This window comes from Burkholderia sp. MS455, from assembly GCF_016899445.1.
Lineage (GTDB): Bacteria > Pseudomonadota > Gammaproteobacteria > Burkholderiales > Burkholderiaceae > Burkholderia > Burkholderia pyrrocinia_C.
Window position 1 is genome coordinate 3,113,282 of sequence record NZ_CP041779.1, and the last position, 56,051, is coordinate 3,169,332.

Consider the following 56,051-nt stretch of genomic DNA (forward strand, 5'->3'; position numbering starts at 1 on the left):
CTCGCGGCCGCCTGCGGAGCCTGACGGATGAATACGCATTTCCGCTGGACCCAGCTGCTGCCGCTCGCCGCGGTCGCCGCGCTCGCGGGCATCACGTGGTGGCTGCTGCAGGCGACGCTGCCGCCGCCGGGCGAAGGCATCGCGCAGCCGAAGCGCCATACGCCCGACTATTTCGCGGACAACTTCTCGGTTACCGAACTCGACCAGTCCGGCACGACGCAGTACCGGCTGACGGCCGCGAAGCTGGTCCATTACGAAGACACCGAAAACAGCGACCTGGCCGATCCGGCCATGCGCGCATTCCAGCCCGGCAAGCCGGTCGTGACGACCACCGCGAAGCGCGGCACCGTCAACGGCGACGTGTCGATCGTCGATTTGTACGACGACGCGCGCATCCTGCGCGCGGCCGGCGGCGGCGATCCGCAAATGCAGGCCGATTCCCAGCATTTCCGGATCTTCGTCAATGACGATGTGATCCAGACCGAAAAGCCGGTTAAACTTCAGCGCGGCCTGTCGCTCGTCAACGCGACCGACGGCATGAAGTACAACAACGTCACCCGGGTCATCGAGCTTTACGGCAACGTGCGCGGCACGATCGCCGCGGCGGACACGTCCGGCGGCTCGAAAGGTCAACCCAAGTGACGCTTCCCTCACGTGACTGCATGAACGAACCGTTCCCTCGACAGATTTCCGGCGGCGCTGCGCGCGCCGTCCGCGCCGCGCTCGCCGCGACGCTCGTGGCGCTCCCGTTGATCGGGCTGGCGCCGCTCGCCCATGCCGAGAAGGCCGACCAGAACAAACCGATCAACGTCGAGGCCGACAACCTGACCTATGACGACCTGAAGCAGGTCACGGTCGCGACCGGCAACGTCGTGATCACGAAGGGCACGATCATCATCAAGGGCGATCGCGTCGAAGTGCGCCAGGATCCGGAAGGCTATCAGTACGCGACGTCGTTCGGCAGCGGCAAGAAGCACGCGACGTTCCGCCAGAAGCGCGAAGGCCTCGACGAATACATCGACGGCGACGCCGAGCGCATCGACTACGACGGCAAGCAGGACCTGACCACGCTGACGACCGCCGCGACCGTACGCCGCCTGCAGGGCACGTCGACCGTCGCGGACACGGTGCACGGCAGCGTGATCACGTACGACGGCCAGCGCGACTTCTACACCGCGAAGGGCGGCAAGGACATCGCCGCGCCCGGCAACCCGAACGGCCGCGTGCGCGCGATGCTGTCGCCGAAGAACGGCGGCCCCGCGCCGCTGACCGGCGCGCCGGCGAAGCTGTCGCCGTCGACCACGATCCAGGGAGCGCCGGGCCAATGAACGCGCTACCGAACCGCCAGCCGGCCGGCACCACGAGTTCGCTCGTCGTCCGCAACCTGAAGAAGCGCTACGGCTCGCGCACGGTCGTCAAGGACGTGTCGCTCGACGTGAAGAGCGGCGAAGTCGTCGGCCTGCTCGGCCCGAACGGCGCCGGCAAGACCACGTCGTTCTACATGATCGTCGGCCTCGTGCCGCTCGACGCTGGCGAGATCTCGCTGAACGGCAGCTCGATCAGCCTGCTGCCGATCCACAAGCGCGCGTCGCTCGGCCTGTCGTACCTGCCGCAGGAAGCGTCCGTGTTCCGCAAGCTGACCGTCGAGGAAAACATCCGCGCGGTGCTCGAGCTGCAATACGGCGAAGACGGCAAGCGGCTGTCGAAGGACGCGATCTCGTCGCGCAGCGAAGCACTGCTCGACGAGCTGCAGATCGGCCACCTGCGCGAGAACCCGGCGCTGTCGCTGTCGGGCGGCGAACGACGCCGGGTCGAAATCGCGCGCGCGCTCGCGACCAACCCGAACTTCATCCTGCTCGACGAACCGTTCGCCGGCGTCGACCCGATCGCGGTGCTCGAGATCCAGAAGATCGTCAAGTTCCTGAAGCAGCGCAACATCGGCGTGTTGATTACCGATCACAACGTCCGTGAAACGCTCGGCATCTGCGACCACGCCTATATCATCAGCGACGGCTCGGTGCTCGCCGCCGGCGCGCCGAGCGAAATCATCGAAAACGAAAGCGTGCGCCGCGTGTATCTCGGCGAGCACTTCCGCATGTAACTTCCTCCTCGTGGCTGGCTGCACCCCGCCCGGCATGGCCGCGCGGGGCCGCGCCCCGCTTCGCGGCCATGCCCGCGGCCGGGCGGCGCGCCGCGCGTAATCGCGGATGGCTCAACGCGCCTGGGTCGTGGCAAACTGCCGGTATGACTCCCTCCTTGCCATGAAAGCCAGCCTCCAACTCCGCCTGTCGCAACATCTGGCGCTGACGCCGCAGCTACAGCAGTCGATCCGGCTCCTGCAGTTGTCGACGCTCGAATTGCAGCAGGAAGTCGCGATGGCAGTCGCGCAGAACCCGCTGCTCGAGAACGACGACGAATGGATCGTGAGCCCGCTGCGCGTCGCGTCGGACGGATCGCTGATCGCGCAGACGCCTTCCGGCCAGAATACCGAGCCGGCCCCGGCAAACAGCAGCAGCACGTCGGGCGATCGCGCGGAGCGCGACGAACCGGCCGGCGCGGACGAATACGACGGTTACGCGTCCGGCGACGGCAACGACGGCCCGCAATGGAATCTCGACGAATTCGGCCGCTCGAGCGGCGCGTCCGACGACGACGACCTCCCGCCGCTGCAGGTGCAGGAAGCCGCGACGTCGCTGCGGGACCACCTGTCCGCACAGTTGCGCGTCACGCAGGCCGGCCCGCGCGATCGCGCGCTCGTGATGTTCCTGATCGAATCGCTCGACGACGACGGCTACCTGACCGCCACGCTCGACGAAGTGCTCGCCGACCTGCCGCCCGAGCTGGAGATCGACTGCGACGAACTGAACGCGGCACTCGCGCTGCTGCACAGCTTCGACCCGGCCGGGGTCGGCGCCCGCTCGGCATCCGAATGCCTGAAGCTGCAGCTGCTGCGCCTCGATCCGTCCCCGACGCGCACGCTCGCGCTCGAGATCGTGTCGCAGCATCTGGAACTGCTCGCCGCACGCGACTTCACGCGATTGCGCAAGCACCTGAAGGCGAGCGACGACGCGCTGCGCGACGCGCACGCGCTGATCCGCTCGCTCGAGCCGTTCCCCGGCGCCGCGTACGGCAAGGCCGAGGCCGACTACGTCGTGCCCGACATCATCGTGAAGAAGGCCGGCCAGGGATGGCTCGCGGAGCTCAATCCGGAGGTCGTGCCGCGCCTGCGGATCAACAACCTCTACGCGAACATCCTGCGCAACAGCCGCGGCGATCCGTCGACCGGTTCGCTGAAACAGCAGCTTCAGGAAGCACGCTGGCTGATCAAAAACATCCAGCAGCGTTTCGACACGATCCTGCGTGTCGCACAGGCTATTGTCGAGCGTCAGAAGAATTTCTTTGCGCACGGTGAAATTGCCATGCGCCCCTTGGTTTTGCGGGAAATAGCTGATACGCTGGGCCTACACGAGTCGACTGTCAGCCGTGTGACAACCGGGAAGTACATGCTGACCCCGTTCGGGACGCTTGAATTTAAGTACTTCTTCGGATCTCACGTTTCGACCGACACCGGTGGCGCCGCCTCGTCGACAGCCATCCGAGCCCTCATCAAGCAACTGATAGGAGCTGAAGACCCAAAATCGCCACTTTCGGACAGCCGCATTGCCGAGCTGCTGGCAGAACAGGGTTTCGTGGTCGCGCGCCGCACGGTTGCCAAATATCGCGAAGCCCTCAAGATCCCGGCAGTGAATCTGCGCAAGTCTCTTTAGGCCTGCTGCCTGCCCGGCGGCAGGCGTGTTCCGGCCACCGCGCACACGGGGAACAGGCCGGGCGACCTGTCCGCGATACACCGCCTCTGTGCGGCACGGGCAAGTCGGCCGGAGCGCCGCCTCGATGCGGCCGGGTGGTCACTCGCTTGGAGAAGCACTATGAACCTGAAGATCAGTGGACATCATCTCGAAGTCACGCCTGCAATTCGCGAATACGTGATCACCAAGCTGGACAGGGTGCTACGGCATAGCGATCAGGTGATCGATGGCACTGTGATCCTCTCGGTCGACAATCACAAGGAAAAGGACAAGCAGCAGCGCGCGGAAATCAATCTGCACCTGAAGGGCAAGGACATCTTCGTCGAGAGCGCGAACGGCAACCTGTACGCCGCGATCGATCTGCTGATCGACAAGCTGGATCGCCAGGTCGTCAAGCACATGGAGCGCCTGCAAACGCACGCGCACGACCCGATCAAACTTCAACCGTCGATCGACCAGATCGAACTGCCGCCGCAATAACCGTCACCGCAACACGCACGCCGCCCGGTTCGCCGGGCGTTTTTTTTGCGACTCCGCGCCCGGGGTGCGACCGGTCCGTCCATGCTGCGCCACGCACGCGGCTGTGCTCTATAATGTCCCGGTTATCGCCGGGGGGCGTTGGGTGCGGTAGCTGCGTTGCAGGTTGCCGATACCAAATGCCTTGATATCGCCGAACATGGAAAATCAGTCTGCCGCCGCAAGGAGACCCCAGGCCGCCCAATCGCCTGCCAACATGAATCGCCTAGCCAAAATCCTGCCCATAGAGAACGTCGTCATCGACCTCTCGGTCACCAGCAAGAAACGCGTGTTCGAACAAGCCGGGCTGATGTTCGAGAATCAGAACGGCATCGCCCGCAGCACCGTCACGGACAACCTGTTCGCGCGCGAGCGCCTCGGCTCGACCGGGCTCGGCGAAGGCGTCGCGATTCCGCACGGGCGCATCAAGGGTCTCAAGCACCCGCTCGCCGCGTTCGTCCGGCTCGCCGATGCGATCCCGTTCGAAGCGCCCGACGGCCAGCCGGTCGGCCTCCTGATTTTCCTGCTCGTCCCCGAGCAAGCCACCCAGCAGCATCTCGAAATCCTGTCGGAAATCGCGCAACTGCTGTCCGATCGCGACGCGCGTGAGCGTCTGCACAACGAAACGGATATCGCCGAGTTGCATCGCCTGCTCACTCAGTGGCAACCTTGAGTTGATCCGGGCGGAATATTTTCCCGTACGAGGCGGCACGCGCCGCCGTCCAGGGCCGCCCGGCGCCGGCCCGGCATGGCGACGTCCGTCGCCGCGCGCATGCACCGGCCCATTGGAGTGACGAAAGTCATGGATACGTCCAGCATCAACGCCCAGAGCATCTTCGACGACAACGCGGCCACGCTGAAACTGAGCTGGCTGACGGGGCATGAAGGCTGGGAACGCGGCTTTTCGGCCGACACGGTCGGCAACGCGACGTCGAGCGCCGACCTCGTCGGCCACCTGAACCTGATCCACCCGAACCGGATCCAGGTGCTGGGCGAAGCCGAAATCGACTACTACCAGCGCCAGACCGACGAAGACCGCTCGCGCCACATGGCCGAGCTGATCGCGCTCGAACCGCCGTTCCTCGTCGTCGCCGGCGGCGCCGCGGCGCCGCCCGAACTCGTGCTGCGCTGCACGCGCTCGTCGACCCCGCTGTTCACGACGCCGATGTCGGCCGCCGCGGTGATCGACAGCCTGCGGCTCTACATGTCCCGCATCCTCGCGCCGCGCGCGACGCTGCACGGCGTATTCCTCGACATCCTCGGGATGGGCGTGCTGCTGACCGGCGATTCGGGCCTCGGCAAAAGCGAGCTCGGCCTCGAACTGATCAGCCGCGGCCACGGCCTCGTCGCCGACGACGCGGTCGACTTCGTCCGTCTTGGCCCCGATTTCGTCGAAGGGCGGTGCCCGCCGCTGCTGCAAAACCTGCTCGAAGTGCGCGGCCTCGGCCTGCTCGACATCAAGACGATCTTCGGCGAAACCGCCGTGCGGCGGAAAATGAAGCTGAAGCTGATCGTCCAGCTCGTGCGGCGCCCCGACGGCGAATTCCAGCGCCTGCCGCTCGAAAGCCAGACCGTCGACGTGCTCGGTCTGCCGATCAGCAAGGTCACGATCCAGGTCGCGGCCGGCCGCAACCTCGCGGTGCTCGTCGAGGCCGCCGTCCGGAACACGATCCTGCAGTTGCGCGGAATCGACACGTTGCGCGATTTCATGGATCGGCAACGACTCGCGATGCAAGATCCCGACAGTCAGTTCCCCGGCAAACTGGTGTAACCCGCACGCGCCGGCTGCGCAACGCCGACGCGTCGAGCCGGTGCTATGATGAAACGTCAGGATTCTCTGCTTCCCATGCGCATCGTCCTTATCACCGGCATCTCCGGCTCAGGCAAATCCGTCGCGCTGAACGCGCTAGAAGACGCAGGCTATTACTGCGTCGACAACCTGCCGCCGCATGTGCTCCCCGAACTCGCCCGCTACCTCGCCCAGGACGGCCAGCGCCGGCTCGCGGTTGCGATCGACGCGCGCTCGAGCGCATCGCTCGACGAAATGCCCGGCCTGATCCGCGAGCTGTCGCGCGATCACGACGTGCGCGTGCTGTTCCTCAACGCAAGCACCCAGGCGCTGATCCAGCGCTTCTCCGAAACGCGCCGCCGCCATCCGCTCTCCGGCTCGCTGTCGCACGATGCGGACGTCGGCCTGTTGTCGTCGCTCGAGGAAGCGATCGAGCGCGAACGCGACCTCGTCGCGCCGCTCGCCGAGTTCGGCCACCAGATCGATACGAGCACGCTGCGCGCGAACGTGCTGCGCACGTGGGTCAAGCGCTTCATCGAGCAGAAGAACAACGACCTGATGGTGATGTTCGAGTCGTTCGGCTTCAAGCGCGGCGTACCGCTCGACGCCGACCTGATGTTCGACGTGCGCGCGCTGCCGAATCCGTACTACGACCACGAGTTGCGCCCGCTCACCGGGCTCGACCAGCCGGTCATCGCCTTTCTCGACGCACTGCCGATCGTCCACCAGATGATCGACGACATCCATGCGTTCCTGTTGAAATGGCTGCCGCACTTCCGCGATGACAACCGCAGCTACCTGACCGTCGCCATCGGATGCACCGGCGGCCAGCATCGCTCGGTGTTCATCGCGGAAACGCTCGCCGCGCGCCTCGCGCACGAGGCGAACGTGATCGTGCGGCATCGTGACGCGCCCGTGGATGTCGACGCGTCGTCGCGGCTCGTCTCCGAGGTCGACCGACCCTAGCGACACCCGCCCCAACGCCCGCGCGCCATGTCCTCCCTATCGACCACCCTGATCGACCTGCCGCTGTTTCCGCTGCACACGGTGCTGTTTCCGGGAGGCCTGCTCCCGCTCAAGGTGTTCGAGGCACGCTACCTCGACATGTCCCGCGCGTGCCTGCGCGACGACGCGCCGTTCGGCGTGTGCCTGCTGAAGAGCGGGCCCGAAGTCGCACAGGACGGCGCCGTGTCGGTGCCCGAAACCATCGGCTGCATGGCGCGCATCACCGAGTGCGATACCGGCGAATTCGGGATGCTGTATCTGCAGGCGGTCGGCACGCAGCGTTTCGAACTGCTGTCGTATCGCGTCGAAGGCAACGGGCTGCTGGTCGGCATCGCGGAGCCGCTGCCCGACGACATCCCGCTCGAAGGCGAGCAGGCGCTCGCACAGTTCGGCTCGTGCGCCGAGGTGCTCGAGCGCATCATCGACGCGCTGAAGAAATCCGAGCCGGGCAAGCTGCCGTTCGGCGAACCGTTTCGTCTCGACGATCCCAGCTGGGTGTCGAACCGCCTCTCGGAACTGCTGCCGCTCGACCTGCGCGCGCGGCAAAAGCTGATGGAGTTTCCGGACGTCGGCGCACGCATCGACGCCGTGCACCACGTGCTCGACCGGCACGGCTGGCTGTGAGTGTCCCCAGGACCCGTGGCTTCGGCCCAGCCCCCGAGGGAGCATGAAAACCTGGGGCGGCCCGGCGTTTTCTTGGGCGCGCGGCCCGCGCCCTTCCCTGTTCGTTACAGCAGCGGCCCGCTCAGTGCATCGAGCAGCTTGCGCACGGGCGCCGGCACGCCGTACGCATCGAGCCGGCTCAGCGGCACCCACGCGGTCTCCGCGTCCCGTGCCTGCGACGGCAGGCCGCCGCCGTCCGCCATGTCGCTCAGCCGCGGTTCGATCTCGAGCCGGAAATGCGTGAACGTGTGCGTGAACGGCGCAAGCGGCACCGGGCCGCCGCCGCCGAAGCCCTGCGCAAGTTCCGCGAGCGCCGCATCACCGTCGGCTTGCGGCAGGCTCCACAAGCCGCCCCAGATGCCAGCCGGCGGCCGCCGCTCGAGCAGCACGGCGTCGCCGTCGCGCAGCACGAGCATCCAGGTCTTGCGCGTCGGCACGGCCTTCTTCGGCCGCGCGGCCGGCAGTTCGCGCTGCCGGCCCGTCGATTGCGCGACGCAGTCGCCCGCGAACGGGCAACGCGCGCAATCGGGCTTGCCGCGCACGCACAGCGTCGCGCCGAGATCCATCAGGCCCTGCGTATACGCGCTCACGTCCGCCGCGTTCGCGGCATCGGGCAGCAGCGATTCGGCAAGCGCCCACATGTCGTTCTCGACGCGCTTCTCGCCCGGAAAGCCCTCGACGCCGAACACCCGCGCGAGCACGCGCTTCACGTTGCCGTCGAGGATCGTCGCGCGCGCGCCGTACGCAAACGACGCGATCGCCGCGGCCGTCGAGCGGCCGATGCCCGGCAGTTCGGCCAGCGCGTCGGGCGTCGCCGGAAACGCGCCGCCGTGCTCGGCGACGACGGCCTGCGCGCAGCGGTGCAGGTTGCGCGCGCGCGAGTAGTAGCCGAGCCCCGCCCACAGCGCCATCACGTCGTCGACCGGCGCGGCCGCGAGCGCGGCGACGTCGGGGCAGCGTTCGAGAAAGCGCGCGTAATACGGGATGACGGTCGACACCTGGGTCTGTTGCAGCATGATTTCCGACAGCCAGATTCGGTACGGATCGCGGGTGTTCTGCCACGGCAGGTCGTGGCGGCCGTGCTCGCGCTGCCACGCGATCAGGCGCGTGGCGAACGTGCGGTGCAGCGGCGTGACGGGGAACGGAGCGGGGGCGATGCGGGGCGGCTTCAAGTTATCTAATCGCGGAAAAAGGTTTCAACGCTGGCAGGTCGCACAGAAATAGGTCGACCGCTGGCCCTGCACGATCTGGCGGATCGGCGTGCCGCATACGCGGCAAGGCTGGCCGGCACGGTCGTAGACGAAGCAGTCGAGCTGGAAATAGCCGCTTTCGCCGTTGCTGCCGACAAAATCGCGCAGCGTACTGCCGCCGCGCTCGATCGCATCGGCGAGCGTCGCGCGCACCGCGTCGGCCAGCCGCTCGTAGCGCGGCAGCGACACCTTGCCGGCGGCCGTCGTCGGCCGGATGCCGGCGCGAAACAGGCTCTCCGACGCATAGATGTTGCCGACGCCGACGACCATGTCGCCCGCGAGCAGCGCCTGCTTCACCGACACCGTGCGACCGCGCGTGCGCGCATGCAGCAGCGCGCCGGTGAACGCCGGCGAGAACGGCTCGACGCCGAGGCTCGCGAGAAGCGGATGCGCATGCACGTCGCCCGCTTCGCGTGGGTGCCACAGCACGGCGCCGAAGCGGCGCGGATCGCGGAACCGCAGTACGAATTCGTCGAAGATCCAGTCGATGTGATCGTGCTTCGCGGCAACGGGCACGCCGGCCGCGGGCAGCACGCGCAGCGTGCCCGTCATGCCGAGATGGACGATGAACCAGCCCGCGTCGACCTCGAACAGCAGGTACTTGCCGCGACGTTCGACCGCGAGCACCTCGCGCGCGCGCAACTGCTCGGCGAGCCCCGCCGGCACGGGCCAGCGCAGCATCGCGGTACGGACGTCGACACGCTCGACGCGGCGGCCCGCGACAAAGGGCTCGATGCCCCGGCGCGTGACTTCGACTTCTGGCAACTCTGGCATGTTATACGGGTCTGAGGCTGGATTCACGATCGTGCGTGTATTGTAGCGAGCGCGTTACAATCGGTTGAAACATCGAACGGATTTCCATGACTCTGCCCTCGAAGCTGCTTCAGAAGCGCCCCGCCGCCGCGCGCGGCGCGCGCGCCTTCCCGGTCCGTCGTGCACTCGGCGCCGCGCTGTTTGCCGCCTGGACCCTCACCGCCTTCCCGGCTCACGCGCAGAATCCGGCATCGGACGACGCGGAGCCGCAGGGCGCGTTCGAGCATGTGATCCCGGATGAGCAGAAGAATCTCCCCGGTGTCGCGCTGACGAGCCAGATCGTCTACCAGGTGCTCGCCGCCGAAGTCGCGCTCCAGCGCAACCAGCCGGCGCCGGCGTACCAGACCTACCTCGCGCTCGCCCGCGACACGCGCGATCCGCGCATGGCGCAGCGTGCGACCGAGATCGCGCTCGGTGCACAGAGCCCGGCCGACGCGCTGTCCGCCGCGAACCTGTGGCGCCAGTACGCACCGGATTCGAACCGGGCGTCGCAGGTCGACGCCGCGCTGCTGGTGCTCGCCGGCAAGCCGGCCGACGCGCAGCCGATGCTCGCGCGCGAGCTGGCCCGCGCAACCGGCGAGACGCGCGGGCCCGCGATCCTCGCGCTGCAGGCGCTGCTCGTGCGCGGCTCCGATCGCGTCGGCGGCCTCGCGGTGCTGAAGGACATGCTGAAGAACGACATGAACCGGCCCGAGGCGCAGCTCGCGATCGCGCGGCAGCAGCTCGCGGTCGACGACAAGGACGGCGCCGCGCAATCGCTGAAGCGGGCGCTGCAGCTCCGCCCCGACTACCTGCCGGCGGCCCTGATGCTGTCGCAGATGGGGCCGGCGGAACGCGCGGCGGGCATCGCGTCGTTCGAGAAATATGTTCAGCAGAATCCGAAGTCGCGCGACGCGCGGCTCGCGCTGTCGCAGCTCTATCTCGCCGACGATCGCCTCGACGACGCGCAGAAGCAGTTCGAGACGATGCGCAAGCTCGACTCGAAGGATCCGACGCCGCTGATGGCGCTCGCGCTGATCAAGATTCAGCAGAAGAAACTCGACGAAGCGACCGCCTACCTGAAGCAGTACGTGCAGCTCGGCGACAAGCAGCAGAACCTCGACGTCGGCCAGGGCTACATCTACCTCGCGCAGATCGCGATCGACCAGAACAACGATGCGCAGGCGTCGCAATGGCTCGACAAGGTCGACCAGACGAGCCAGCACTATCTCCCCGCGCAGATCACGCGCGCGCAGCTGCTGCAGAAACAGGGCAAGACCGACGAGGCGCGCAAGGTGCTCGACGACCTGCCGATCACGGATCCGCGCGACGCGGCCGTGGTCGCGCGCACCGACGCGTCGATCCTGTTCACCGCGAAGCGCTATCCGGAAGCCGAGGCACGGCTCGGGCAGGCGGTCCAGGACTTCCCGGACGATCCCGACCTGCGCTACGACTACGCGATGGCGGCCGAAAAAACCGGCCACTACACGACGATGGAAAAGCAGCTGCGCGAGCTGATCCGCACGCAGCCCGACAACCCGCAGGCGTACAACGCGCTCGGCTATTCGCTTGCCGACCGCAACCAGCGCCTGCCCGAAGCCAGCAAGCTGATCGACAAGGCGATGACGCTCGCGCCGAACGATGCCTACATCATGGATAGCCTCGGCTGGGTGAAGTACCGGATGGGCGACACGGCCGGCGCTACGAAGGTCCTGCGGCATGCGTACGAACTGCAGCCGAACGCCGAAATCGGCGCGCACCTCGGCGAAGTGCTGTGGAAGAGCGGCGCGCAGGACGACGCGCGTTCCGCGTGGCGTGCCGCGCAGAAGCTCGAGCCCGACAACGAAACGCTCGTGCAGACGCTGAAGCGCCTGCAGATCAACGGCCTCTGATGCAGATGTTCCCGATGCTTTCCCTGTCCTCCCGCGCGCAGCGCACGCTGGCCGCAGCCGGCGCGGCGCTCGCGCTCGCCGGCTGCGCGAGCACGCCGCCGTCGGCAAGCGCGCCGACGGGCGCGGCGCTGCAGACCGCCGCGACGCACGCTTACCATGGCCGCTTCGCCGTGCAGTACGACGACCGTCTCGGCAAGCAGCAGAACGTGTACGGCAACTTCGACTGGCAGGAGCACGGCAACGACGTGTCGCTCGAGCTGCGCAGCCCGCTCGGCCAGACGCTCGCGGTCGTGAAATCGACGCCGCAGGCGGCGTCGCTCGAGCTGCCGAACCGTCCGACGCAATATGCGGCAGACGTCGGCGACCTGATGCAGCGAACGCTCGGCTTCGCCCTGCCGCTCGCGGGCCTGCGCTACTGGCTGCTGCCGACGCCCGCGCCCGCGACGCCGGCGGAGACGGTACGCGATCCGGCCGACGACTCGCACGTCAAGCAGATCCGCCAGGACGGCTGGACGATCGACTACCTTGCCTACGCGGACGCCCCGGCCACGGGCGTCAAACGCGTCAACCTCGTGCGCGCGACGCCGCCGCTCGACATCAAGCTCGTGCTCGATCAGTGAGTACGCGCGCCTAGCCCAACATACGCATGACCGATTCGACCCGCTCGCTGCGCAACTGCCTTGCGCCCGCGAAACTCAACCTGTTCCTGCACATCACCGGCCGCCGCCCGAACGGCTATCACGATCTGCAGAGCGTGTTCCAGCTGCTGAACTGGGGCGACACGCTGCACTTCACGCTGCGCGACGACGGCCGCGTCGCGCGTGTCACCGACGTGCCCGGCGTGCCCGAGGAAAGCGATCTCGTCGTGCGCGCAGCCAACCTGCTGAAGGCGCACACCGGCACCGCGTCAGGCGTCGACATCGAGATCGACAAGTGCCTGCCGATGGGTGCCGGCCTCGGCGGCGGCAGCTCCGACGCGGCGACGACGCTGCTCGCGCTGAACCGCCTGTGGCAACTCGACCTGCCGCGCACGGAGCTTCAGTCGCTCGCGGTGAAACTCGGCGCAGACGTCCCGTTTTTTATTTTTGGAAAAAATGCGTTCGCAGAGGGTATCGGAGAAGAATTAGCTGAGGTAGAATTGCCGACTCGCTGGTTCTTGGTTGTGACGCCACGCGTTCATGTCCCGACCGCTGAAATATTTTCAGATGAGTTGTTGACAAGAGATTCGAAGCCCGTCACAATTGCTGACTTTCTTGCACAGCAAAACAGCGATGCGGGATGGCCAGACAGCTTCGGCCGGAACGATATGCAGCAAGTTGTGACAAGTAAGTACGCGGAAGTTGCGCAGGTGGTCAAATGGTTGTATGATGTGACCCCCGCGAGGATGACCGGCTCCGGAGCAAGCGTGTTTGCAGCGTTTCGCAGCAAACACGAGGCAGAAGCGGCGAAAGCCAAGCTGCCCGCCAGTTGGAACGGCGCAGTTGCCGAGAGCCTGAACGAGCATCCGCTCTTCGCTTTCGCGTCATGAAGTTTTACTTTGCCGGATGGCCTACACGAGTCCGGTGAAGTTATCAGTTAAGTGTAGGGGAGTCGCCAAGTTGGTCAAGGCACCGGATTTTGATTCCGGCATGCGAGGGTTCGAGTCCTTCCTCCCCTGCCAAAAATTTTCCCGCATTTCCCGCCTAAGCCTGAAGCAGGTGCACGATGAGCAGCCATGACGGCCTGATGGTTTTTACTGGCAACGCGAATCCCGCGCTCGCCCAGGAAGTCGTCAACATTCTTGGAATTCCCCTCGGCAAAGCAATGGTCAGCCGTTTCTCCGACGGCGAGATCCAGGTCGAGATCCAGGAAAACGTGCGTGGCAAGGACGTCTTCGTCCTGCAATCCACGTGCGCGCCGGCGAACGACAACCTGATGGAACTGATGATCATGGTCGACGCGCTCAAGCGCGCATCGGCCGGCCGGATCACCGCAGCCATCCCCTACTTCGGCTACGCCCGTCAGGATCGCCGCCCGCGTTCGGCGCGCGTCGCGATCTCGGCGAAGGTCGTCGCGAACATGCTGGAAATCGCCGGCGTCGAGCGGATCATCACGATGGATCTGCACGCCGACCAGATTCAGGGCTTCTTCGACATCCCGGTCGACAACATCTACGCAACGCCGATCCTGCTGGGCGACCTGCGCAAGCAGAACTACTCGGATCTGCTCGTCGTGTCGCCGGACGTCGGCGGCGTGGTGCGTGCCCGGGCACTCGCGAAGCAGCTCAACTGCGATCTCGCGATCATCGACAAGCGTCGTCCGAAGGCGAACGTCGCCGAAGTGATGAACATCATCGGTGAAGTCGAAGGCCGCACCTGCGTGATCATGGACGACATGGTCGATACGGCCGGCACGCTCTGCAAGGCCGCGCAAGTACTGAAGGATCGCGGTGCGAAGCAGGTGTTCGCGTACGCGACGCACCCCGTGCTGTCGGGCGGCGCCGCCGACCGCATCGCAGCATCGGCACTCGACGAGCTGGTCGTCACCGATACGATCCCGCTGTCGGCCGAATCGCTGGCGTGCTCGAAGATCCGTTCGCTGACGAGCGCGAGCCTGCTGGCCGAGACGTTCTCTCGGATCCGCCGCGGCGATTCGGTGATGTCGCTGTTCGCGGAATCCTGATCGCGAGTCGACACAACAAAGCATGCGCAGAAAGCGAAGCGGCAACGCTTCGCTTTTTGCACAATCGGACGGGATAGACGAAACCCCGCCGTTTCATCGGGGGCCGCCGTTTGACGGCCCCGTTTTACTGCCTGGTCGCGGGCAGCCATTGGAGAATCACATGAAAGTCGTCGCTTTCGAGCGCCAACAGCAAGGTACGGGTGCGAGCCGCCGCCTGCGCAACGCCGGTAAGACCACGGGTATCGTTTACGGTGGCGAAGCAGCCCCGCAAAAGATCGAACTCGATCACAACGCCCTGTGGCACGCCCTGAAGAAGGAAGCCTTCCACTCGTCGATCCTCGACCTCGAAGTGGCCGGCCAGTCGCAGCAGGTTCTGCTGCGCGACGTGCAATACCACCCGTTCAAGCAACTGGTGCTGCACGTGGACTTCCAGCGCGTTGACGCGAAGAAGAAGCTGCACACGAAGGTGCCGCTGCACTTCCTGAACGCCGAAGTCAGCCCGGCCGTGAAGCTGTCGAGCGCGGTCGTTTCGCACGTCGCGACGGAAATCGAAATCGAGTGCCTGCCGGCTGCCCTGCCGGAGTTCCTCGAAGTCGACCTGTCGAAGATCGAAGCCGGTCAGTCGCTGCACGCGAAGGACATCGCGCTGCCGAAGGGCGTCGCGCTGGTCGCGCACATCGATGCGGAAAACCCGGTTGTCGCATCGGCGACGGTCCCGGCTGGTGCCGTGTCGGACGCAGCAGGCGAAGGCGAAACGCCGGCTGCCTAAGCGGCTGCCTACGCGCCCGATCGATCCGTTTCACGAAACGGTCGACGCAACCCGCCGCGGCTTGCCCGGCGGGTTTTTCTTTTTCTGCGCCCAGGCGGCAGCCGCCGCCTTCGAAACGTCATGATCAAACTGATCGTCGGCCTCGGCAATCCCGGGGCGGAATACACCGCGACGCGCCACAACGCCGGCTTCTGGCTGATCGACCAGCTCGCCCGCGAGGCGGGCACGACGCTGCGCGACGAGCGCCGCTTCCACGGCTTCTACGCGAAAGCGCGCCTGCACGGCGAGGAAGTCCACCTGCTCGAGCCGCAGACCTACATGAACCGCTCCGGCCAGTCGGTCGTCGCGCTCGCGCAATTCTTCAAGATCCTGCCCGACCAGATTCTCGTCGCGCACGACGAGCTCGACCTGCCGCCCGGCACCGTGAAGCTGAAGCTCGGCGGCGGCAGCGGCGGCCACAACGGCCTCAAGGACATCTCCGCGCACCTGTCGACGCAGCATTACTGGCGGCTGCGGATCGGCATCGGCCATCCGCGCGACCTGATTCCGGAAAGCGCGCGCGCCGGCGCGAAGCCCGATGTCGCGAACTTCGTGCTGAAGCCGCCGCGCCGCGAGGAACAGGACGTGATCGACGCGTCGATCGAACGCGCGCTCGCCGTGATGCCGATGGTCGTCAAGGGCGAACTCGACCGCGCGACGATGCAGTTGCATCGCAACTGACCTGACCGCGTATCGCACCGGCCCGGTGCATCGGGCTGTCCGGCGTCGCCGGGCGGCACCGCCCTCCCCACCTTGACGCGCACATGCGGTAATCTCGTCGTTTTGCCCGACAGGAGCCAAGCGGTGAGCCGTTACTGGAGCGACGTCGTTCAGCAACTCGTGCCTTACGTGCCGGGCGAACAGCCCGCGCTCGCGCATCCCGTCAAGCTGAACACCAACGAGAATCCCTATCCGCCGTCGCCGCGCGTCGTCGCGGCGATCGCACGCGAACTCGGCGAGACCGGCGACACGCTGCGCCGCTATCCGGATCCGGTCGCGCGCGCGCTGCGCGAGACGGTCGCGGCCCATCATCGCATCAAGCCCGAACAGGTGTTCGTCGGCAACGGCTCCGACGAGGTGCTCGCGCACACGTTCCAGGCGCTGCTGAAGCACGACCGGCCGCTGCGGTTTCCCGACATCACGTACAGCTTCTATCCGACCTACGCCCGCCTGTACGGCGTGCAGACCACGATCGTGCCGCTCGCGGACGACTTCTCGATCCGCGTCGACGACTATCTCGACGACGCCGGCGGCGTGCTGTTTCCGAACCCGAATGCGCCGACCGGGCGCGCGCTGCCGCTCGCGGATGTCGAGCGGATCGCGGCCGCGAATCCGTCGTCGGTCGTCGTGATCGACGAGGCCTATGTCGATTTCGGCGCGCAGTCCGCGATTACGCTGATCGACCGCCATCCGAACCTGCTTGTCGTGCACACGACGTCGAAGGCGCGCTCGCTCGCGGGCATGCGCGTCGGCTTCGCGTTCGGCGATGCGGCGCTGATCGACGCGCTGAACCGCGTGAAGGACAGCTTCAACTCCTATCCGCTCGACCGGCTCGCGCAGGTTGCCGCACAGGCCGCGTACGAGGACACCGACTATTTCGACGCGACCTGCCGGCGCGTGATCGACAGCCGGACGCGGCTCACGCACGCGCTCGACGCGCTCGGCTTCGACGTCGTGCCGTCAGCCGCGAATTTCGTGTTCGCGCGCCATCCCGCGCACGATGCGGGCGCGATCGCGGCAAAGCTGAAGGAACGGGAAATTTTCGTGCGGCACTTCCGGCTGCCGCGAATCGACCAGCATCTGCGCATCACCGTCGGCACCGACGCCGAATGCGATGCGCTCGTCGCGGCGCTGCGCGAGCTGCTTGCCTAAGGAAAGAACCGGCGCCGGACGGCGCCGCTCGGGACGCGTGACGCGTGCGCCGATAAACCAAAGCGCGCGCGTCACCGCAGGGTCACGACGCGTCGTCGCCCTTCCCGGCGATCAACGCGTGATACTTCTCCATCAATTGCGCGTGCGATTCGTCATGCTGCGGATCGCGCGGAATGCATTCGACCGGACACACCTGCTGGCACTGCGGTTCGTCGAAATGGCCGACGCACTCGGTGCACTTGTTCGGGTCGATCACGTAGATATCCGGGCCCATCGAAATCGCGCCGTTCGGGCACTCGGGCTCGCACACGTCGCAATTGATGCACTCGTCGGTAATCATCAAAGCCATACTGATCTCACTTCTTCAGGCCGGCGGCCGGCTTCGCAACGAAACCGGCCGGCGCCGCGTCACGCGGCAGGGCCTCCCATCGCGGCGACTTTCTCGGTCAGCCACTTCTCGACGGACGGAAACACGAACTTGCTGACATCGCCGCCCAACTGTGCGATTTCGCGCACGATCGTTCCCGAGATGAACTGGTACTGATCGGACGGCGTCATGAACATCGTCTCGACGTCGGGCAGCAGATAGCGGTTCATCCCCGCCATCTGGAACTCATATTCGAAATCGGACACGGCGCGCAGGCCGCGCACGATCACGCGCGCGTTGTTGGTGCGGACAAAGTCCTTCAGCAGACCGGTGAAACTCATCACCTTCACGTTCGGATAATGGCCGAGCACCTCGTTCGCAATCGTCAGACGTTCTTCGAGCGAGAAGAACGGCTTTTTCGCGCGACTGTCGGCGACACCGACCACCAGCGTATCAAAAATGCTCGACGCGCGCCGCACGAGGTCTTCGTGCCCGCGCGTCAGCGGATCGAACGTACCGGGATACACGGCGACTACCATGTCGCTCCTCCTGTCATCACGCAAACGGGATGGCAGCGGTGCGATGCGCACGCCACTGCCGAGATGGGCATGCGTCGCCTTTGCGGCGCGCCGCCTCGTATGGAACGCGCATTATTCATCATTTTCGCGCCGCAGCAAATGATAGTGAACCGCACCGGCCTTGCCGTGCTTCACGACCTGCCAGCCCGCGAGCGCGTCGTGCGCGGCCGGATCGAGTTCCGCCCCCGTCTCGACGTACAGCGCGCCGCCCGCCGCGACGAGCGGCGCCGACAGCGCGATCGCGCGCTCGAGCGCGGCCGGATCGCCGAACGGCGGATCGAGAAACACGACGTCGAACGCACCCGGCGCGAGCCCGGCCGCGAGCCGCAGCGCATCGGCTTCGGCGACTTCGACCGTGCGGGCGCCGAGCTTGTCCTTGATCGCACGCAGTTGCTGCGCGGCGCGCGGATGGCGTTCGACCATCACGACGCTCGCCGCGCCGCGCGACGCGGCCTCGAAGCCGAGCGCGCCGGTGCCCGCGAACAGGTCGAGGCAGCGCCGGCCTTCGAGATCCTGGCCGAGCCAGTTGAACAGCGTCTCGCGTACGCGATCGGGCGTCGGCCGCAGGCCGTCGAGATCGAGCACCGCGAGCGGGGTACGTTTCCAGTCGCCGCCTATGATGCGGATCGTGTGCGGCTTGCCGCGGCCAGGAGGGGCCGCCGGGCGGCCGGGAGAGGAACGGGACATACGGAATATAGGCAACGGAGGGACCGGGCGCGCGCCAGGGCGCACCGCCAAACAGGCGCACGTTACCACAGCGGCGTCGCGCACTGACGCGAGTGCCACGCCGCACTGATAAAATGCACGGTTTCGGCCGCCGTGCGCCGCGCCCGCGCGAACGCAGAACGGCCCATCCGGCGCCCCGCTCCTGGCGGCGGCCCACCCTCTTCCCGACGTCAGACCATGTTCAGCTTCTTCAAACGATTCAAGAAAACGCAGGAGCCCGATCCCGCGGAATCGCAATCGGCCGACGCGCAGCAAACGGACGAGCCGTCCGAGGCGCCCGCGCTCGAGGCTCCGCCCGCGGCCGACGTGCCGCAGGCGCCCGTGCAACCGGCCGCGCCGGCCGTCGTGATGACGGTCACGCCGACCAACGACGGCCGCGACGAAGTCGTCGAGACGGTCGAAATCGTCCCGCCGCCGCTGCAGGATGCATCCGCGAAGCAATCGTGGCTTGCGCGCCTGAAAACGGGGCTCGCGAAAACGGGCAACAGCATCACCGGCGTATTCGTCAACACGAAGATCGACGAGGATCTGTACGAGGAACTCGAAACCGCGCTGCTGATGTCCGACGCGGGCGTCGACGCGACCGAGTACCTGCTCGACGCGCTGCGCGAAAAGGTGCGCACCGGCCGGCTGACCGACCCGCAGCAGGTGAAGAGTGCGCTGCACGACCTGCTCGTCGAGCTGCTGAAGCCGCTCGAGAAATCGCTGATGCTCGGCCGCGCACAGCCGCTCGTGATGATGATCACCGGCGTGAACGGCGCGGGCAAGACCACCAGCATCGGCAAGCTCGCGAAGCATCTGCAGAGCTTCGACCAGTCGGTGCTGCTGGCTGCGGGCGATACGTTCCGCGCGGCCGCGCGCGAACAGCTGGCGGTCTGGGGCGAGCGCAACAACGTGACGGTCGTGCAGCAGGAAAGCGGCGATCCGGCCGCGGTGATCTTCGACGCGGTCAGCGCCGCGCGCGCACGCAAGATCGATGTGATGATGGCCGACACGGCCGGCCGCCTGCCGACGCAGCTCCACCTGATGGAAGAGTTGAAGAAGGTGAAGCGCGTGATCTCGAAGGCGCACGACGGCTCGCCGCACGAAGTGCTGCTGGTGATCGACGCGAACACCGGCCAGAACGCGCTCACGCAGGTGAAGGCATTCGACGACGCGCTCGGCCTCACGGGACTCATCGTCACGAAGCTCGACGGCACCGCGAAGGGCGGGATTCTCGCCGCGATCGCGCGGCAGCGCCCGGTGCCCGTCTACTTCATCGGCGTCGGCGAGAAGGTCGAGGACCTGCAGCCGTTCAGCGCCGTGGAATTCGCGGACGCGCTGCTCGGCTGAACGCCGCCGGCCCGCATCGCCCAGGGCGCCTTCGGGCGCCCTTTTTCATGCGCGCCCGGGGGGCGCCGCGCTCATTCGGCGTCGGGTTGCGCGCCGGGCTCGGCGGCCTTGAACGCGTCGAGCGTCGATGCATGGTCGACGATCCGTTGAATCGTCGGATAACGCGTCGTGTCGATCGAGAAGCGGTTCGCGTTGAACACCTGCGGCACGAGGCACAGGTCGGCGAGCGTCGGCGTGTCGCCGAAGCACAGCTTGCCGGTGCGCGGATCGTTCGCGAGGCGCGTCTCGAGCGTTTCGAAGCCCGCCTCGATCCAGTGCCGGTACCACGCGTTCTTCGCCTCTTCGGGTACCTGCAGCGTGTGCTTCAGGTACTTCAGCACGCGCAGGTTGTTGAGCGGATGGATTTCGCACGCGATCTGCAGCGCGACCGCGCGCACGTACGCGCGGTCGACCGGCTGCTTCGGCAGCAACGCGGGCTCCGGATGGGTTTCTTCGAGATATTCGATGATCGCGAGCGACTGCTGCAGCGTCGCGTCGCCGTCGGTCAGCGTCGGCACGACCGCATCCGGATTCAGTGCACGGTACTCGTCCTTCAGTTGCTCGCCACCGTTGCGCAGCATGTGCACGGGGACATAGTCGAACGGCAGCTGCTTCAGGTTCAGGGCGATCCGCACGCGGTACGACGCAGAACTGCGGAAATAGCTGTAGAGCTTCATGGGATGTCTCTCGTAGTCGTATTCGGCCGGCAACGGCACGGGCGCGGCGCAGCCGGCGCGCCCACCGCCGGTAACCAGGAGTGTAGCGCGACGCGATGCGCGGCCGCGCTTGCGCCGGCCGCACCCGTGCGATACTCGGGGCATTCCTTACGCTCACCGCGCGGCCCGATGCCGGCCGCCCGCCCCACGTCCCGATGACCGCTTCCCACGATCCCGCCGCCGTTCCGTTCCGTTGCGCCCGCTTCATCAAGGAGATCGGCCGCGGCCCGAACGGCGCGCGCGCACTGTCTGCCGAGGACACGTTCGAGCTCTATCGCGCGATGCTCGACGCACGCGTGTCGGACGTCGAACTCGGCGCGATCCTGATCGCCTATCGGCTGAAGGGCGAAACGTCCGACGAGCTGGCCGCGATGCTCGCCGCCGCGCAGGCGTCGTTCGAGCCCGTGCACGTGCAGGACGCCGCGTTCCGCCCCGTGTCGATCCCGAGCTACAACGGCGCGCGCAAGCAGCCGAACCTCGTGCCGCTGCTCGCGCTGCTGCTCGCGCGCGAAGGCGTGCCGGTGCTCGTGCACGGCGTCGAGCGCGACCCGGGCCGCGTGACGAGCGCGGAGATTTTCTCGGCGCTGTCGCTCGCGCCGTCGACGTCGCACGATGCGATCGAGGACATGCTCGCCGAGCGCCGCGTCGCGTTCGCGCCGATCGAAGCGCTGGCGCCGCGCATCGCGCACCTGCTGTCGATGCGCAGCGTGCTCGGCGTGCGCAACTCGACGCATACGCTCGTGAAGATCCTGCAGCCGTTCGCACCGGCCGGCCTGCGGCTCGTCAACTACACGCATCCGCCGTACCGCGACAGCCTCGCGCAATTGTTCCGCGACCATCCGGACGCCGCGCTCGGCGGCGCGCTGCTCGCGCGCGGCACCGAGGGCGAGGCCGTCGCCGATACGCGGCGCCAGGTGCAGGTCGACTGGCTGCACGACGGCGTGTGCGACACGCTGATCGAGGCCGAACGTTCGTCGACCGATACGCCGCCCGTCGCGCTGCCCGAATCGCGCGATGCGGCGACGACGGCCGCGTGGACGGACGCCGTGTTGCGCGGCGAGATGCCGGTGCCCGACACGGTCGCGCGGCAGGTCGCGACGATCGTGCAGATCGCCCGCATCGCACGCTGACGGCGCGGCAACGACCCGCCCCGCGCGCCCGACCATTTGACACGCGAGCGCATCCTGGCATAGAGTTGCCGTCATGCGTTCCTTTCCGAACACCCTCCGAATTACCTCCGGCCGCCTAGCGCGGCCGCTATCGCTACGACTAGCGTAAGGCTGTCGTAGCGCCGTGTGCTGTCCGCACGGTCCCTCCCTGCAGTTCCTCGCCGTACCCCTCTCGCAGTTTTTACAACCCGAAGTCGTCAGCATTCGTCCGTCTATCCGTCGGTCGATTCGCGAAGATCATCCGCAACCGCAGCGCGATCGCGCGCCGCGGTGCGAGGCAGCGCCAACCGTCGCCCCTGCCGCCCGTCTTCGCTCGCGACTTGAGACCCGAGGTCCAGAAGATGAAGCGCAATCCGCAAGACAAGTACCGTCCGTTCGAGCCCGTCCGCATCAATGGCCGCCGCTGGCCGACCCGCACCATCGAGCGCGCGCCCGTCTGGATGAGCACCGACCTGCGCGACGGCAACCAGTCGCTGATCGAGCCGATGAGCATCGAGCAGAAGCTCGAGTTCTTCGAGATGCTGGTCGCGATCGGTTTCAAGGAGATCGAAGTCGGTTTTCCGTCGGCATCGCAAACCGACTTCGATTTCGTCCGCAAGCTGATCGACGACCAGCGGATTCCCGACGACGTGACGATCGAGGTGCTCGTGCAGTCGCGCGAAGACCTGATCGCCCGCACGTTCGACGCGCTCGAAGGCGTGCCGCGCGCGATCGTGCACCTGTACAACGCGGTCTGCCCGTCGTTCCGCCGCATCGTGTTCGGAATGTCGAAGAACGACGTGAAGGCGCTCGCGGTCGACGGCACGCGCATCATCAAGGAACACGCCGCCGCGCGCCCCGACACGCACTGGACCTTCCAGTACTCGCCGGAAACCTTCAGCATGACCGAGCTGACGTTCGCGCGCGAAATCTGCGACGCGGTCGCGCAAACCTGGCGGCCGACCCGCGACCACAAGATGATCGTCAACCTGCCGGCCACCGTCGAGGCCGCGAGCCCGAACGTGTTCGCCGACCAGATCGAATGGATGGACCGCAACCTCGCGTATCGCGACAGCATCGTGCTGTCCGTGCATCCGCACAACGATCGCGGCACCGCGGTCGCGGCGGCCGAACTCGCGCTGCTCGCGGGCGCCGACCGCATCGAGGGCTGCCTGTTCGGCAACGGCGAGCGCACCGGCAACGTCGATCTCGTTACGCTCGCACTGAACCTCTACACGCAAGGCATCGACCCGGGCCTCGACTTCTCCGACATCGACGCGGTGCGCCGCGTCGTCGAACGCTGCAACCAGATTCCCGTGCATCCGCGCCATCCGTACGCGGGCGACCTCGTGTTCACCGCGTTCTCGGGCTCGCACCAGGACGCGATCCGCAAGGGTTTCGCGCAGCAGCGCCCCGACGCGGTCTGGGAAGTGCCGTACCTGCCGATCGACCCGGCCGACCTCGGCCGCAGCTACGACGCGGTAATCCGCGTGAACAGCCAGTCAGGCAAGGGCGGCGCGACGTTCCTGCTCGAACGCGGGATGGGCTTCACACCGACGCGCCGCGTGCAGATCGAATTCAGCCATGCGGTGCAGACGCTCGCCGACGCGTCCGGCGAGGAAGTGACGGGCGACGCGATCTGCGCGCTGTTCGCCCGCGAATTCTTCGAGACCGACGGCCCGGCCGCGCGGCATGGCAGCGGTGCACGCTGGCAGAACCGCGAGATCGCGGCAGCGCCGGCAGCGGCCGACGCGACGCCCGAAGACGCCGTGCGACATTTCGCCGCGGCATTCGCGGCGGCCGCCGGCGCCGCGATCGACATCGCGTCGTACGAACATGCGCGCACGACGGACGGCCGGATCGCGGTATCGGTCGGCTGCCGGGTCGGCGATGCGCCGCTGCGGCACGGGGTCGGCCTGCACGCCGATGCGGCAAGCGCCGCGCTCGATGCAATCGTCAGCGCAATCAACCGTTCGGCATGGCATTGCACGGATCGCCGCGCGGCGGCCTGACGCTCAGGGTTCGGCAGTCAGCGAGCAGGGCGTGACCGCCCGTGCGCCGCGCGATCCGCGCCGCACGGGCCAGCAAAAAGCGGCCCATAAGGCCGCTTCGGTGGGGACATGAAAAGGAGCGCCACGCGCGCTCATGTCTCGGTCGCGCACCGCGTCGCCTGCCATGCGAGCAGGCACCAGCGGCCCTGCTCCTCGGTGTGGACGGACGTATAGGCAATCGGAAAGACCAGGCCGCCGTTGTTCGTTTCCATCTCGATCAAAGCACGCCCGGTGACGACGCAGGTTTCGCCGCCGACGGGCAGTACGTCCTGCGACTGGATTTCGATCTGACGATAGCGGCGGCGGCCGGCGACGATGGCGTCGATGAACTGCTGCTTGGTTTCACGCTTGCCGTTGGTGTGCACGAAGAACACCTTGTCCGACAGCAGCGCGTCGAGCGCCTCGCCGTCCCCGTCCACCATCGCCCGGAACCGATCGCGCTCGAGCGCGCGGATCGCATCGACCACCTTCGCCATCGCCTGACTCCTCGGCAACGCGCACGCCGTGCGCGGGCATGCGGATCAGAAGTTGTACTGCACGTAGAACTGGTGGAAATTTATACCAGGATTCGGCTCTTTGATACCCGCGTTAGACACATGTTGAAAACGGTAACCGACCTGATACTGTTGCCGTTCTCCGAACTGTGCGCCGACACCGACGACATCCACGAACTGGAACGACGTCGCGAGCGAAAGATTGTTGGAGATCGTCGGGGAAGTCAGGAACCGGATACCGGCGCCGGCCTCGACGAACGGGCGCACCTGGCCCGCACTCTTGATGAAGCGGAACATCGGCGTCCCGCCGAATTCGCCGATGCTGCCGTGGACATTGCCGCCCGTGTGCCAGTAGCCGACGTGGCCTTCCATCACGAACGCGAAGTGCCAGCCGCCGATTTCCCACCAGTTCCAGCCCGGATCCCACACCACGCCGAGATCGGCCTTGTCGATCCCGTGACGATCCGAAAACCCGCCGCCCGCCTGGATACCCCATCGATCCGCGAACGCCGCGCCCGATCCGCCCAGAAGTGACGCCGCCAGCATCGCATGCAGCGCAAGCCGGCTGCGGGGCCGGCGATTCTTCTTATTGTTCATCTGACACTCCAACTTTGTGGGTTGAATGGAGCCTGCCGCGACGGCCTGGCCCGAGCGAACTGAATGGTATGGTAAAGGACTTTTCGGATCGGCATCACGAAGCGAAATGGCTTCCTTCCAAAACGACAAAAATCGAAATCGTCTACTGATTCCTATCAGAAACAATGGTTTACGGAACTTCGATCCGCCGCCTTGGTCGCAGATTAGACTATCGACTCGACTATCTCGATAGAAAAATCGGGAACTCAGATGCCCACGCCCGCTCTAAGGAATTAGCACTCGGTTTGCGGGAGTGCTAAGATTGGCCCCGGAATCTCATCCGAGACCCGGGGTTTGTCCCTGATTCCAAAGGAGTTTTTAGTGAGCAACGCCCTGACCCTTCCGAATACCCTGAGCCCGACGCCGGCCAAGGCCGAATCGGCAGGCTCGCTGGCGCTCGCAGCTCAATCGATGTTGCCGGGCCAGCTTGGCAACATCGACGCGTATATCCAGGCCGTCAATCGCATTCCTCTGCTGACGGCCGAAGAGGAACGCCAGTACGCAACCGAATTCCGCGAAAACAACAACCTCGACTCGGCGCGCCGCCTCGTGCTGTCGCACCTGCGTCTCGTCGTGTCGATCGCGCGCAACTATCTCGGCTACGGCCTGCCGCACGGCGACCTGATCCAGGAAGGCAACATCGGCCTGATGAAGGCCGTGAAGCGCTTCGATCCGGCCCAGAACGTGCGCCTCGTGTCGTATGCGATCCACTGGATCAAGGCCGAGATCCACGAGTACATCCTGCGCAACTGGCGCATGGTGAAGGTCGCGACGACGAAGGCGCAGCGCAAGCTGTTCTTCAACCTGCGCAGCCACAAGAAGAGCATGCAGGCGATGACGCCCGAGGAAATCGACGGCCTCGCGCAGGAGCTCAATGTCAAGCGCGAAGACGTGACCGAGATGGAAACGCGCCTGTCGGGCGGCGACATCGCGCTCGAAGGGCAGGTGGAAGACGGCGAGGAGTCGTACGCGCCGATCGCCTACCTGGCCGACTCGCACAACGAGCCGACCGCCGTGCTCGCCGCGCGTCAGCGCGACACGCTGCAGACGGACGGCATCGCGCAGGCGCTCGACGCGCTCGACGCGCGCAGCCGTCGCATCATCGAGGCGCGCTGGCTGCACGTCGACGACGACGGCTCGGGCGGCTCGACGCTGCACGATCTCGCCGCCGAGTTCGGCGTGTCAGCGGAACGCATCCGCCAGATCGAAGCGAGCGCAATGAAAAAGATGCGCACCGCCCTCGCCGAATACGCATAAATCCGGCGATTCAGAGCGCTTCATCGAAAACCGCTGCCCGACCGGCAGCGGTTTTTTTTTCGTCTGCTTTTTCCTGCTGCTTTTTCCGCTTTTCCCGCTGCGTTTCATCCGCTTTACCGCCCGTCTCTTCGGCGATTAATTGACCTGATTCATCAGGTATTAGGCCGTTTTCGGGCCCCTTCCGCATAACCTTGATCTGCCTCAAGTTTCAGCCTGCAGTTAGCGACGGTCTGCCGCAGCGCAGCACTCGGCATCGGAAAGCCGTCATCTTAAAATTGGCATGTCAGGCGCAAAAGGATTAAAACAGCTTTCACGGCCGTCATAAATCCGACGTAAAGTCGCCCCCAATCCGACCTAAATCGATTCAGGATAATCGCCTTGATCTCGATCAATAAAGAGCCTGCGCCGCCTCCCCAGCGGCCGGCCGGCACGATCGGCTGGCGCGCGCGCATCGCCGCGTGGGCTCGCGGACCGACCCTCGCCCGCGACATCACCCTGGTGCTGATCGTCAAGCTGATCCTCCTGATGTCGCTCAAATACGCATTCTTCAATCATCCGCAGGCCGAGCACATGTCGCTTCCGCCTGCCGCCGTCGCCGAGAAGTTGCTCTCGGTACCGGCGCCTGCACCCACCGAGGGAGACCACCATGATAAGTAGTGAAGTCGTCGATCTATCACGCCTGCAGTTCGGCATCACGGCGCTCTACCACTTCCTGTTCGTGCCGCTGACGCTCGGCCTGTCCTGGCTGCTCGTCATCATGGAAGCCGTCTACGTGATGACCGGCAAGCAGGTCTACAAGGACATGACCCAGTTCTGGGGCAAGCTGTTCGGCATCAACTTCGCGATGGGCGTGACGACCGGCATCACGCTCGAATTCCAGTTCGGCACGAACTGGTCGTACTACTCGCACTATGTCGGCGACATCTTCGGCGTGCCGCTCGCGGTCGAAGGCCTGATGGCGTTCTTCCTCGAATCGACGTTCGTCGGCCTGTTCTTCTTCGGCTGGAACCGCCTGTCGAAGGTCAAGCACCTGATGGTCACGTTCCTTGTCGCGCTGGGCTCGAACCTGTCCGCACTGTGGATCCTCGTCGCGAACGGCTGGATGAACAACCCGGTCGGCGCCGAGTTCAACTATCAGACGATGCGGATGGAGCTGACGAACCTGTTCGACGTGCTGTTCAACCCGGTCGCGCAGGTGAAGTTCGTGCACACGGTGTCGGCCGGCTACGTGTCGGCCGCGATGTTCGTGCTCGGCGTGTCGTCGTGGTACCTGCTGAAGAAGCGCGACATCGACTTCGCGCTGCGCTCGTTCGCGGTCGCGGCCGGCTTCGGCCTCGCGGCGACGCTCTGCGTGATCGTGCTCGGCGACGAATCGGGCTATACGACCGGCGAAGTGCAGAAGATGAAGCTCGCCGCGATCGAATCCGAATGGGAAACGCAGCCGGCGCCCGCATCGTTCACGCTGATCGGCATTCCGAACCAGGAAGAGCAGCGTACCGACTACGCGATCAAGATCCCGTATGCGCTCGGCCTGATCGCGACGCGCTCGATCGACGAACCGGTGATCGGCCTGCGCGATCTCGCGAAGCGCAGCGAGGAGCACATCCAGAGCGGGATGATCGCGTACGGCGCGCTGCAGAAGATCAAGCAGGGCGATACGAGCGCCGCGACGCGCGAACTGTTCGACCAGCACAAGCAGTATCTCGGCTACGGGCTGATGCTCAAGCAGTTCACGCCGAATGTGACCGACGCAACACCCGAGCAGATCAAGGCCGCCGCGAAGAAGACGATCCCGCCGGTCGCGCCCGTGTTCTTCTCGTTCCGGATCATGGTGGCCCTCGGCTTCCTGTTCGTCGCGACGTTCGTTGCCGCGTTCTGGTTCTGCGCGCGCCGCGAACTGCTGCAGGACAACCGCCGCTGGTTCCTGCGCTATGCGGTGTGGGCGATCCCGCTGCCGTGGATCGCGATCGAATTCGGCTGGATCGTCGCCGAACTCGGCCGCCAGCCGTGGACGATTGCGGGCGTGCTGCCGACGCACCTGTCCGCGTCGAGCCTGACGCCGACCGACCTGTACCTGAGCCTCGCGGGCTTCATCCTGTTCTACACCGCGCTGTTCGTCATCGAGATCAAGCTGATGTTCAAGTACGCGCGCCTCGGCCCGTCGTCGCTGCATACCGGCCGCTATCACCACGAACTCGCGGCCGCCAGCGAGCGCGCCCCGGCGTGAGCACGCACCCGAAACGGAACAAGGAATCGCTATGGACTATGCAACTCTCAAGCTGATCTGGTGGCTGCTCGTCGGCGTGCTGCTGATCGGCTTCGCCGTCACCGACGGCTTCGACATGGGCGCGACCGCGCTGCTGCCGTTCCTCGGCAAGACCGACGAGGAGCGCCGCATCATCGTCAACACGGTCGGCGCGACGTGGGAAGGCAACCAGGTGTGGCTGATCACGGCCGGCGGCGCGATGTTCGCGGCCTGGCCGCTCGTTTATGCCGCGTCGTTCTCCGGCTTCTACTTCGCGATGCTGCTCGTGCTGTTCGCGCTGTTCTTCCGGCCGGTGGGCTTCGACTACCGCAGCAAGCGACCGGACCCGCGCTGGCGCGCGGGCTGGGACTGGGGCCTGTTCGCCGGCGGCTTCGTGCCGGCGCTCGTGTTCGGCGTCGCGTTCGGCAACCTGCTGCAGGGCGTGCCGTTCAAGTTCGACAGCGACCTGCGCGTGACCTATTACGGCAGCTTCTGGGCGCTGCTGAACCCGTTCGCGCTGCTGTGCGGGCTCGTCAGCCTCACGATGCTCGTCGCGCACGGCGCCGCGTTCATCAAGATGAAGACCGACGGCGTGATCGCGCGCCGCGCATCGATCGCGCTGCGTGTGGCGTCGTTCCTCGCGGTCGTGCTGTTCGTGCTGGCCGGCGTGCTGATCGCGTCGTATATCGGCGGCTTCCACATCACGAACGCCGCGCCGACCGACACGGTCGCGAACCCGCTGCTCAAGGACGTCGCCGCCGGCTCGGGCCTGTGGCTCGCGAACTACGGCGAGTATCCGTGGATGATCGCGGCGCCGGTCGTCGGGATCGCGGGCGGCCTGCTGGCGCTGCTGCTCGCCGGCTCGAAGCAGGAGAAGACGGCGTTCTTCTGCACGGGCCTGATGATCGTCGGCGTGATCCTGACCGCCGGCTTCTCGATGTTCCCGTTCATCATGCCGTCGTCGCTCGACCCGCGCAGCAGCCTGACCGTGTGGGATTCGACGTCGAGCCACAAGACGCTGCAAGTGATGCTGTTCGCGGTGATCGTGTTCCTGCCGATCGTCCTGATCTACACGGGCTGGGTGTATCGCGTGATGCGCGGCAAGGTCACGCACCAGACACTCGAAGAGAACAATCACTCGATGTATTGAACCGGGCCGGGGCGCACTGGCGCCCCCGCCCACCGTTTCGCAAGGAGTCGGATCATGTGGTATTTCAGCTGGATTCTCGGTATCGGCGTCGCGCTGTCGTTCGGCATCGTCAATGCGATGTGGCTCGAAGCGCGGCAGAAGACGCAGGAAGCGCCCGCGCGCGTGCGCCGCGACTGACGCGTGACATGCTGCGCGGCGGATCGCGCCGCCGCCGTCCGGAACGAACCTCGCTTCGCGCGAGGTTTTTTTTCGTCCCCGCCGTCCGGACAGGCACCGCACGCCGATGCCAATTTAGCGCCAGATTGATACCACTTGAATACCAATAAAAGGTTTCATAAGATCGTTGGACACGGCCGCTGACAAGCCGAATCCTTCTGGGTGGGGGAGACATGCGAATCCCGTTTATGGCGCGCGCCTGCGCGTCGTGTCGCCGGGCGGCGGCCGGTTGCCGTTCGGCGGCGCCTGTCGTCGCCAGCGTGCGCGGCCGGACGAACATAGCCGACCGCGGCCGCTTCGCCATTGCTGCCGTTGCCGCGCGCCGCCGATGAACGCGCGTACGCCGCCCCGCCGATCCGATCGGCATGCCTGCCCGCGTCCCGTTCCGTAACGCACGCCCTCGCGTGCCGAAAGCGCGCGGTGCGGCCGCATCGCCCCGCACGCTGGCATCTCCCGCAGCTCCACTGAAAGACCCGATCGCAGCGACGTCACCCCACGACGCCGCCACGCCCCCTTTTTTCTCAGGAGTTCGAATGAAGCACATCTTGTCATCCCTCTTTGCCGGCGCGCTGATCGCAGCGCTGTCGCCGGCCGCGATCGGCGCCCAGCCGGCGTCGACCGCGTCCGGCGCAACCGCGGGCATCGCGCAGCCCACCGCGCAAGCGGCCAGTCTCGCGGCGCTGCTGTCGAACGGCCTTGCCTTGCGCGTCGCCGTCGACAACAACCACGCAGCCGCGGCCGGCGTGCCGTGCGCCGATCTCGGCGCCGACGGCGCGGCCTGCGCGACGGGCCGCCTGATCCTGCAGAACCGCGGCCACCAGGCGATCGCCGACGGCGGCTGGAAGCTCTACCTGCACAGCATCCGCCGCCTGCTGCGGATCGACCGTCCGGGCTTCGCGCTGCGGCGGCTCACGGGCGACCTGTACGAGTTGACGCCGCAGCCGGGCTCGGTGCGGCTTGCGCCGGGCGAGCGCATCGAGCTGCCGTTCGTCGCCGAATACTGGCTGCTGCGCTACAGTGACGTGATTCCGCGCCCGTACGTCGTCGTCGACGGCGCGCAGCCCGCCGTGCTGCGCTACAACGACACCGACGACGAGCTGCGCTACGTCGAATCGCTGCCGGCCGACGCGCAGAACAACTCGACCGGCAATGCGCCGCCGGTCGCCGCCCGGCCCGACGCGAGCCGTGCGCTGCCGAGCGTGAAGCGCGAGCAGCCGCTGCCCGGCACGCTCGACCTGCGCGGCGTCGAGTTCGCGTTGCCGAACCTGCCGGACGCGCAGGTCGCGGCGCTGCGCGAGCGCGCGACGACGCTCGGCCTCGACGGCGCACGCGTGCCCGTGTGGGGTGCCGTCGCGCCGCGCCGGCTGCCGGCCGACATCGCGACGCCGGGCGGCTACCGGCTCGCGATCGGGCCGCGCGGCGTGTTCATCGAAGCCTACGATCGCGCGGGCCTCTACTACGGCGTGCAGACGCTCTTCTCGCTCGCGCCGGCCGGCGGCGGCCCGATCCCGGCGATGCTCGTCGAGGATGCGCCGCGCTTCACGCATCGCGGCATGCACGTCGACCTCGCGCGCAACTTCAAGCACCCGGCGACGCTGCGCCGCCTGATCGACCAGATGAGCGCGTACAAGCTCAACCGCCTGCACCTGCATCTGTCCGACGACGAAGGCTGGCGCATCGAGATCCCCGGCCTGCCCGAGCTGACCGAGATCGGCTCGCGCCGCTGCCACGACCCGAGCGAGACGCGCTGCCTGCTGCCGCAGCTCGGCTCCGGCCCGGACAACCGCTCGGGCGGCGGCTACCTGACGCGCGACGACTACGTGGCGCTCGTGCGCTACGCGGCCGCGCGTTTCGTCGAGATCATTCCGGAGATCGACATGCCCGCGCACGCGCGCGCGGCCGTCGTGACGATGGAGGCACGCTACCGCCGGCTGCATGCGGCCGGCCGCGAGCAGGAAGCGAACGCATACCGGCTGCTCGATCCGCAGGACACGTCGAACCTGCTGACGGTGCAGTTCTACGACCGCCGCAGCGACCTGAACCCGTGCGTGCCGGGCGCGCTCAATTTCGCGTCGAAGGTGATCCGCGAGATCGCGGCGATGCATGCTGACGCGCAGGCGCCGCTGCACACCTGGCACTACGGCGGCGACGAGGCGAAGAACATCCTGCTCGGCGCGGGTTTCCAGCCGCTGAACGGCACCGATCCGAACAAGGGCCGCATCGATCTCGCCGCGCAGGACAAGCCGTGGGCGCGTTCGCCCGCGTGCACGGCGCTGCTCCAGCGCGGCGAGATCAAGTCGATCGACGAACTGCCGACGCGTTTCGCGCAACAGGTGAGCGCGGCAGTCAACGCGAACGGGATCGACACGATGGCCGCGTGGCAGGATGGCATCAAGCATGCGAACGGGCCGCAGGACTTCGGCACGCGTCACGTGATGGTGTCGCTGTGGGACACGATCTTCTGGGGCGCGTCGGACAGCGCGCGCGACCTGAGCGGCAAGGGCTACCTGACGGTGCTGGCGCTGCCCGACTACCTGTACTTCGACTTCCCGTACACGCTCAACCCGCGCGAGCGCGGCTACTACTGGGGTTCGCACGCGACGGACGAGTACAAGGTGTTCTCGCTCGCGCCCGAGAATCTGCCGCAGAACGCCGAGGTGATGGGCGACCGTGGCGGCAACGCGTTCGAGGTAACGGGCACGGGCCCCGCGCCGCGCCTCGAAGGCATGCAGGGGCAGGCGTGGGGCGAGGTGATGCGCAACGACACCTTCCTCGAATACATGGCCTACCCGCGGCTGCTCGCGCTCGCCGAGCGCGCGTGGCACCGGGCCGACTGGGAGCTGCCGTACGCGGCCGGCGTGCGCTACAAGCGCGGCGATACGCATCACGTCGACACGGCCGCGCTGCAGCGCGACTGGGCCGGTTTCGCGACGCTGCTCACGCAGCGCGAATTGCCGAAGCTCGACCGCGCGGGCATCGGCTACCGGAAGCCGACCTTCACGCTGACGAACCCGTGAACGGTTGAGCGGTTGAGCGATGCGGACGAACGCATCGCGCAATCGCCCCGCCAAAGCAAAACGGCTTGCGACGCATCGCAAGCCGTTTTCGTTTCTGCCGGCCGGCCCGAACCCGCAGCGCGGGTCCTGCCGGCCTTATTGCGTCATGCCGGTTGCGCAGCCGCCCCGCCTGCCGCCGGCGGCAGGCGCGCGCCGAGCTGTTCGGCATAGCGTGCCGCCGCATTGCCGCAGACGATGTGGAACGTGTCGAGCGACACCCACGCGACGTCGAGCGTGCCGAGACGATCGCGATCGACCGCCGACGGATCGCGCACGACGACGCGCAGGCGCGTGGTCGCGACCGCGTCGAGCGACGCGACGTTGGTCGCCCCGCCGAACACCGCGAGCCAGCGTGCCGGCTCCGGATCGAGCGGCCCGGCGGCCGCGCCCGTGACGGGCTGCGCCGCGGCAGCCGTCGCCGTCGACGCCGCGCCGGCCGCACCGCTGCCGATCGCGGTACGCATCTCGTCGGCAATGAGGTCGGCCTCGGGCCCGATGATCACCTGCACGCTGTTGCCGCCGCGCTTGAGCACGCCGCGCGCGCCGATCGACTTCAGTTCCGGCTCCGATACCTTCTCCGGATCAACGACGGTCAGGCGCAGGCGCGTCGTGCATGCGTCGACGACCGTCAGGTTGCCCGCCCCGCCGAGCGCGGCGATGTAGCGCTGCGCGCGCGGTGCAGCCGATGCGGCGCCCGCAGCCGGCGCGACGAAGCCGCCCGATGCGTACGATTCCGCCGCCGCGTCGGCCGATGCCGGCTCACGGCCCGGCGTCGCCATGTTGAACTTGCGGATGAAGAAGCGGAACAGCCCGTAGTACGCGGCGCCGTATGCGATGCCGAGCGGAATCGCGATCCAGCCCTTCGTCGACAGCCCGTAGTTCAGCACGTAGTCGATCGCACCGGCCGAGAACGTGAAGCCGAGCTTCACGCCGAGAATCTGGCAGATCGCGAGCGACAGCCCCGTCAGCACCGCGTGGATCACGTACAGCACCGGCGCGAGGAACATGAAGCTGAACTCGATCGGCTCGGTCACGCCGGTCAGGAACGACGTCAGCGCCATCGAGAACAGCAGGCCGCCAACCATCGCGCGGCGCTCCTTCGGCGCTTCGTGCAGCATGGCCAGACACGCAGCCGGCAGCCCGAACATCATGATCGGGAAGAAGCCGGCCATGAAGGTGCCCGCGGTCGGATCGCCCGCGAAGAAGCGGTGCAGGTCGCCGTGCACGATGTCGCCGCCGGCGGGCGGCGTGAAGTTGCCGAACACGAACCACGCGAGCGAGTTGATGATGTGGTGCAGGCCCGTGACGAGCAGCAGGCGGTTCAGGAAGCCGAACACGAACGCACCGATCGCGCCCGCCGTCGTCAGCCACTGGCCGGCCGCGTCGATCGCATGCTGGACCGGCTGCCACACGTAACCGAACACGATGCCGAGTATCACGCAGACCAGCCCCGTGATGATCGGCACGAACCGTTTGCCGCCGAAGAACGCGAGGTAGTCCGGCAGCTTGATGTCCTTGAAGCGGTTGTACAGCAAGCCCGCGACCACACCCGCGATGATCCCGGACAGCACGCCCATGTTCAGCTTGGGATCGATGTCCTTCATGATCGCGGTTTCGATCAGGTAGCCGATCGCACCCGCGAGCGCCGCAACACCGTTGTTGTCTTTCGCGAAGCCGACCGCCACGCCGATCGCGAACAGCAGCGGCAGGTTGTCGAAGATCGCACCGCCGGCGTCGGCGATCATCTTGATGTTGAACACGTCAGGCTGACCGAGTCGCAGCAGAATGCCGGCAACCGGCAAGACCGCGATCGGCAGCATCAGCGCCCGGCCCAGGCCCTGTATTTTCAGAAACGGATTCCCGTTCATTCAGTCCTCCAATCCTTGTCTCGTCGTTAAGCGTCGTTGACCTAATTGCTCTCGTAGTGAAACGGGTCGCGAGCCTGCCTTCGACGTTCAGTCGAGCGGCCAGACCTCGCGGCTTGCTGCCCTTACCGCCTGTGCCGAATCGAGCGCGAGCAGATCCTGCGCGCGCTGACGGCACATCTGGTAATCGAGACGGCGCACACGCGCCTTGATGCCCGGCACCGCTACCGGGTCGACCGACAGTTCGGTCACGCCGAGGCCGACCAGAATCGGCACCGCGAGCGGATCGCCGCCGAGCGCGCCGCACACGCCGACCCACTTGCCGTGCTTCGCGGCGCCGCGCACCGCGATGTCGATCAGGCGCAGCACGGCCGGATGCAGGCCGTCGGATTGCGCGGCCAGATCGGCCTGGCAGCGGTCCATCGCGAGCGTGTACTGCGTCAGGTCGTTGGTGCCGATCGACAGGAAATCCGCGTGTTGCGCGAGCTGGTCGGCCAGCAGTGCGGCCGACGGCACCTCGATCATCACGCCGACCTCGATCGGCTCGGTGCGGCCCTGCGCGCGCGCGAACTCGTCGATGCGCTTTCTGAGCCGCACGATCTCGCCCGCGTCGGTGACCATCGGCAGCAGGATGCGCACCGCGCCGAACGGCTTCACCGCGAGCAGGCCCTGCAACTGATCGTCGAGCAGATCCGGGCGCACCTGCGCGAGGCGGATGCCGCGCAGGCCGAGCGCCGGGTTCGGCTCGGGCGGCAGCGTCAGGTAGTCGACTTCCTTGTCGGCGCCGACGTCGAGCGTGCGGATGATCGCCGTGCGGCCCTGCAGCGCGTCGACGATCGACTGGTAGCTCTGCTGGTGTTCGACGACCGTCGGCGCGGCCTGGCGATGGATGAACATCAGCTCGGTGCGTAGCAGGCCGACCGCGTCCGCGCCGTTGTCGACCGCGGTGTTCGCGTCGTCGAGCGTCGCGATGTTCGCGGCCACCTCGATCGCGCGGCCGTCGGCCGTCGCGGCGGCAACGCCTGCCAGCTGCCGGTTCGCTTCGCGCACGCCGTCCAGGCGCTGGCGCTCGTGCCGCGCGCGTTCGACGTCGAGCGCGGTCGGCGCGTGTTCGAGACGGCCCGCGCTCGCATCGACGACGACCTGCGTGCCGTCCGGAATCGCATACAGCGCATCGCCGACCGCGACCAGCGCCGGGATGCCGAGCTGCCGCGCGATGATCGCCGCGTGCGACGTCGCGCCGCCGCGCGCCATCACGAGCGCGGTCACGCGCTGGCGATCGAGCGACGACAGGTCCGACGGCGTGAATTCCTCGGCCGCGAGCACGGCCTCGTCGGGCAGCGCACGCGCCGCGCCGTTCGTGTGGCCGAGCGCGCGCAGCACGCGCTTCTCGATGTCGCGCAGGTCGGCTGCGCGTTCGGCGAGCAGCGCGTCGTCGAGCTTCGACAGCGTGTCGATCTGCGTGCGGATCGTCGCGCGCCATGCGAAGCCCGCGCTCTTGCCGAGGCTGATCAGGTCGCGTGCCGCGTCGATCAGCGTCGGGTCCTCCAGCAGCACGCGATGCACCGCGAAGATGCCCGCTTCGCCGACCGCGCCGCGCGCCGATGCGCTGCGCACAGTTTCGTCGAGTTCGGCATCGACTGCCTTCAGTGCCTGGTCGAGCTGGCGACTTTCCGTGGCCGGCGTGCCGGCTGCCTGCTCGGGCGGCACGATTTCCGCATCGTCGAGACGCACCAGCGTGCCGACCGCGATGCCGGGGGCCGCACACACGCCCGCGAGCGAGTTCGGGTCAATCGGCGCGCCGACGTTGCGCGCGACCGTCTGCGGCGCGGGCGACCTCAGCCGTGCCGGCTTTTCCTCGACCTCGCCGTGCGCTTCGCGCAGCAGTTCGTGCTCGACCGCATCGACGGCCTGCCGTGCGTGCGCGCCGCGGCCGACCAGTTCGACCGTCGCGCCTTCGCCGGCGCCGAGGCCGAGCAGGCCGACGACGCTCGCGATCGACGCCTTGCGGCCGTCGAACAGCACGTCGACGGTCGCGTCGAGCCCGCGCACGGCCTCACGCGCACGCGCGGCCGGCCGCGCATGCAGGCCGCCCGGCTGCGCCAGCACGATTTCGCGGCGCACTTCGTTGTGTGCCGCCGCGCCGGCCTGCGCCGCCTGCGCGGCCGCTTCGCCCTTGCCGCGCAGCGCGAGCAGCGGCGTCTCGCCGGCCGTCGCGAAACCGCTCGCACGGTCGACGACCTCGAACGCGTCGGAGTTCGCGATCGCGATCACCGACACGAGCGAATGCGCGCTGCGCGCGACCGCGTCCTGGTCGAACTCGATCAGCAGATCGCCCGCCTCGACGCGCGCGCCGGCCTCGACGTGCGCGGCGAAGCCCTGCCCGTTCAGCTCGACGGTGTCGATGCCGATGTGCAGCAGCACTTCCGCGCCTTGCGGCGTCGTGATCGTCACCGCGTGGCCCGTGCGCGCGAGATGCGACACGATGCCCGCGCACGGCGCGACGAGCTTGCCCGCGAGCGGGTCGATGCCGATGCCGTCGCCGAACATCCCGCCGGAGAACACCGGATCGGGCACGTCGGCCAGCGGAACGATCGGCCCCGTCAGCGGGGCAAGCAGGACGATCTGATCGTGGGTGGGGCTCTTCAACTGGGACTCCTCGGCGCGTCTCATCGGCTGTCTCGGCTATCAGTGCGTTTCGGTGACTTTGTTCAGGTGGCGCGGCGTGTCGGGATTGCGACCGCGCGCGACGGCGAGATCCGCCGCCATCACGTAGAACGAAAGAATGGCGGCAATCGGGTCGAGCGCCGGATGGGCGGACTGCGCGAGCGGCAGCACCGTGCCCGATACGCCGGGCGTGCCGGCGGGCGCCGCGAGCAGCACGGCGGCGCCGCGCGCGCGCATGTCTTGCGCGAGCTGCAGCAGGCCGGCCTGCTCGGGCCCCGGCGGTGCGAACACGAGCAGCGGATAGTCGCGGTCGATCAGCTCCATCGGGCCGTGACGGACTTCGGCGCTCGAGAACGCCTCGGCCTGGATGCCGGACGTTTCCTTCAGCTTCAGCGCGGCTTCCTGCGCGATCGCGAGACCGAGGCCGCGGCCGATGACGATCATCCGCTCGACGCCCGCGAGCGCGGCAACGGCCTGCGACCAGTCGAGCCGGCCGGCCTGCGCGAGCACGTCGGGCAAGCCGCGCAGCGCGGTCATCAGCGCGGCGTCGCGCTGCCAGTAAGCGACGATCTGCGCGGACAGCGACAGCATCGCGATATAGCTCTTCGTCGCGGCGACCGACAATTCGGGGCCGGCGAGCAGCGGCAACTGGTGCTCGCACGCATCGGCGAGCGGCGACGGCAGCACGTTCACGGCGGCGACGGTGCGCGCGCCGGCTGCGCGCAGCGCGGCCATCGTGTTGACGAGGTCGGGGCTCTTGCCCGACTGGGAGAATGCGATCGCGAGTTGATCCTGCACCTTCAGCGGCGCCTGCTGCAGCGTCGCGACCGACATCGGCAGCGACGCGACCGGCACGCCGAGGCGGCTCATCGTCAGGCTCGCGAAATAGCTCGCGGCGTGATCCGAGCTGCCGCGCGCGACCGTCAGCGCGACGGCCGGCGGGTGATCAAGCAATTGGCCGGCGAGCGCTTCGACGCGCGTGGTGTCGGCGATTTGCGCAGCGACGACCTGGGCGGACTCGCGCGCTTCCTTAAGCATATTCGACAATCGATTCTCCTTCGACATAGGTCGCGGTGAGGTTCAGGTCGCGATCGAACACCGCGAGGTCGGCCCATGCGCCGCGCTCGAGGCGGCCGCGATCGGCGACGCCGAGGTAGTCGGCCGCATAGCGCGACATCCGGTTCGATACGTCGGCGATCGGCAGGCCGAGCGACACGAGGTTGCGCAGCGCCTGGTCCATCGTCAGCGTGCTGCCGGCGAGCGTGCCGTCGGCGAGCCGCACGCCACCGAGGCACTTCGTCACGTGCTGGCTGCCGAGCCGGTATTCGCCGTCGGGCATGCCGGTTGCGGACGTGCTGTCGGTCACGACGTACAGGCGCGGGATCGCGCGCAGCGCAGCACGAATCGCGCCCGGGTGCACGTGCAGCAGGTCGGGGATGATTTCCGCGTATTCGGCATGCGCAAGCGCCGCGCCCACCAGGCCCGGGTTGCGGTGATGCAGCGGCGACATCGCGTTGAACAGGTGCGTGAAGCCGCATGCGCCGTGCTTGAGCGCGGCGACGGCGTCGTCGTAGGTCGCGAGCGAGTGGCCGAGCTGCACGCGCACGCCGCGCGCGGCCATCTCGCCGATGATCTCGATGTGGCCGGCGATTTCCGGCGCGAGCGTGACGACGCGGATCGGCGCGATCGACAGGTACTTCAGCACTTCGTCGAGCACGGCCGACACGGCCGCGTCGGGCTGCGCGCCGAGCTTGCCGGGGTTGATGTACGGCCCTTCGAGGTGCACGCCGAGCACGCGCGCGCCGCCCGGCGTGCGGGTGCGCGCGACGCTGCCGAGGTTGCCGACGACCTTCATCAGTTCGTCGCGCGGCGCGGTCATCGTCGTCGCGAGCAGGCTCGTCGTGCCGAATTGCGCGTGCGTGCGGGCGATCGTCTCGATCGCGTCGCCGCCTTCCATCACGTCGGCGCCGCCGCCGCCGTGCACGTGCAGGTCGATGAAGCCGGGCAGGATGTACGGCGCGTCGTTCTTCGCGGGATCGGCGGGCGTACCGTCGAGCGTGGTGATGCGGCCGTTCTCGCTGTCGAGCGAACCGTGAATCCAGCCGTCGGGGGTGAGGATGTTTCCAGTCAGCATGACGTTCTCTTGATGATCTGGTGACGCGGGCATCCGCGTCGTGATTTGCAAATCCGTGTCGTTGCTTCGCGCATGTCGCGCGCGGGCAGTCTCGCGCGTCAGCGTTTCAGTTCGGCGACGAAGTCGTAATAGTCGTCGCGGCAATACGATTCGGTCACTTCGATCGCGCGCTGGTCCGCACCGTAGCCGATGCGCGTGATCACGAGCAGTGCCGCGCCCGGCTTCACCGCCATCCATTTCGCGATCTCGCGCGTCGCGTTCACCGCGCGAAAGTGCTGCAGCGCGCGCACGACGACCATGCCGCGTGCTTCGAGGTATTCGTACAGCGATGCACCGAGCGCCTGCGGATCCGGCACCACCGCGGCCGGCAGCGTCGAATGCTCGACGGCCATCACGATGCCGTCCGCGCGGCGCAGCCGTTCGAGCCGAGCAACCGTCGCGCCCGGCGCGAGGCCGAGATGCACGATCTCGTCGCGGCTCGCGGCGCGCAACTTGCGCGACAGCCACACCGAATCGGGCATGAAGCCGCGCTGCTGCATCTTCGCGGTGAAGCCGACGAGACGCGACAGCGGATCGGCAACGCGCGGCGTGATGAAGCTGCCCGCACCGCGCGCCCGCGTGATCAGCCCCTGTTCGACCAGCAGCGCGAGTGCGCGGCGGGCCGTGATCCGCGATACGCCGACCGACACCGACAGCAGCCGCTCCGACGGCAGCGCCTCGCCGGCCCGCCACGCGCCGCCGTGAATCGCGCTCGCCAGGTTGCGGGCGAGCTGCAGGTAGAGCGGCGTGTCGCTGAGGGGATCGGGCGCCAGTTCGGACCAGCCGGTTTCCATGTGCCTCCGGGTGTCGGGCGACGACCTCGGGCCGTCGAAAGTGAACGCATTATATAACCACCATAATACCAGTCAACGAACTGGTATTAGCGGCGTGAAAATCGCGGAAAGCCTTGCTGCGCAAGCGTTTTAGCGCCGGTAAATCCTTTGTTTACAATGCTGTGCGGGATAGGGATTTACCCGAGGTGGTATGCAAGGGGACAGTTCCAGTGCCCGGTTCAGCCAGGTTTCGGGTGCGAATATGAGACCGGAATAGAACCAGTTGAGCCGACTGGTATGCATCGTGGGACGAAGCGCCGCGGGCCGGCGGCACGCGTCGGGGGAGTCAGTGGAATTCGCGGCTCGACGTGCGCAGGCCGCCGAGCAGCGGCGTCAGATCCTCGAAATGCTGCGCGACGAGGTGCCTCACGTCGCTCACGACCTGCCACACGCCGGACGCCGCGAGCAGCCGCGAATCGAGGGTTTCGCGGCGCTGCCGCGCGAGCAGTTCGGGCCGGACGATCACGTTCACGCAACCCGTTTCGTCCTCGAGCGTCATGAACATCACGCCTTTCGCGGTGCCCGGCATCTGCCGCGCGGTCACGAGCCCGCACGCGCGTGCGAGCCGGCCGTCGGGGCGGTCGCGCAGTTCGGCCGCGGACGACAGCCGCTGCGCGCGCAGCGCGGGCCGCAGCAATGCGACCGGATGGCGGTTCAGCGTGAGGCCGGTGGTGTGATAGTCGGCGAGGATGTCGTCGGCCTCCGACGGCGCGCCGAGCGCGGGCTTCTCCGCTTCGTCGATCGGCGCGGCGGCGAGCAGGTCGCGCTCCGGCGCCGCGGCAACAGCCTGCCACAGTGCATCGCGGCGATGGCCGGCGAGCGTCGCGAGCGCGTTCGCGGCGGCGAGCGCTTCGAGGTCGCGGCGCTCGAGCTGCGCGCGACGCGCGAGGGTGTCGACGTTCTCGAACGGGCCCGCCGCGCGTGCGGCTTCGATGCGGCGCGCGGCGGCTTCGCCGAGGCCGCGCACGAGCGACAGGCCGAGCCGCACGGCAGGCTGGCCGTGCGGCGGCGGCTGGCCGGGCAGCGCTTCGAGCGATGCTTCCCAGTCGCTTTGCGTGACATCGATCGGCAGGACCTGCACGCCGTGGCGCTTCGCGTCCTGCACGAGTTGCGACGGCGGGTAGAAACCCATCGGCTGGCTGTTCAGCAATGCGGCGAGAAAGATCGCCGGTTCGTGGCATTTGAGCCAGCTGCTGGCGTAGGCGAGCTTCGCGAAGCTCGCCGCGTGGCTTTCGGGGAAACCGTAATCGCCGAAGCCCTTGATCTGCTCGAAGATCTGTTCGGCGAATTCGGGCGGATAGTCGCGCTCGCGCATCCCGTCGACGATCTTGCGGTGATATTGCTCCAGATTGCCCTTGCGCTTCCACGCGGCCATCGCGCGACGCAACTGGTCGGCTTCGCCGGGCGTGAAGCCGGCCGCGATCATCGCGACCTGCATCACCTGCTCCTGGAAGATCGGCACACCCTGCGTGCGTTCGAGCGCGGGCTTCAGATCTTCCTTCGGGTAACTGACCTTTTCGATGCCCTGCCGCCGCTTCAGATAGGGATGCACCGCTCCGCCCTGAATCGGCCCCGGCCGCACGATCGCCACCTCGATCACCAGATCGTAATAATTGCGCGGCCGCAGGCGCGGCAGCATCGACATCTGCGCGCGCGATTCGATCTGGAACACGCCGACCGTGTCGGCGCGGCAGATCATGTCGTAGGTCGCTTCGTCATCCTGCGGAATGTGTTTCAGCGTGAATGGCTCGCCGCCCGGCTCCGGCGGCCCGCGCCACGCGGTGCGCATGTCGAATGCGCGATGCAGCGCCGACAGCATGCCGAGCGCCAGCACGTCGACCTTCATCAGTCCGAGCGCCTCGAGATCGTCTTTATCCCACTGGATCACGCGCCGCCCGTCCATCGCCGCGTTCTCGACCGGCACGAGCCGCGTGAGCTTGCCGCGGCTGATCACGAAGCCGCCGGAGTGCTGCGACAGGTGGCGCGGAAAATTGAGCAATCGCCCCGCCAGTTCGGCCCATGCGCGAATCAGCGGCGTTTCGGGATCGAGCCCGGCCGTCGCGAACTTCTGCAGCAGATCGCGGCTGCCGTCGAACCAGCGGTGCCCTTTCGCAACGCGATCGACCAGCATCGGATCGACGCCGAGCGCCTTGCCGGTTTCGCGCAACACGCCGCGCGGGCGATACGTCGATACGGCAGCGGCGAGCGCGGCGCGATCGTGTCCGTATTTTTCGTAGATATGCTGGATCACTTCTTCCCGACGCTGATGCTCGAAGTCGACGTCGATATCGGGCGGCTCGCCGCGTTCCTCGCTGATGAAGCGCTCGAACAGCATCGTGCTCTGATCGGGATTGACTTCGGTGATGCCGAGGCAGTAACAGACGACCGAGTTCGCGGCCGAGCCCCGGCCCTGGCACAGGATGTTCTGGCTGCGCGCGTATTTGACGATGTCGTAGACGGTCAGGAAGAACGGTTCGTAGTTCAGCTTCGAGATCAGGTCGAGTTCATACCGGATCTGCGTCGCCACTTTCTCCGGAATACCCTGCGGATAGCGCCCGGCCGCCCCTGCCCTGGTTTCCTGCTCCAGATAGCTCGTCGGCGTGAGCCCCTTCGGCACGATCTCGTCGGGATACTCGTAGCGCAGCGAATCGAGTTCGAAATGACATGCATCGAGAATCGCGCACGTCTGCGCGATCTCGTCCGGCGAGAACAGTTCTGCGATTCGCTGCCGCCTGCGCAGATGCTGCTCCGCGTTCGGCGCGAGCGCATAGCCGCATTCCGAGACCGGCATCCCGATCCGGATCGCCGTCATCACGTCCTGCAGCGGCTTGCATGACCGCCGGTGCATCGTCACGTCGCCAAGCGCAACGATGCGCACCCCACGCCGCGCGCCGGCCGCACGAATCTCCTCGCGCTGCGCACCGTCCAGCGCGCGCTGCAACTGCACGAGCCCCAGCCGCGCACGCTCGCCGAATGTCGCGCGAAACCATGCGACCTGCGCATCGAGTACGTCCGCACGCACCGGATACGCGGGCACGAGAATCGCGAAGCAGTCGGGCATTCCGCGCAAGTGTGCAAACGCCTCGGGCGGCACCGACAGCATCCTCGACGTCAGTCGATACGTGCCCTTCGGCGATGCCATCCGCCGCCACGAAATCAGCTCGGACAGGTTGCCGTAACCCTCGCGGTTCTGCGCGAGCAGCACGAGCCCGAACGCGCCGGGGCCTGGATCGTGGCCAGGTGCGACTTCATCCGGGGTGACTTCGAAATACGAACCGATGACGAGCGGCAGCCCTTTCGCCTTCGCCTCGACATGCATGCGCGGCGCGCCTGCGAGCGAGCATTCGTCGGTGATCGCGATCCCGCGATAGCCGAGTTCGAACGCGCGCTCGACCAGTTCTTCCGCATGCGACGCGCCATGCAGGAACGAAAAGTTCGAGCGGCAGAACAACTCCGCGTAGTCGGGAAGAAACTGGTATTGCGCAGCCATCACCGCTCACCCGAACAGGCCGTGCAGAAACCAGTGCGGAGCCGACCGACTGCTCGTCCGCTCCCTGAATACCCAGTAGCACGCCCCCTCTTCGCCCTGCGCAACGTAGTAATCGCGCGCGGCCAATTGACCATCGAACCACCCGGCCTCGATCCGCTCCGCCGACGACATCATCCTGAGCGGCGTATGAAATACCGGCCGCTCCCCGCGCATCAGCAACGGCAGCGGCTCGGCCAGCAGCCACGCGGGACGCGGCGGCACGGCCGGCGGACCAGCGGCCGGCTTGCCGGCCTGCGCATCGAGCGGCAGCCAGCGGTTCGCGGCTTCGGGCCGGTGATCGGCGACGGGCGCCGCGCGCAGCACGTTCTCCGCGCCGAGCCGCGCGACCAGCAACTCGAACAGCCGCGCGCGCGTCTCGCGCGTGCCGCCCGGCTCGGGAAACAGATCGTCGGCCGGCGGCGCGACCGATTCGACGCGCGTGGCCTTCAGGCACACCGCGATCACCGCGGCCGGCAGTTCGACGCGCGCGAGCCGCTCGCCGAGCAGCCGCATGAAGTGCGCCTCGTCGCGTACGGGCGCGGCGAACGCGAGTTCGAGCGGCGTCGGCGGCACGGCCTGGCGGCCGCGCTCGTGCTCGAGATCGAACGTCATCGCGGCCAGCGACAGTTGCCGCGCGGCCAGCCAGCCGCAGAGCTGCACGACGAGCCGCCGCGCGGCGAACAGCACGGCTTCCGCGTATTCGACGCGCTCCGGCAATTCGAGCCGCACGTCGAACACGGGCGGCACCGCCATCCACGCAAGCGGCTCGACCGCTTCGCCGTATGCACGATCGAGCGCGGCCAGCAGCGCGGGACCGCAGCGGCGCTGCAGCCCCGCGCGCGGCAGGCGGCGCAGATCGGCGAGCGTGCGGCAACCGAGGCCGTCGAACCAGCCCGCATACGGACGCGCATCGGGCAGCAGCACACAGGGCAGCCCGTCGAGCGAGCGGACGAGCGACGCGTGGCCGGCGACGCGGCGCCGGATGCGCGCGCGCGCCGACGTGCGCGCGAGCAGCCACGCGCCGCGCCCGGTCGGCGCGGCGGACAGGCGCGCCGCATAACCGAGCGCCGCGAGCGTCGCGCGCACCTGGCGGCACAGCGACGGCAGGCCGCCGAACAGGCGCAGGCTCGGGCCGACGTCGACGATCAGCGTGGCTTCGTCGTCGAGCGCGACGCACGGCGAGAAGCGCAGCAACGCGAGCGCGACCGCGCGCTGCGCATCGGCCTCGCGCGCGGGATCGCGTTCGACGAGCTGCGTCCCGGGCGCGAGCGTCAGCACGCCGCCGCGCTTCATGCCCGCGCGCACGCCTTGCCGGCGCGCGGCCGCATCGGCGATCAGCACGACGCCCTGCTCGAGCACCGCGCAGCCGGCGCCGCCGGCCGCTGCGTCAGACGGCTGCGGGGCGCACACGTCGAGCGGCAGGCGCGGCAGATGGATGCCGAGCAAGACGCGCATAACGACTCTCCACGATGGGCGACGGCAGGTCGAGCACGAGCGGCTCGCCGCGCGCGGGCCCGCGACGCTTGACGATATCGAGCGACACGCCGCCCGGCACGGGATGCAGCGCGACGCGCAGCACGGCCGGCGACGGCTGCCGCGCGGCCGACAGCGGGCGCAGCATCACGAACAGCGTGTCGCCCGTGCGCGCGGCCGCGAGATGCAGGCGCCGCAGCGCATCGGGCCGCGCGTCCTGCCAGAGCAGCAGCGCGCCGCAACAGCCGGTCCTGAGCGCCTGCTCGGCGGCCCACAACGCATCCGTGCGGCTGCCGGCGCGCAGCCACAGCAGCGCGTCGGCCGGCACGCCGAGACTGGCGAGCGCGGTCGCATGCGGCGATTGCGGCGGCGCGACGAGCGCGAGCGGACGCCGGGCGCTGACGGTGCGTGCGAGCGCGGGCGCGAGCAGCCGCATCTCGCCGCAGCCCGGCTGCGCGGCCAGCAGTTCGACGAGCCCGCCGACCGGCCAGCCGCCGCCCGGCAGCTCGGCGGACAGCGGCGCGAAGCCGGTATCGATCGTGCGCGGGCCGCCGCGCGCGAGCTGCGAGCCGCGCCAGAGCGTTATTCCCCCCGAGCCGGAATGCATACTTGCGTCGAGCAACGTATCGATGGACCGAGCCCGTTCGTCAGCGGGCCGGATCTGGCTGGGATGGAGAAGAACGGTAGTCACGATCGATCGCTCACCAATACTGTATATATATACAGTATTCTAGCTGAAAATCTCCAAGGCGCGAGAGAGGCGACGATAGGAATTCAGGGCGATATCCAGAGCGTCCTGGCTCGCCGAGCATGCGCGCTCGGGCAGAGCTGACGTCAATAGTCAGCTCTAAGCCACGGGCGCGCCGATGAAGGTCGCACGGAGCTGCCGCCATGCCAGTATCACTTGGCAGTCGTGCCGTCTACCCACGTATAGCCGAGATTCGTAATGCCGGTGATCAGGCTCTGGAAGTCCTGGTACGCCGGCAATCCGAGATCGGGTTCAAGCCAGTATGGATGGAAGAAGAAGGACGCGAAACCGTCCCGCACCGCCAAACCGTATTGCGCATTGGTCACGAGTTGCTGCCATGTGTACGCGATACACGAGAACGGGTCGACATTGCAGATGTTGTACTGGATGCTGCCCAGGTTCTCCGGAATGATCCGCTGTCCGTAGTAATCGGAGTTGATGATGTACGGAAAGAACTGCCCGGCCGAAAAATCCTGGTTGGCTGCCCCCGTTCCGAGTTGCGGATTGGTCGCAGTGTAGTAGACGGCCCGCTGGAACGTCGTCGGAAACTCGAGGGCAGTGGCCGCCGCCGCATTCGGCGACATCTGGTACTGCGGCGCAGCCCAGCCGACGACCTTGTAGCCGTTGGTCGTGAACTCGAGGATGCCCTCGGCCATTCTGCCTGCCGCCCATTGAACGGAGTCCTCGTCGACGGGACGGTTCTGGACCGCATACCAGAACTCATAGTCGCTGCCGCTGACCGCGGTGAGAAGATTCGGCGTCGAATCGTACTGGTGCGTATAGCCGTGCATCACGATCGAGCCGCCGTGCGCTATCGCGTAGTTCAGCGCGCTCATGAGGCCCGTTGCCTGCGCAAGATGGATCGTCTCCGGGACGCCGCCGGTGTAATAGCCGTTCGGATCCGTGTACACGGGAATGGTGGCCATCGTGAACGGAATCTGCTTCGAATACAGGTAATTCGTCAGCGTTGTCATCGAACTCGTCGTCGTATACGCGTCGAGGTCCTCCAGACGGACGAGCGCACGGTGATTCACCGGTGCATTGGTCTGCAGTATGTCGTGCAGGATGTCGCATATCACCAGGTATCGATCTGTCGGACCGATGAAGGAAAACGGCACATCCGCGAAATACCAGAGCTTGCCCGAACGCATGACGTATGGCGTGGTTGCGCCGGTCTTGCTGTTCTTGATGGTGACGAGTGCCTGCGCCTTGGTGGCATCGACGACCTGGGTCAGCCCGACATCCGGGTCCGCATTGATGGCGCCGGATGATGCGTCATAGGCGTAGTACTTGACCATCGGCAGATTCTGGTACGTGACCGTGTCGTAGAAGCCGGGATTCGGATTGCTCGACGAAGGCGGCGCGTTCAACCCGGCAATGCCGAGAAAGCTGAACCCGAAGGTCTGGTTGAAGGTGTAGGCCGTGTTCCATGCAAGCTGCCACAAGTTGTATTTGAACCAGACCACGGTCTTCGTGGCGGTCATCACGTCGCTCATGAACGCCGTCGGAATCGGGTTGTTGTAGTAGTCGCCGATGTAGAACGTGACGTCGTGGTTCGCGACCATGCCGGACGTGTAGTTCTGTATCGGAACCAGGTCGACTGTCGCGTTGAAATGGCCAAGCAGGTTTCTCAACATGATGCTGTACATCAGGCCGAGCTTCGAATACGGGTCGTTGGCCGGGTTATCGTATAGCACGAGCGTACGTGCCGTGGTGACCTGCGCGTGCGCCGTGCCCGGCAACGTCATTTGCGCGAGTCCGGCAAGCAGGGCGATGACAAGCAGGATCTTTTTCATGGCCGTTTCTCCCTAGTCGCGTTGCACGTTGCCGCCGGCTTTCTTGACGGACTTCAAGTTGAACTTGGGGCGCCCCGTCTCCTTGTATGCCTTCTCCCATTCCTCGTCGGACATACCCGGCTTCACCTTGACCTGGGCGGAACCGTTGGGTAACGGAGGCGGCTTGATCTTTACGGCAGACGAATTGCCCTTCTCCTGCGCATTCGTATCCTGAACAGCGGCGGCGAAGGCGAGCGCGGAGATTAATGTGACGAGTGATCCGACAATGCTCAGCCCGTTCCGAAAATATCGATTTCGGTAAGAAAGCATGATTTTCATCCTTCGGCATGCGAAATAATTTCCACCCGTTATGGAAACGAGCACGATGATGTGCCAGTCATAATCGGGGCGTTATGTCGTTATTTGTTGCGTGCTTGATACCGGATAAAAATCCGGAATCGGACAGTTTTGCTTTCAAGCTAGAACCGTACCAACCGTCGCAAATTGGCATAGGACCAAGGCACCGAAGTCGGCACGCCATGGCAATCCGAAATTGTTTAGAAAAAAACGTTTCAGGTGTGCAACGTATCCGCTGTCGCTGCCGTCATCCATCGCGCGTGCGTGCAGCGTGAGCGCGGCCCATGTGCGATCACCGAACACGCGCGCAACCCATTCGACCTGGGGCTCGAGCCTCTGCGCGCTGGCCGGGAAGTCTGGCGACAGGATCGCGATGCAATCGGGCAGGCCACGCAGGCGCTAAGGGGGCTTTCTGATGCTCGTGATCGAGCTGCACCAGGCATGCGTGCCGAGCGAAACCAATTCGCAGAGGTTGCCGTAACCGTCGCGGTTCATCGCAAGCGCGGCGAATGCGATCCTCGCAACCATCCGGCCCGCTGCGACGCACACGCGCCGAATCACCCGGCCGGATCGGCACGCAAACCGGCACGATGCAACACCACATCGCGCCGGCTCGCCGCGTGCCGCCCGTCACGTCAACTCAGCAACAACGCGTCGTCGTCGAGCTGCTCGTGCCGCACCTTCTCGAACATCTGCAGCAGGTCCGGCACGTCGAGCCCCTTGCGCGCGTCGCCCGACACGTCGAGCACGACCTGTCCCTGATGCAGCATCACCGTGCGATCGCCGTAGTCGAGCGCCTGCCGCATGCTGTGCGTGACCATCATCGTCGTCAGCCGGCTCTCGGCAACGATGCGCGCGGTCAGTTCCAGCACGAACGCGGCCGTCTTCGGGTCGAGCGCGGCCGTGTGCTCGTCGAGCAGCAGGATCCGCGACGGCCGCAGCGACGCCATCAGCAGGCTCACGGCCTGCCGCTGGCCGCCCGACAGCAGCCCGATCCGGTCGGTCAGCCGGTTCTCGAGACCGAGGTTCAGGAGCCGCAGCTTGTCGCGGAACAGCTCGCGCGACGGCCGGTCGAGCGCGGCCCGGAAGCCGCGCCGCACGCCGCGCGCCGTCGCGAGCGCCATGTTCTCCTCGATCGTCAGCGCCTCGCAGGTGCCGGCCATCGGATCCTGGAACACGCGCGCGACGAGGTGCGCGCGGTCCCACGCGGGCTGGCGCGTGACGTCCGCGCCGTCGATCGAGATGCGCCCCGCATCGACGCGCTGGTCGCCGCTGACCGCATTGAGGAAGGTCGACTTGCCGGCGCCGTTCGAGCCGATCACCGCGACGAACTGGCCGTCGGGAATCTCGAGCGACAGCCCGCGCAGCGCGCGCGTCTCGATCGGCGTGCCGGGATTGAACGTGAGTGTCAGGTCTTGTGCGGACAGCATGTCATGCCCCTCCGTTCTTGCGCGCGAACAGCTTCTTGCGCGTCGCCGGCAGCACCAGCGCGATCGTGACGAGCGCGGCCGTCACGAGGTTCAGGTCCTGCGCCTTCAGGCCGATGAATTCGCTGTTCAGCGCGAGCGCGATGAAGAAGCGGTAGACGATCGCCCCGAGCACGACGGCGAGCGTCGTCAGCACCAGCCGGCGCGCGGGCAGCAGCGTCTCGCCGATGATCACCGCGGCCAGCCCGATCACGATCGTGCCGATCCCCATCGAGATGTCCGCGCCGCCCTGCGTCTGCGCGAACAAGGCGCCTGCGAGCGCGACGAGCGCGTTCGACAGCGCCATCCCGGCAAGCGTCGCGCGGCCGGTTGCGATGCCCTGGGCACGCGCCATCCGCGGGTTCGCGCCGGTCGCGCGCATCGCGAGGCCGAGCTGCGACGAGAAGAACCAGTCGAGGCCGAGCTTCGCGACCACGACGACGATCGCGAGCAGCGCCGGGCGCAGCACGTAGTCGGGCATCCAGTCGGGCTGCAGCACGGTGAACAGCGTCGGCTCGGTGATCAGCGGCACGTTCGGCCGGCCCATGATCCGCAGGTTCACCGAATACAGCGCGATCATCATCAGGATGCTGGCGAGCAGATCCATGATCTTCAGGCGCACGTTGAGCCAGCCCGTGATGAAGCCGGCCGCCGCGCCCGCGACGATCGCGAGCACCGTCGCGGAGAACGGGTCGTAGCCGGCCGAGATCAGCGTCGCGGCGACGGCGCCGCCGAGCGGAAAACTGCCGTCGACGGTGAGGTCGGGGAAGTTGAGGATGCGAAACGAGATCAGCACCCCGAGGGCGACGAGACTGAAGATCAGGCCGATCTCCAGCGCGCCCAGAAACGAGAACAGAGACATGATGGGGAAATCCTGTTGCTTCCCGGCCGGACGTGTACGGCCGGGCGAAGCGAACGGGCGGCCCCGGGTGGGAGCCGCCCGTCCGGCGGTGTCGTTCGGGCCCGGATCGGGCCCGCAAGCGCGGCGGTCGGCCGCGGCTTACTTGATGACCGTCTTCGCTTCCTTGACGAGATCCGGCGCCAGCGTGACGCCCTGCTTCGCGGCCGCGCCCGTGTTCGCGAACAGCTCGAGGTTGCTGCTCGTCTCCGACGCGATCGCGCCCGGCTTCTCGCCCTTCAGGATGCGCGCGACGACCTTGCCCGTCTGGCGGCCGAGGTCGCCGTAGTTGATGCCGAGCGCCGCGATGCCGCCGCGCTTCACGCTGTCGGTGTCGCCGGCGACGAGCGGGATCTTCGCTTCGTTCGCGACCTTCACGAGCGCTTCGTACGCGGACACGACGTTGTTGTCGGTGTTCGTGTAGATCACGTCGACCTTGCCGATCAGGCTCTTCGCGGCCGGGCCGATGTCGACGGTACGCGGTGCGGCCGCCTCCTTCAGCGTCATCCCCTGCTTCGCGAGAATCTCCTTGAGCTCCTTCACGACGACGACCGAATTCGCCTCGCCCGGGTTGTAGACCATGCCGACCGTCTTCGCATTCGGCACGACGCGCTTGATCAGCGCGACCTGGCGATCGAGCGGCAGCTTGTCGGACACGCCCGTCACGTTGGTGCCCGACGGGCCCCAGCCCTTCACGAGCTGCGCGGCGACCGGATCGGTCACGCCCGAATAGACGACCGGCACGCTCTTCGTCGCCGCGACGACCGACTGCGCGGCCGGCGTCGCGATCGCGACGATCACGTCGGGCTTGTCGCCGACGAACTTGCGCGCGATCTGCGCGGCCGTGCCCGTGTTGCCCTGCGCGCTCTGGTATTCCCACTTGAGCTTGTCGTCGCCGTAGCCTTCCGCCTTCAGTTCGGCGCGCACGCCGTCGCGGATCGCGTCGAGCGCCGGATGGTCGACGATCGACAGCACCTTGACGGTCTGCGCGTGCGCGGCGCCTGCCAGCGCGAGTGCGGCCACGCCGGCCGCGATCGAACGGATCGCGAAAGTCTTGAATCGCTTCATGGGTGAGTCTCCCCCGTATTGTGTCGGTTCTGGATGATGGATTCCCGCCGCCGTCAGGCGGGCTCCGCCGCGCGTAAAACTCGGCGGCGGCCGGCCCGCGCGCACCCCGGGAAGGTGCGTAGCGGCGAACGCACGAGGATACCATTTCCGCAGACCACCGCCTGACTCCCCGCTTTCGCCCGGCGCGCCGGATTGCGCTGCCCGCCGGTGCCCGCAACCGCGCGCGAAGCCCGGCCGGCGGCGGTTCCCGCCGGCATCGGCGCAACGCGTCAGCCGCGTTGACGGCTTTACGTTATGCTGTCGGCCGACCCAGGCGACACCATCGGAGGGCACATGAAACAGGGAGTCCGTGCAATCGCATTCGCGGCCGTCGCGCTGGCGCTGCCGGGCGCGGCGTTCGCGCTGACCGACGGCTATGCGCAATACGACGAGTGCATGCTCGGCGCGCTGCGCGAAAGCCGCAACGCCGCCGCGGCCCAGCTGATCCAGCGCTCCTGCGACGCGCTGTACCGCAACAACGCGATGCTGCTGCCGCGCGAGCGGCGCTTTCACGAGTGCGTCGTGCAATCGCTGCCGGGTGTGCGCGACAACTATGCGATCCAGCAGATCATGGCGATCTGCTCGCGGCGCGGCGACATGTAATCCGGCATCGAACGCGGCGCACCGCGCGGCCGTCCACCGGCCGCGCCAATGAAAAAGGGCCTGCGCGCGACGCAGGCCCTTTTCGTTCAGCGGTCCGACCGGTGTGCGGCGTTCAGAACGACGCGACCATCGAGCCCTTGAACTGCTTCTTGATGAATTCCCGCACTTCCGGCGACTGGTACGCCTTGACCAGCTTCTTCACCCACGGCTGATCCTTGTCCTTCGCGCGCACGGCGATCAGGTTCGCGTACGGGCTCGTCAGCGCTTCGAGCGCGATCGCGTCCTTGGTCGGCTGCAGGTTCGCGGCCAGCGCGTAGTTCGTGTTGATCACGGCCGCGTCGACGTCCGACAGCACGCGCGGCAGTTGCGCGGCGTCGAGCTCGGAGATCTTCAGCTTCTTCGGGTTCTCGGCGATGTCGAGCACCGTCGCGTTGTTGCCGCCCGTGCCGGCGCCCGACTTCAGCTTGATCACGCCTTGCGTCTGCAGCAGCAGCAGCGCGCGGTTCTCGTTCGACGGATCGTTCGGCACCGCGAGCTTCGCGCCTTGCGGCAGGTCCTTCAGCGACTTGAACTTCTTCGAATACACGCCGATCGGCGAGATGTAGGTCAGGCCCGCGCTGACGATCTTGTAGCCGCGCTGCTTCACCTGGCTGTCGAGGTAGGGCTGGTGCTGGAAGCTGTTCGCGTCGAGGTCGCCCGAGTCGAGCGCCGCGTTCGGCTGCACGTAGTCGTTGAACTCGATGACCTTCACGTTCAGGCCTTCCTTCTCCTTCGCGACCTTCTGCACGAGCTGCCACACTTCCGCATCCGGGCCGGCGACCGTGCCGACCTTGATCACCTTGTCCTCGGCGTGCGCGCCCGCCGACAGCGTCAGCGCTGCACCGGCGGCCAGCACGGAAAATACCTTCAGGAGACTGCGACGCTTCATCTGTTTCTCGCTTTCTTGCTTACTGGAAATGGGGCGCGATACGGGTATCCCCCGACTCGCTGGAAGGGGCAAATGGTGTCACAGGATCGGCGGGAAGTGAAATACATCCCGCTCATATGGGTATGCACCGCAGCGGTGCCGGCGACGGATGCGCGGCTTGGCCGTTAGTTGCGTCTCGCCTATCGCGCATCGGCCTCGGCCGTACGCGTCACGCCACCACTGCGCCGTCGGCCGCCTTCGTGCCGAACGCGGGTTCGGCCGCCCGCTCGCCGGCCCGCCGCGACGATATGCCGCCGGCATCGCCGACCCGGAACGCGCCGACCGCGTCGCGCAGCCGCGCGGCCTGTTCCTGCAGCGACGCGGCGGCGGCCGCGGCTTCCTCGACGAGCGCCGCGTTCTGCTGCGTCACCTGGTCCATCTGCGTGACCGCGCGCCCGACCTGCGTGATGCCGCTCGCCTGCTCCTCGGACGCGGCCGCGATCTCGCCCATGATGTCGGTCACGCGCGCGACGGCCTGCAGGATCTCGCCCATCGTCGTGCCGGCCTGGCCGACCAGCGTCGAACCGTTGCGCACGCGCTCGACCGAGTCGACGATCAACGCGCGGATCTCCTTCGCGGCCGTCGCGCTGCGCTGCGCGAGCGAGCGCACCTCGCCCGCGACCACCGCGAAGCCGCGGCCCTGCTCGCCCGCACGCGCGGCCTCGACCGCCGCGTTCAGCGCGAGGATGTTGGTCTGGAATGCGATGCCCTCGATCACGCCGATGATGTCGGCGATCTTGCGCGAGCTGTCGTCGATCTCGCCCATCGTGCCGATCACGCGGTTCACGACGTCGCTCCCCGTGCGCGCGATGTCCGACGCGTTGTTCGCGAGCCCGCTCGCCTGCCGCGCGTTGTCGGCGTTCTGCTTCACCGTCGCGGTCAGCTGCTCCATGCTCGCGGCCGTTTCCTCCAGCGACGCGGCCTGCTCCTCGGTGCGCTGCGACAGGTCGTCGTTGCCGGCCGAGATCTCCCGGCTCGCCGACGCGATCGATTCGGCCGACTGGCGAATCCCGCCGATCGTCGCCTGCAGCCGTGCCTGCATGTCGCGCATCGCGGCCATCATGCTCGTGCGGTCGCCCGCGCGCACGGGCACCGGCTGCGTCAGGTCGCCCTGCGCGATGCGCGTCGCGAGCGCGGCCGCTTCGTCGGGCTCGCCGCCGAGGCTGGCGCGCACGTTGCGGATGATCACCAGCATCGCCGTGCTGATCACGAAGCCGATCACGAACACGACCGCGAGGTGGCCGAGCAGCGTGCGGTAGTAGATGGTGTCGATGTCCTTCAGGAACACGCCGCTCGAGATGTTCCAGTCCCACGGCGCGAACCGCGTGACGTAGCTGATCTTCGGCACGGCGGTTTCGCTGTGCGGCAGCCGCCCGCGATATTCGGCGAAGCCGCTGCCGGTCGCCTTCGCGGCGTTCAGGATCGTGACGAACAGCGGCTTGCCGTCCGGATCGAGATAGTCGCCGACCTGCGTGCCGACCAGCTTCGGCAGCGTCGGATGCATCAGCACGACCGGTTTCGAGTCCATCACGAACACGTAGCCCGAATCGCCGTAGCGCATCGCGGCAAGGCTCGCGAGCGCGTCGCGCTTCGCGTCGGCCTCGGGCAGCGTGCCGCTCTGCGCAAGCGCGTGATACGCCGTCACGATGCCGGCCGCCGAGTCGACGAGATTCGCGATGCCGGCCTTGCGTTCGGCGAGCATCGTCGCGCGCGTCTCGTAGGCGCTCCAGGCGCCGACGCCCAGCAGACCGATCCATACCAGCGCAAGCGCGAGCCACAGCTTGCGGTTCAAACTCATTCTGCTCATCTGCGTGCCTTTATCGATGTCGGTGCACACGATGCGCACGAACGGCCTGCCGCGCGCAAACGGTTGCCCTTGCATTTACGGCAACGAGGCTTACAACTTGAATACGCGCCGATGCGGAACGGACGGCCCCGGCGCGACAGCCCGCATCCGCTGTGCTACAAAGACCGGCTGGCCGGCGCGCGACGCGCCGGCGCCATTCCGGGGCCATCCATGTACGTCATCGACATCCACTACACCGCATCGCTCGAGCGCATCGACGACGCGCTCGAACGCCACCGTGCATATCTGCAGCCGCTGTTCGACAAGGGCATCTTCATCGCGGCGGGGCCGAAGGTGCCGCGCGAAGGCGGCGTGATCCTCGCGGCCCGCATCGATCGCGACGAACTCGACGCGATCCTGAAGACCGACCCGTTCGTCACCGAGGGGCTCGCGACGTATCGCGTGACGGAATTCCGGATCACGCGCGCCGCGTCCGGCTTCAACGTGCCGGCGCTGCCGTAACGCGGCTCCTGCGTGGCACGCAGGCGCGCGCCGACGCGCCGCGCGGCGGGCAGCGCATGCACACGAAAAGGGAAGGGGGAAAGCGTGACGGCGCAATACGGCCGACACGCGAAACGCCGGGCCGGGCGCCCGGCGAATGCCGGTCAGTCGACCAGCAGCTTCAGGTCGTGGACCCACGGGCCGGGGCCCTGGCCGTCGCGCACGAACAGGCGGAGCT

General features: G+C 67.2%; 53 protein-coding genes, 1 tRNA gene and 1 pseudogene (2 of these 55 running past the window's edge). 29 read left to right on the forward strand and 26 right to left on the reverse strand.

What is annotated here, in order from left to right; translation table 11 throughout:
* The 10 genes from FPJ27_RS33445 to FPJ27_RS33490 form a co-directional block, all read left to right on the forward strand.
* On the forward strand, positions 1 to 24 hold the 3' portion of the coding sequence (locus tag FPJ27_RS33445) for an HAD family hydrolase (RefSeq protein ID WP_072444673.1). The gene continues 513 nt to the left of window position 1, outside the view; 24 of the gene's 537 nt are visible here — the last part of the coding sequence; its start codon lies beyond the left edge, outside the window; its stop codon occupies positions 22 to 24.
* A 3-nt stretch (positions 25 to 27) separates the two neighbouring features.
* Positions 28 to 642, forward strand: coding sequence for an LPS export ABC transporter periplasmic protein LptC (gene lptC / locus FPJ27_RS33450; protein ID WP_072444675.1), 615 nt, complete (start codon positions 28 to 30; stop codon positions 640 to 642).
* 20 nt (positions 643 to 662) lie between these two features.
* Positions 663 to 1,328 carry a lipopolysaccharide transport periplasmic protein LptA gene (gene lptA, locus FPJ27_RS33455; RefSeq protein ID WP_072444677.1) on the forward strand — a complete coding sequence of 222 codons (666 nt, stop codon included), beginning with the start codon at positions 663 to 665 and terminating at the stop codon, positions 1,326 to 1,328.
* The gene (lptB, locus tag FPJ27_RS33460) at positions 1,325 to 2,101 is read left to right on the forward strand and encodes an LPS export ABC transporter ATP-binding protein (RefSeq protein ID WP_072444679.1); all 777 of its coding nucleotides are present in this window, start codon (positions 1,325 to 1,327) and stop codon (positions 2,099 to 2,101) included. The genes lptA and lptB overlap by 4 nt, the downstream gene beginning before the upstream one ends.
* A gap of 160 nt (positions 2,102 to 2,261) precedes the next feature.
* Positions 2,262 to 3,767 (forward strand): RNA polymerase factor sigma-54, encoded by a 1,506-nt coding sequence (locus FPJ27_RS33465; protein WP_072444681.1) that lies wholly within the window; start codon positions 2,262 to 2,264, stop codon positions 3,765 to 3,767.
* 159 nt (positions 3,768 to 3,926) lie between these two features.
* A complete protein-coding gene (raiA, locus tag FPJ27_RS33470) occupies positions 3,927 to 4,286 on the forward strand; it encodes a ribosome-associated translation inhibitor RaiA (protein ID WP_006477786.1) in 360 nt (119 codons plus the stop codon).
* A 196-nt stretch (positions 4,287 to 4,482) separates the two neighbouring features.
* Positions 4,483 to 4,995, forward strand: a complete 513-nt coding sequence (locus FPJ27_RS33475) for a PTS sugar transporter subunit IIA (protein ID WP_034195643.1) — start codon at positions 4,483 to 4,485, stop codon at positions 4,993 to 4,995.
* A gap of 129 nt (positions 4,996 to 5,124) precedes the next feature.
* Positions 5,125 to 6,093, forward strand: a complete 969-nt coding sequence (gene hprK, locus FPJ27_RS33480) for an HPr(Ser) kinase/phosphatase (RefSeq protein ID WP_006483133.1) — start codon at positions 5,125 to 5,127, stop codon at positions 6,091 to 6,093.
* Between the two features lie 75 nt (positions 6,094 to 6,168).
* Positions 6,169 to 7,077 (forward strand): RNase adapter RapZ, encoded by a 909-nt coding sequence (gene rapZ / locus FPJ27_RS33485; protein WP_034179062.1) that lies wholly within the window; start codon positions 6,169 to 6,171, stop codon positions 7,075 to 7,077.
* Positions 7,078 to 7,104: 27 nt separating this feature from the next.
* Entirely contained in the window at positions 7,105 to 7,740 is a 636-nt protein-coding gene (locus FPJ27_RS33490; RefSeq protein ID WP_072444683.1) for an LON peptidase substrate-binding domain-containing protein, read from the forward strand.
* Positions 7,741 to 7,844: 104 nt separating this feature from the next.
* Here the strand turns inward: FPJ27_RS33490 and mutY are convergent, their stop codons facing one another.
* Together mutY and mutM are read right to left on the reverse strand one after the other, a co-directional pair.
* Positions 7,845 to 8,951: an A/G-specific adenine glycosylase gene (gene mutY / locus FPJ27_RS33495; protein WP_072444685.1), complete on the reverse strand. Its 1,107-nt coding sequence runs from the start codon at positions 8,949 to 8,951 to the stop codon at positions 7,845 to 7,847.
* A gap of 24 nt (positions 8,952 to 8,975) precedes the next feature.
* A complete protein-coding gene (gene mutM, locus FPJ27_RS33500) occupies positions 8,976 to 9,803 on the reverse strand; it encodes a bifunctional DNA-formamidopyrimidine glycosylase/DNA-(apurinic or apyrimidinic site) lyase (RefSeq protein WP_034179065.1) in 828 nt (275 codons plus the stop codon).
* An 86-nt stretch (positions 9,804 to 9,889) separates the two neighbouring features.
* On the opposite strand from mutM, the gene FPJ27_RS33505 reads away from it, so the two are divergent.
* The 8 genes from FPJ27_RS33505 (at position 9,890) to hisC (ending at position 17,054) form a co-directional block, all read left to right on the forward strand.
* A complete protein-coding gene (locus FPJ27_RS33505) occupies positions 9,890 to 11,713 on the forward strand; it encodes a tetratricopeptide repeat protein (RefSeq protein ID WP_204424575.1) in 1,824 nt (607 codons plus the stop codon).
* Entirely contained in the window at positions 11,713 to 12,333 is a 621-nt protein-coding gene (gene lolB / locus FPJ27_RS33510) for a lipoprotein insertase outer membrane protein LolB (RefSeq protein WP_204424577.1), read from the forward strand. The genes FPJ27_RS33505 and lolB overlap by 1 nt, the downstream gene beginning before the upstream one ends.
* Positions 12,334 to 12,359: 26 nt before the next feature.
* Complete coding sequence (gene ispE / locus FPJ27_RS33515; protein ID WP_034179068.1) at positions 12,360 to 13,241, forward strand: 4-(cytidine 5'-diphospho)-2-C-methyl-D-erythritol kinase; 882 nt, start codon at positions 12,360 to 12,362, stop codon at positions 13,239 to 13,241.
* Between the two features lie 55 nt (positions 13,242 to 13,296).
* Positions 13,297 to 13,373, forward strand: a tRNA-Gln gene (locus tag FPJ27_RS33520).
* Positions 13,374 to 13,417: 44 nt separating this feature from the next.
* Positions 13,418 to 14,374, forward strand: a complete 957-nt coding sequence (locus FPJ27_RS33525) for a ribose-phosphate pyrophosphokinase (RefSeq protein ID WP_034179069.1) — start codon at positions 13,418 to 13,420, stop codon at positions 14,372 to 14,374.
* 160 nt (positions 14,375 to 14,534) lie between these two features.
* Positions 14,535 to 15,143, forward strand: a complete 609-nt coding sequence (locus FPJ27_RS33530) for a 50S ribosomal protein L25/general stress protein Ctc (protein ID WP_034179070.1) — start codon at positions 14,535 to 14,537, stop codon at positions 15,141 to 15,143.
* A 120-nt stretch (positions 15,144 to 15,263) separates the two neighbouring features.
* Positions 15,264 to 15,863 (forward strand): aminoacyl-tRNA hydrolase, encoded by a 600-nt coding sequence (gene pth / locus FPJ27_RS33535; RefSeq protein ID WP_034179071.1) that lies wholly within the window; start codon positions 15,264 to 15,266, stop codon positions 15,861 to 15,863.
* A 123-nt stretch (positions 15,864 to 15,986) separates the two neighbouring features.
* Positions 15,987 to 17,054 carry a histidinol-phosphate transaminase gene (gene hisC, locus FPJ27_RS33540; protein WP_204424579.1) on the forward strand — a complete coding sequence of 356 codons (1,068 nt, stop codon included), beginning with the start codon at positions 15,987 to 15,989 and terminating at the stop codon, positions 17,052 to 17,054.
* An 82-nt stretch (positions 17,055 to 17,136) separates the two neighbouring features.
* On the opposite strand, the gene FPJ27_RS33545 is transcribed toward hisC, so the two are convergent.
* From FPJ27_RS33545 to rsmD, 3 genes are all read right to left on the reverse strand, one after another.
* The gene (locus tag FPJ27_RS33545) at positions 17,137 to 17,403 is read right to left on the reverse strand and encodes a YfhL family 4Fe-4S dicluster ferredoxin (protein ID WP_034179073.1); all 267 of its coding nucleotides are present in this window, start codon (positions 17,401 to 17,403) and stop codon (positions 17,137 to 17,139) included.
* Positions 17,404 to 17,462: 59 nt separating this feature from the next.
* On the reverse strand, positions 17,463 to 17,960 hold the full coding sequence (coaD, locus tag FPJ27_RS33550; protein ID WP_031403077.1) for a pantetheine-phosphate adenylyltransferase: 498 nt from the start codon (positions 17,958 to 17,960) through the stop codon (positions 17,463 to 17,465).
* Positions 17,961 to 18,071: 111 nt separating this feature from the next.
* A complete protein-coding gene (rsmD, locus tag FPJ27_RS33555) occupies positions 18,072 to 18,686 on the reverse strand; it encodes a 16S rRNA (guanine(966)-N(2))-methyltransferase RsmD (RefSeq protein ID WP_204424581.1) in 615 nt (204 codons plus the stop codon).
* Between the two features lie 216 nt (positions 18,687 to 18,902).
* On the opposite strand from rsmD, the gene ftsY reads away from it, so the two are divergent.
* The gene (gene ftsY, locus FPJ27_RS33560) at positions 18,903 to 20,057 is read left to right on the forward strand and encodes a signal recognition particle-docking protein FtsY (protein WP_072444699.1); all 1,155 of its coding nucleotides are present in this window, start codon (positions 18,903 to 18,905) and stop codon (positions 20,055 to 20,057) included.
* A gap of 71 nt (positions 20,058 to 20,128) precedes the next feature.
* On the opposite strand, the gene maiA is transcribed toward ftsY, so the two are convergent.
* Positions 20,129 to 20,773, reverse strand: coding sequence for a maleylacetoacetate isomerase (maiA, locus tag FPJ27_RS33565; RefSeq protein ID WP_072444701.1), 645 nt, complete (start codon positions 20,771 to 20,773; stop codon positions 20,129 to 20,131).
* A 194-nt stretch (positions 20,774 to 20,967) separates the two neighbouring features.
* Between maiA and ybiB the strand changes: the two genes are divergently transcribed.
* Positions 20,968 to 21,942: a DNA-binding protein YbiB gene (gene ybiB / locus FPJ27_RS33570; RefSeq protein ID WP_204424585.1), complete on the forward strand. Its 975-nt coding sequence runs from the start codon at positions 20,968 to 20,970 to the stop codon at positions 21,940 to 21,942.
* 380 nt (positions 21,943 to 22,322) lie between these two features.
* The gene (gene leuA, locus FPJ27_RS33575; RefSeq protein ID WP_204424588.1) at positions 22,323 to 23,972 is read left to right on the forward strand and encodes a 2-isopropylmalate synthase; all 1,650 of its coding nucleotides are present in this window, start codon (positions 22,323 to 22,325) and stop codon (positions 23,970 to 23,972) included.
* A gap of 131 nt (positions 23,973 to 24,103) precedes the next feature.
* On the opposite strand, the gene FPJ27_RS33580 is transcribed toward leuA, so the two are convergent.
* Both FPJ27_RS33580 and FPJ27_RS33585 read right to left on the reverse strand, forming a co-directional pair.
* Entirely contained in the window at positions 24,104 to 24,487 is a 384-nt protein-coding gene (locus tag FPJ27_RS33580) for a nuclear transport factor 2 family protein (protein ID WP_034179077.1), read from the reverse strand.
* Positions 24,488 to 24,532: 45 nt separating this feature from the next.
* Positions 24,533 to 25,102, reverse strand: coding sequence for an acyloxyacyl hydrolase (locus tag FPJ27_RS33585; protein WP_072444709.1), 570 nt, complete (start codon positions 25,100 to 25,102; stop codon positions 24,533 to 24,535).
* Positions 25,103 to 25,462: 360 nt separating this feature from the next.
* Here FPJ27_RS33585 and rpoH point away from each other — a divergent pair, with 360 nt between their 5' ends.
* Positions 25,463 to 26,398 carry an RNA polymerase sigma factor RpoH gene (gene rpoH / locus FPJ27_RS33590; RefSeq protein ID WP_111016065.1) on the forward strand — a complete coding sequence of 312 codons (936 nt, stop codon included), beginning with the start codon at positions 25,463 to 25,465 and terminating at the stop codon, positions 26,396 to 26,398.
* Between the two features lie 10 nt (positions 26,399 to 26,408).
* On the opposite strand, the gene FPJ27_RS33595 is transcribed toward rpoH, so the two are convergent.
* Positions 26,409 to 26,603 carry a hypothetical protein gene (locus FPJ27_RS33595; protein ID WP_204424592.1) on the reverse strand — a complete coding sequence of 65 codons (195 nt, stop codon included), beginning with the start codon at positions 26,601 to 26,603 and terminating at the stop codon, positions 26,409 to 26,411.
* A 167-nt stretch (positions 26,604 to 26,770) separates the two neighbouring features.
* Here FPJ27_RS33595 and cydP point away from each other — a divergent pair, with 167 nt between their 5' ends.
* The 5 genes from cydP (at position 26,771) to FPJ27_RS33620 (ending at position 33,026) form a co-directional block, all read left to right on the forward strand.
* Positions 26,771 to 27,055, forward strand: a complete 285-nt coding sequence (gene cydP / locus FPJ27_RS33600; protein ID WP_177318437.1) for a cytochrome oxidase putative small subunit CydP — start codon at positions 26,771 to 26,773, stop codon at positions 27,053 to 27,055.
* Complete coding sequence (locus FPJ27_RS33605; RefSeq protein ID WP_204424595.1) at positions 27,045 to 28,625, forward strand: cytochrome ubiquinol oxidase subunit I; 1,581 nt, start codon at positions 27,045 to 27,047, stop codon at positions 28,623 to 28,625. The genes cydP and FPJ27_RS33605 overlap by 11 nt, the downstream gene beginning before the upstream one ends.
* A gap of 31 nt (positions 28,626 to 28,656) precedes the next feature.
* On the forward strand, positions 28,657 to 29,793 hold the full coding sequence (gene cydB, locus FPJ27_RS33610) for a cytochrome d ubiquinol oxidase subunit II (protein WP_072444717.1): 1,137 nt from the start codon (positions 28,657 to 28,659) through the stop codon (positions 29,791 to 29,793).
* A 54-nt stretch (positions 29,794 to 29,847) separates the two neighbouring features.
* Complete coding sequence (cydX, locus tag FPJ27_RS33615) at positions 29,848 to 29,970, forward strand: cytochrome bd-I oxidase subunit CydX (RefSeq protein WP_034179083.1); 123 nt, start codon at positions 29,848 to 29,850, stop codon at positions 29,968 to 29,970.
* Positions 29,971 to 30,542: 572 nt separating this feature from the next.
* On the forward strand, positions 30,543 to 33,026 hold the full coding sequence (locus FPJ27_RS33620) for a family 20 glycosylhydrolase (protein WP_204424614.1): 2,484 nt from the start codon (positions 30,543 to 30,545) through the stop codon (positions 33,024 to 33,026).
* 143 nt (positions 33,027 to 33,169) lie between these two features.
* Here the strand turns inward: FPJ27_RS33620 and nagE are convergent, their stop codons facing one another.
* The 14 genes and pseudogenes from nagE to FPJ27_RS33685 all read right to left on the reverse strand — a co-directional run bounded on the left by nagE (position 33,170) and on the right by FPJ27_RS33685 (position 51,917).
* Positions 33,170 to 34,933: an N-acetylglucosamine-specific PTS transporter subunit IIBC gene (gene nagE, locus FPJ27_RS33625; RefSeq protein WP_204424622.1), complete on the reverse strand. Its 1,764-nt coding sequence runs from the start codon at positions 34,931 to 34,933 to the stop codon at positions 33,170 to 33,172.
* An 87-nt stretch (positions 34,934 to 35,020) separates the two neighbouring features.
* A complete protein-coding gene (gene ptsP, locus FPJ27_RS33630; RefSeq protein ID WP_204424631.1) occupies positions 35,021 to 37,603 on the reverse strand; it encodes a phosphoenolpyruvate--protein phosphotransferase in 2,583 nt (860 codons plus the stop codon).
* Between the two features lie 15 nt (positions 37,604 to 37,618).
* Entirely contained in the window at positions 37,619 to 38,635 is a 1,017-nt protein-coding gene (locus tag FPJ27_RS33635; protein ID WP_204426388.1) for an SIS domain-containing protein, read from the reverse strand.
* Positions 38,628 to 39,731: an N-acetylglucosamine-6-phosphate deacetylase gene (nagA, locus tag FPJ27_RS33640; RefSeq protein ID WP_072444726.1), complete on the reverse strand. Its 1,104-nt coding sequence runs from the start codon at positions 39,729 to 39,731 to the stop codon at positions 38,628 to 38,630. Before nagA ends, FPJ27_RS33635 begins: the two co-directional genes overlap by 8 nt.
* Positions 39,732 to 39,829: 98 nt before the next feature.
* A complete protein-coding gene (locus FPJ27_RS33645; RefSeq protein WP_047899075.1) occupies positions 39,830 to 40,564 on the reverse strand; it encodes a GntR family transcriptional regulator in 735 nt (244 codons plus the stop codon).
* Between the two features lie 325 nt (positions 40,565 to 40,889).
* Positions 40,890 to 44,093, reverse strand: coding sequence for an error-prone DNA polymerase (locus FPJ27_RS33650; RefSeq protein WP_204424633.1), 3,204 nt, complete (start codon positions 44,091 to 44,093; stop codon positions 40,890 to 40,892).
* A gap of 6 nt (positions 44,094 to 44,099) precedes the next feature.
* Positions 44,100 to 45,587: a DNA polymerase Y family protein gene (locus FPJ27_RS33655; RefSeq protein WP_204424635.1), complete on the reverse strand. Its 1,488-nt coding sequence runs from the start codon at positions 45,585 to 45,587 to the stop codon at positions 44,100 to 44,102.
* Entirely contained in the window at positions 45,520 to 46,212 is a 693-nt protein-coding gene (imuA, locus tag FPJ27_RS33660; protein WP_110281348.1) for a translesion DNA synthesis-associated protein ImuA, read from the reverse strand. The genes FPJ27_RS33655 and imuA overlap by 68 nt, the downstream gene beginning before the upstream one ends.
* Before the next feature lie 293 nt (positions 46,213 to 46,505).
* On the reverse strand, positions 46,506 to 48,149 hold the full coding sequence (locus FPJ27_RS33665) for a DUF2334 domain-containing protein (RefSeq protein WP_204424637.1): 1,644 nt from the start codon (positions 48,147 to 48,149) through the stop codon (positions 46,506 to 46,508).
* Positions 48,150 to 48,161: 12 nt separating this feature from the next.
* A complete protein-coding gene (locus FPJ27_RS33670; protein ID WP_204424640.1) occupies positions 48,162 to 48,458 on the reverse strand; it encodes a hypothetical protein in 297 nt (98 codons plus the stop codon).
* Between the two features lie 273 nt (positions 48,459 to 48,731).
* Positions 48,732 to 49,001, reverse strand: a pseudogene (locus FPJ27_RS36950) (hypothetical protein); the annotation flags it as partial.
* A 119-nt stretch (positions 49,002 to 49,120) separates the two neighbouring features.
* Positions 49,121 to 49,915 (reverse strand): ABC transporter ATP-binding protein, encoded by a 795-nt coding sequence (locus FPJ27_RS33675; protein ID WP_072437267.1) that lies wholly within the window; start codon positions 49,913 to 49,915, stop codon positions 49,121 to 49,123.
* A gap of 1 nt (position 49,916) precedes the next feature.
* Complete coding sequence (locus FPJ27_RS33680) at positions 49,917 to 50,813, reverse strand: ABC transporter permease (RefSeq protein WP_072437268.1); 897 nt, start codon at positions 50,811 to 50,813, stop codon at positions 49,917 to 49,919.
* A gap of 138 nt (positions 50,814 to 50,951) precedes the next feature.
* A complete protein-coding gene (locus FPJ27_RS33685; protein ID WP_072437269.1) occupies positions 50,952 to 51,917 on the reverse strand; it encodes an ABC transporter substrate-binding protein in 966 nt (321 codons plus the stop codon).
* A gap of 333 nt (positions 51,918 to 52,250) precedes the next feature.
* Here FPJ27_RS33685 and FPJ27_RS33690 point away from each other — a divergent pair, with 333 nt between their 5' ends.
* Positions 52,251 to 52,559, forward strand: a complete 309-nt coding sequence (locus tag FPJ27_RS33690; RefSeq protein WP_072437649.1) for a VF_A0006 family four-cysteine protein — start codon at positions 52,251 to 52,253, stop codon at positions 52,557 to 52,559.
* Between the two features lie 112 nt (positions 52,560 to 52,671).
* On the opposite strand, the gene FPJ27_RS33695 is transcribed toward FPJ27_RS33690, so the two are convergent.
* Together FPJ27_RS33695 and FPJ27_RS33700 are read right to left on the reverse strand one after the other, a co-directional pair.
* Positions 52,672 to 53,487 (reverse strand): MetQ/NlpA family ABC transporter substrate-binding protein, encoded by an 816-nt coding sequence (locus tag FPJ27_RS33695; RefSeq protein ID WP_034179096.1) that lies wholly within the window; start codon positions 53,485 to 53,487, stop codon positions 52,672 to 52,674.
* 208 nt (positions 53,488 to 53,695) lie between these two features.
* Positions 53,696 to 55,333 carry a methyl-accepting chemotaxis protein gene (locus tag FPJ27_RS33700; protein WP_204424642.1) on the reverse strand — a complete coding sequence of 546 codons (1,638 nt, stop codon included), beginning with the start codon at positions 55,331 to 55,333 and terminating at the stop codon, positions 53,696 to 53,698.
* 210 nt (positions 55,334 to 55,543) lie between these two features.
* On the opposite strand from FPJ27_RS33700, the gene FPJ27_RS33705 reads away from it, so the two are divergent.
* Positions 55,544 to 55,834, forward strand: a complete 291-nt coding sequence (locus FPJ27_RS33705) for a YciI family protein (RefSeq protein WP_034179097.1) — start codon at positions 55,544 to 55,546, stop codon at positions 55,832 to 55,834.
* A 143-nt stretch (positions 55,835 to 55,977) separates the two neighbouring features.
* On the opposite strand, the gene FPJ27_RS33710 is transcribed toward FPJ27_RS33705, so the two are convergent.
* On the reverse strand, positions 55,978 to 56,051 hold the 3' portion of the coding sequence (locus tag FPJ27_RS33710; RefSeq protein ID WP_072437271.1) for an SCO family protein. 544 nt of this gene lie beyond the right edge of the window; only the last 74 of its 618 coding nucleotides appear in the window; its start codon lies off the right edge, out of view — the gene reads right to left on this strand; the stop codon is at positions 55,978 to 55,980.

Excerpts from the sequence above, each read along its gene's own strand:
- lptC (WP_072444675.1), top strand. The coding sequence starts at position 28 with ATGAATACGCATTTCCGCTGGACCCAGCTGCTGCCGCTCGCCGCGGTC.
- lptA (WP_072444677.1), top strand. The coding sequence starts at position 663 with ATGAACGAACCGTTCCCTCGACAGATTTCCGGCGGCGCTGCGCGCGCC.
- lptB (WP_072444679.1), top strand. The coding sequence starts at position 1,325 with ATGAACGCGCTACCGAACCGCCAGCCGGCCGGCACCACGAGTTCGCTC.
- FPJ27_RS33465 (WP_072444681.1), top strand. The coding sequence starts at position 2,262 with ATGAAAGCCAGCCTCCAACTCCGCCTGTCGCAACATCTGGCGCTGACG.
- raiA (WP_006477786.1), top strand. The coding sequence starts at position 3,927 with ATGAACCTGAAGATCAGTGGACATCATCTCGAAGTCACGCCTGCAATT.
- FPJ27_RS33475 (WP_034195643.1), top strand. The coding sequence starts at position 4,483 with ATGGAAAATCAGTCTGCCGCCGCAAGGAGACCCCAGGCCGCCCAATCG.
- hprK (WP_006483133.1), top strand. The coding sequence starts at position 5,125 with ATGGATACGTCCAGCATCAACGCCCAGAGCATCTTCGACGACAACGCG.
- rapZ (WP_034179062.1), top strand. The coding sequence starts at position 6,169 with ATGCGCATCGTCCTTATCACCGGCATCTCCGGCTCAGGCAAATCCGTC.
- FPJ27_RS33490 (WP_072444683.1), top strand. The coding sequence starts at position 7,105 with ATGTCCTCCCTATCGACCACCCTGATCGACCTGCCGCTGTTTCCGCTG.
- mutM (WP_034179065.1), bottom strand. The coding sequence starts at position 9,803 with ATGCCAGAGTTGCCAGAAGTCGAAGTCACGCGCCGGGGCATCGAGCCC.
- FPJ27_RS33505 (WP_204424575.1), top strand. The coding sequence starts at position 9,890 with ATGACTCTGCCCTCGAAGCTGCTTCAGAAGCGCCCCGCCGCCGCGCGC.
- lolB (WP_204424577.1), top strand. The coding sequence starts at position 11,713 with ATGCAGATGTTCCCGATGCTTTCCCTGTCCTCCCGCGCGCAGCGCACG.
- ispE (WP_034179068.1), top strand. The coding sequence starts at position 12,360 with ATGACCGATTCGACCCGCTCGCTGCGCAACTGCCTTGCGCCCGCGAAA.
- FPJ27_RS33525 (WP_034179069.1), top strand. The coding sequence starts at position 13,418 with ATGAGCAGCCATGACGGCCTGATGGTTTTTACTGGCAACGCGAATCCC.
- FPJ27_RS33530 (WP_034179070.1), top strand. The coding sequence starts at position 14,535 with ATGAAAGTCGTCGCTTTCGAGCGCCAACAGCAAGGTACGGGTGCGAGC.
- pth (WP_034179071.1), top strand. The coding sequence starts at position 15,264 with ATGATCAAACTGATCGTCGGCCTCGGCAATCCCGGGGCGGAATACACC.
- FPJ27_RS33545 (WP_034179073.1), bottom strand. The coding sequence starts at position 17,403 with ATGGCTTTGATGATTACCGACGAGTGCATCAATTGCGACGTGTGCGAG.
- coaD (WP_031403077.1), bottom strand. The coding sequence starts at position 17,960 with ATGGTAGTCGCCGTGTATCCCGGTACGTTCGATCCGCTGACGCGCGGG.
- rsmD (WP_204424581.1), bottom strand. The coding sequence starts at position 18,686 with ATGTCCCGTTCCTCTCCCGGCCGCCCGGCGGCCCCTCCTGGCCGCGGC.
- ftsY (WP_072444699.1), top strand. The coding sequence starts at position 18,903 with ATGTTCAGCTTCTTCAAACGATTCAAGAAAACGCAGGAGCCCGATCCC.
- maiA (WP_072444701.1), bottom strand. The coding sequence starts at position 20,773 with ATGAAGCTCTACAGCTATTTCCGCAGTTCTGCGTCGTACCGCGTGCGG.
- ybiB (WP_204424585.1), top strand. The coding sequence starts at position 20,968 with ATGACCGCTTCCCACGATCCCGCCGCCGTTCCGTTCCGTTGCGCCCGC.
- leuA (WP_204424588.1), top strand. The coding sequence starts at position 22,323 with ATGAAGCGCAATCCGCAAGACAAGTACCGTCCGTTCGAGCCCGTCCGC.
- FPJ27_RS33580 (WP_034179077.1), bottom strand. The coding sequence starts at position 24,487 with ATGGCGAAGGTGGTCGATGCGATCCGCGCGCTCGAGCGCGATCGGTTC.
- FPJ27_RS33585 (WP_072444709.1), bottom strand. The coding sequence starts at position 25,102 with ATGAACAATAAGAAGAATCGCCGGCCCCGCAGCCGGCTTGCGCTGCAT.
- FPJ27_RS33605 (WP_204424595.1), top strand. The coding sequence starts at position 27,045 with ATGATAAGTAGTGAAGTCGTCGATCTATCACGCCTGCAGTTCGGCATC.
- cydB (WP_072444717.1), top strand. The coding sequence starts at position 28,657 with ATGGACTATGCAACTCTCAAGCTGATCTGGTGGCTGCTCGTCGGCGTG.
- cydX (WP_034179083.1), top strand. The coding sequence starts at position 29,848 with ATGTGGTATTTCAGCTGGATTCTCGGTATCGGCGTCGCGCTGTCGTTC.
- FPJ27_RS33620 (WP_204424614.1), top strand. The coding sequence starts at position 30,543 with ATGAAGCACATCTTGTCATCCCTCTTTGCCGGCGCGCTGATCGCAGCG.
- nagE (WP_204424622.1), bottom strand. The coding sequence starts at position 34,933 with ATGAACGGGAATCCGTTTCTGAAAATACAGGGCCTGGGCCGGGCGCTG.
- ptsP (WP_204424631.1), bottom strand. The coding sequence starts at position 37,603 with ATGAGACGCGCCGAGGAGTCCCAGTTGAAGAGCCCCACCCACGATCAG.
- FPJ27_RS33635 (WP_204426388.1), bottom strand. The coding sequence starts at position 38,635 with ATGCTTAAGGAAGCGCGCGAGTCCGCCCAGGTCGTCGCTGCGCAAATC.
- nagA (WP_072444726.1), bottom strand. The coding sequence starts at position 39,731 with ATGCTGACTGGAAACATCCTCACCCCCGACGGCTGGATTCACGGTTCG.
- FPJ27_RS33645 (WP_047899075.1), bottom strand. The coding sequence starts at position 40,564 with ATGGAAACCGGCTGGTCCGAACTGGCGCCCGATCCCCTCAGCGACACG.
- FPJ27_RS33650 (WP_204424633.1), bottom strand. The coding sequence starts at position 44,093 with ATGGCTGCGCAATACCAGTTTCTTCCCGACTACGCGGAGTTGTTCTGC.
- FPJ27_RS33655 (WP_204424635.1), bottom strand. The coding sequence starts at position 45,587 with ATGCGCGTCTTGCTCGGCATCCATCTGCCGCGCCTGCCGCTCGACGTG.
- imuA (WP_110281348.1), bottom strand. The coding sequence starts at position 46,212 with ATGCATTCCGGCTCGGGGGGAATAACGCTCTGGCGCGGCTCGCAGCTC.
- FPJ27_RS33665 (WP_204424637.1), bottom strand. The coding sequence starts at position 48,149 with ATGAAAAAGATCCTGCTTGTCATCGCCCTGCTTGCCGGACTCGCGCAA.
- FPJ27_RS33670 (WP_204424640.1), bottom strand. The coding sequence starts at position 48,458 with ATGCTTTCTTACCGAAATCGATATTTTCGGAACGGGCTGAGCATTGTC.
- FPJ27_RS33675 (WP_072437267.1), bottom strand. The coding sequence starts at position 49,915 with ATGCTGTCCGCACAAGACCTGACACTCACGTTCAATCCCGGCACGCCG.
- FPJ27_RS33680 (WP_072437268.1), bottom strand. The coding sequence starts at position 50,813 with ATGTCTCTGTTCTCGTTTCTGGGCGCGCTGGAGATCGGCCTGATCTTC.
- FPJ27_RS33685 (WP_072437269.1), bottom strand. The coding sequence starts at position 51,917 with ATGAAGCGATTCAAGACTTTCGCGATCCGTTCGATCGCGGCCGGCGTG.
- FPJ27_RS33690 (WP_072437649.1), top strand. The coding sequence starts at position 52,251 with ATGAAACAGGGAGTCCGTGCAATCGCATTCGCGGCCGTCGCGCTGGCG.
- FPJ27_RS33695 (WP_034179096.1), bottom strand. The coding sequence starts at position 53,487 with ATGAAGCGTCGCAGTCTCCTGAAGGTATTTTCCGTGCTGGCCGCCGGT.
- FPJ27_RS33700 (WP_204424642.1), bottom strand. The coding sequence starts at position 55,333 with ATGAGCAGAATGAGTTTGAACCGCAAGCTGTGGCTCGCGCTTGCGCTG.
- FPJ27_RS33705 (WP_034179097.1), top strand. The coding sequence starts at position 55,544 with ATGTACGTCATCGACATCCACTACACCGCATCGCTCGAGCGCATCGAC.